Source organism: Kitasatospora sp. NPDC058032 (genome assembly GCF_042885845.1).
GTDB lineage: Bacteria > Actinomycetota > Actinomycetes > Streptomycetales > Streptomycetaceae > Kitasatospora.
Genome location: NZ_JBHVRK010000012.1, coordinates 113,587 through 171,257, shown reverse-complemented (window position 1 = coordinate 171,257; position 57,671 = coordinate 113,587). Strand labels below are relative to the sequence as shown.

General features: G+C 75.7%; 45 protein-coding genes (1 of these 45 running past the window's edge). 27 read left to right on the top strand and 18 right to left on the bottom strand.

Going from position 1 to position 57,671, the window contains the following annotated elements:
• On the bottom strand, nucleotides 1-1,261 hold the 5' portion of the coding sequence (locus ACFVUH_RS20950) for a right-handed parallel beta-helix repeat-containing protein (RefSeq protein WP_387914842.1). Its footprint begins 32 nt before the window's first position; the window shows 1,261 of its 1,293 coding nt (coding positions 1-1,261); the start codon lies at nucleotides 1,259-1,261; the stop codon falls past the left edge of the window.
• Between the two features lie 85 nt (nucleotides 1,262-1,346).
• Here ACFVUH_RS20950 and ACFVUH_RS20945 point away from each other — a divergent pair, with 85 nt between their 5' ends.
• Entirely contained in the window at nucleotides 1,347-2,555 is a 1,209-nt protein-coding gene (locus tag ACFVUH_RS20945) for a Dyp-type peroxidase (RefSeq protein ID WP_387914841.1), read from the top strand.
• Between the two features lie 21 nt (nucleotides 2,556-2,576).
• Here ACFVUH_RS20945 and ACFVUH_RS20940 read toward each other — a convergent pair whose 3' ends face one another.
• A complete protein-coding gene (locus tag ACFVUH_RS20940; RefSeq protein WP_387914840.1) occupies nucleotides 2,577-4,160 on the bottom strand; it encodes an AMP-binding protein in 1,584 nt (527 codons plus the stop codon).
• Between the two features lie 304 nt (nucleotides 4,161-4,464).
• On the opposite strand from ACFVUH_RS20940, the gene ACFVUH_RS20935 reads away from it, so the two are divergent.
• The 3 genes from ACFVUH_RS20935 (at nucleotide 4,465) to ACFVUH_RS20925 (ending at nucleotide 8,183) form a co-directional block, all read left to right on the top strand.
• Nucleotides 4,465-5,331: a hypothetical protein gene (locus tag ACFVUH_RS20935; RefSeq protein WP_387914839.1), complete on the top strand. Its 867-nt coding sequence runs from the start codon at nucleotides 4,465-4,467 to the stop codon at nucleotides 5,329-5,331.
• A 135-nt stretch (nucleotides 5,332-5,466) separates the two neighbouring features.
• Nucleotides 5,467-7,812, top strand: a complete 2,346-nt coding sequence (locus ACFVUH_RS20930; protein WP_387914838.1) for a tetratricopeptide repeat protein — start codon at nucleotides 5,467-5,469, stop codon at nucleotides 7,810-7,812.
• A 44-nt stretch (nucleotides 7,813-7,856) separates the two neighbouring features.
• Nucleotides 7,857-8,183 (top strand): DUF6191 domain-containing protein, encoded by a 327-nt coding sequence (locus ACFVUH_RS20925; protein WP_355368273.1) that lies wholly within the window; start codon nucleotides 7,857-7,859, stop codon nucleotides 8,181-8,183.
• Between the two features lie 39 nt (nucleotides 8,184-8,222).
• Here ACFVUH_RS20925 and ACFVUH_RS20920 read toward each other — a convergent pair whose 3' ends face one another.
• The gene (locus ACFVUH_RS20920; protein ID WP_387914837.1) at nucleotides 8,223-9,170 is read right to left on the bottom strand and encodes a molybdopterin-dependent oxidoreductase; all 948 of its coding nucleotides are present in this window, start codon (nucleotides 9,168-9,170) and stop codon (nucleotides 8,223-8,225) included.
• A 167-nt stretch (nucleotides 9,171-9,337) separates the two neighbouring features.
• Nucleotides 9,338-10,828: an alpha/beta hydrolase family protein gene (locus tag ACFVUH_RS20915; RefSeq protein WP_387914879.1), complete on the bottom strand. Its 1,491-nt coding sequence runs from the start codon at nucleotides 10,826-10,828 to the stop codon at nucleotides 9,338-9,340.
• Between the two features lie 256 nt (nucleotides 10,829-11,084).
• Here ACFVUH_RS20915 and ACFVUH_RS20910 point away from each other — a divergent pair, with 256 nt between their 5' ends.
• Both ACFVUH_RS20910 and ACFVUH_RS20905 read left to right on the top strand, forming a co-directional pair.
• Complete coding sequence (locus ACFVUH_RS20910; protein WP_387914836.1) at nucleotides 11,085-12,371, top strand: sensor histidine kinase; 1,287 nt, start codon at nucleotides 11,085-11,087, stop codon at nucleotides 12,369-12,371.
• Nucleotides 12,368-13,030, top strand: coding sequence for a response regulator (locus ACFVUH_RS20905; RefSeq protein ID WP_387914835.1), 663 nt, complete (start codon nucleotides 12,368-12,370; stop codon nucleotides 13,028-13,030). Before ACFVUH_RS20910 ends, ACFVUH_RS20905 begins: the two co-directional genes overlap by 4 nt.
• A gap of 20 nt (nucleotides 13,031-13,050) precedes the next feature.
• On the opposite strand, the gene ACFVUH_RS20900 is transcribed toward ACFVUH_RS20905, so the two are convergent.
• A complete protein-coding gene (locus ACFVUH_RS20900; RefSeq protein ID WP_387914834.1) occupies nucleotides 13,051-13,491 on the bottom strand; it encodes an ester cyclase in 441 nt (146 codons plus the stop codon).
• A gap of 156 nt (nucleotides 13,492-13,647) precedes the next feature.
• On the opposite strand from ACFVUH_RS20900, the gene ACFVUH_RS20895 reads away from it, so the two are divergent.
• Both ACFVUH_RS20895 and ACFVUH_RS20890 read left to right on the top strand, forming a co-directional pair.
• Entirely contained in the window at nucleotides 13,648-14,427 is a 780-nt protein-coding gene (locus ACFVUH_RS20895) for a polysaccharide deacetylase family protein (protein WP_387914833.1), read from the top strand.
• A 38-nt stretch (nucleotides 14,428-14,465) separates the two neighbouring features.
• Nucleotides 14,466-15,131: a phosphoribosyltransferase family protein gene (locus ACFVUH_RS20890; RefSeq protein ID WP_355368288.1), complete on the top strand. Its 666-nt coding sequence runs from the start codon at nucleotides 14,466-14,468 to the stop codon at nucleotides 15,129-15,131.
• 41 nt (nucleotides 15,132-15,172) lie between these two features.
• Here ACFVUH_RS20890 and ACFVUH_RS20885 read toward each other — a convergent pair whose 3' ends face one another.
• Nucleotides 15,173-15,445, bottom strand: coding sequence for a hypothetical protein (locus ACFVUH_RS20885; protein ID WP_355368291.1), 273 nt, complete (start codon nucleotides 15,443-15,445; stop codon nucleotides 15,173-15,175).
• Between the two features lie 156 nt (nucleotides 15,446-15,601).
• On the opposite strand from ACFVUH_RS20885, the gene ACFVUH_RS20880 reads away from it, so the two are divergent.
• The 3 genes from ACFVUH_RS20880 (at nucleotide 15,602) to ACFVUH_RS20870 (ending at nucleotide 18,712) form a co-directional block, all read left to right on the top strand.
• Nucleotides 15,602-16,333, top strand: coding sequence for a sulfite exporter TauE/SafE family protein (locus ACFVUH_RS20880; protein WP_387914832.1), 732 nt, complete (start codon nucleotides 15,602-15,604; stop codon nucleotides 16,331-16,333).
• 239 nt (nucleotides 16,334-16,572) lie between these two features.
• The gene (locus ACFVUH_RS20875) at nucleotides 16,573-16,992 is read left to right on the top strand and encodes a DUF6153 family protein (RefSeq protein ID WP_387914831.1); all 420 of its coding nucleotides are present in this window, start codon (nucleotides 16,573-16,575) and stop codon (nucleotides 16,990-16,992) included.
• A 115-nt stretch (nucleotides 16,993-17,107) separates the two neighbouring features.
• Nucleotides 17,108-18,712 carry a multicopper oxidase family protein gene (locus ACFVUH_RS20870; protein WP_387914830.1) on the top strand — a complete coding sequence of 535 codons (1,605 nt, stop codon included), beginning with the start codon at nucleotides 17,108-17,110 and terminating at the stop codon, nucleotides 18,710-18,712.
• A 21-nt stretch (nucleotides 18,713-18,733) separates the two neighbouring features.
• Here ACFVUH_RS20870 and ACFVUH_RS20865 read toward each other — a convergent pair whose 3' ends face one another.
• Together ACFVUH_RS20865 and ACFVUH_RS20860 are read right to left on the bottom strand one after the other, a co-directional pair.
• Nucleotides 18,734-20,902 carry a HelD family protein gene (locus ACFVUH_RS20865; protein WP_387914829.1) on the bottom strand — a complete coding sequence of 723 codons (2,169 nt, stop codon included), beginning with the start codon at nucleotides 20,900-20,902 and terminating at the stop codon, nucleotides 18,734-18,736.
• Nucleotides 20,903-21,104: 202 nt separating this feature from the next.
• Nucleotides 21,105-21,788, bottom strand: a complete 684-nt coding sequence (locus ACFVUH_RS20860; RefSeq protein ID WP_387914828.1) for an RDD family protein — start codon at nucleotides 21,786-21,788, stop codon at nucleotides 21,105-21,107.
• A 200-nt stretch (nucleotides 21,789-21,988) separates the two neighbouring features.
• Between ACFVUH_RS20860 and ACFVUH_RS20855 the strand changes: the two genes are divergently transcribed.
• Nucleotides 21,989-22,462 carry a GreA/GreB family elongation factor gene (locus ACFVUH_RS20855; RefSeq protein WP_387914827.1) on the top strand — a complete coding sequence of 158 codons (474 nt, stop codon included), beginning with the start codon at nucleotides 21,989-21,991 and terminating at the stop codon, nucleotides 22,460-22,462.
• Nucleotides 22,463-22,503: 41 nt separating this feature from the next.
• On the opposite strand, the gene ACFVUH_RS20850 is transcribed toward ACFVUH_RS20855, so the two are convergent.
• The 3 genes from ACFVUH_RS20850 to ACFVUH_RS20840 all read right to left on the bottom strand — a co-directional run bounded on the left by ACFVUH_RS20850 (nucleotide 22,504) and on the right by ACFVUH_RS20840 (nucleotide 26,722).
• Nucleotides 22,504-23,844, bottom strand: coding sequence for a serine hydrolase domain-containing protein (locus ACFVUH_RS20850; protein ID WP_387914826.1), 1,341 nt, complete (start codon nucleotides 23,842-23,844; stop codon nucleotides 22,504-22,506).
• Between the two features lie 93 nt (nucleotides 23,845-23,937).
• Nucleotides 23,938-24,612: a hypothetical protein gene (locus ACFVUH_RS20845; protein ID WP_387914825.1), complete on the bottom strand. Its 675-nt coding sequence runs from the start codon at nucleotides 24,610-24,612 to the stop codon at nucleotides 23,938-23,940.
• A 109-nt stretch (nucleotides 24,613-24,721) separates the two neighbouring features.
• On the bottom strand, nucleotides 24,722-26,722 hold the full coding sequence (locus ACFVUH_RS20840) for a stealth family protein (RefSeq protein WP_387914824.1): 2,001 nt from the start codon (nucleotides 26,720-26,722) through the stop codon (nucleotides 24,722-24,724).
• 614 nt (nucleotides 26,723-27,336) lie between these two features.
• Between ACFVUH_RS20840 and ACFVUH_RS20835 the strand changes: the two genes are divergently transcribed.
• Nucleotides 27,337-30,081, top strand: coding sequence for a M4 family metallopeptidase (locus ACFVUH_RS20835; RefSeq protein WP_387914823.1), 2,745 nt, complete (start codon nucleotides 27,337-27,339; stop codon nucleotides 30,079-30,081).
• Nucleotides 30,082-30,225: 144 nt separating this feature from the next.
• Here the strand turns inward: ACFVUH_RS20835 and ACFVUH_RS20830 are convergent, their stop codons facing one another.
• Entirely contained in the window at nucleotides 30,226-31,371 is a 1,146-nt protein-coding gene (locus tag ACFVUH_RS20830; RefSeq protein ID WP_387914822.1) for a sensor histidine kinase, read from the bottom strand.
• Nucleotides 31,361-32,026 (bottom strand): response regulator transcription factor, encoded by a 666-nt coding sequence (locus ACFVUH_RS20825; protein WP_387914821.1) that lies wholly within the window; start codon nucleotides 32,024-32,026, stop codon nucleotides 31,361-31,363. The genes ACFVUH_RS20830 and ACFVUH_RS20825 overlap by 11 nt, the downstream gene beginning before the upstream one ends.
• A gap of 385 nt (nucleotides 32,027-32,411) precedes the next feature.
• Here ACFVUH_RS20825 and ACFVUH_RS20820 point away from each other — a divergent pair, with 385 nt between their 5' ends.
• A complete protein-coding gene (locus ACFVUH_RS20820; RefSeq protein ID WP_387914820.1) occupies nucleotides 32,412-37,139 on the top strand; it encodes a multicopper oxidase domain-containing protein in 4,728 nt (1,575 codons plus the stop codon).
• Nucleotides 37,140-37,247: 108 nt separating this feature from the next.
• Here ACFVUH_RS20820 and ACFVUH_RS20815 read toward each other — a convergent pair whose 3' ends face one another.
• The gene (locus ACFVUH_RS20815) at nucleotides 37,248-39,869 is read right to left on the bottom strand and encodes a cation-translocating P-type ATPase (RefSeq protein WP_387914819.1); all 2,622 of its coding nucleotides are present in this window, start codon (nucleotides 39,867-39,869) and stop codon (nucleotides 37,248-37,250) included.
• Between the two features lie 301 nt (nucleotides 39,870-40,170).
• On the opposite strand from ACFVUH_RS20815, the gene ACFVUH_RS20810 reads away from it, so the two are divergent.
• The 5 genes from ACFVUH_RS20810 to ACFVUH_RS20790 all read left to right on the top strand — a co-directional run bounded on the left by ACFVUH_RS20810 (nucleotide 40,171) and on the right by ACFVUH_RS20790 (nucleotide 44,622).
• Nucleotides 40,171-41,127 (top strand): SigB/SigF/SigG family RNA polymerase sigma factor, encoded by a 957-nt coding sequence (locus ACFVUH_RS20810; protein WP_387914818.1) that lies wholly within the window; start codon nucleotides 40,171-40,173, stop codon nucleotides 41,125-41,127.
• Nucleotides 41,128-41,161: 34 nt separating this feature from the next.
• The gene (locus ACFVUH_RS20805; protein WP_387914817.1) at nucleotides 41,162-41,539 is read left to right on the top strand and encodes an STAS domain-containing protein; all 378 of its coding nucleotides are present in this window, start codon (nucleotides 41,162-41,164) and stop codon (nucleotides 41,537-41,539) included.
• Between the two features lie 107 nt (nucleotides 41,540-41,646).
• Nucleotides 41,647-43,224 carry a N,N-dimethylformamidase beta subunit family domain-containing protein gene (locus ACFVUH_RS20800; RefSeq protein ID WP_387914816.1) on the top strand — a complete coding sequence of 526 codons (1,578 nt, stop codon included), beginning with the start codon at nucleotides 41,647-41,649 and terminating at the stop codon, nucleotides 43,222-43,224.
• A gap of 113 nt (nucleotides 43,225-43,337) precedes the next feature.
• Nucleotides 43,338-44,309 (top strand): ANTAR domain-containing protein, encoded by a 972-nt coding sequence (locus tag ACFVUH_RS20795; RefSeq protein ID WP_387914815.1) that lies wholly within the window; start codon nucleotides 43,338-43,340, stop codon nucleotides 44,307-44,309.
• 76 nt (nucleotides 44,310-44,385) lie between these two features.
• Nucleotides 44,386-44,622 (top strand): DUF6296 family protein, encoded by a 237-nt coding sequence (locus ACFVUH_RS20790; RefSeq protein ID WP_355368340.1) that lies wholly within the window; start codon nucleotides 44,386-44,388, stop codon nucleotides 44,620-44,622.
• A gap of 59 nt (nucleotides 44,623-44,681) precedes the next feature.
• On the opposite strand, the gene ACFVUH_RS20785 is transcribed toward ACFVUH_RS20790, so the two are convergent.
• Nucleotides 44,682-44,906: a hypothetical protein gene (locus ACFVUH_RS20785; RefSeq protein ID WP_387914814.1), complete on the bottom strand. Its 225-nt coding sequence runs from the start codon at nucleotides 44,904-44,906 to the stop codon at nucleotides 44,682-44,684.
• A 198-nt stretch (nucleotides 44,907-45,104) separates the two neighbouring features.
• Here ACFVUH_RS20785 and ACFVUH_RS20780 point away from each other — a divergent pair, with 198 nt between their 5' ends.
• The 4 genes from ACFVUH_RS20780 to ACFVUH_RS20765 all read left to right on the top strand — a co-directional run bounded on the left by ACFVUH_RS20780 (nucleotide 45,105) and on the right by ACFVUH_RS20765 (nucleotide 47,459).
• Complete coding sequence (locus ACFVUH_RS20780; protein ID WP_355369392.1) at nucleotides 45,105-45,539, top strand: hypothetical protein; 435 nt, start codon at nucleotides 45,105-45,107, stop codon at nucleotides 45,537-45,539.
• 119 nt (nucleotides 45,540-45,658) lie between these two features.
• Entirely contained in the window at nucleotides 45,659-45,895 is a 237-nt protein-coding gene (locus ACFVUH_RS20775; RefSeq protein WP_355369394.1) for a hypothetical protein, read from the top strand.
• Nucleotides 45,892-46,368 carry a Clp protease N-terminal domain-containing protein gene (locus ACFVUH_RS20770; RefSeq protein WP_387914813.1) on the top strand — a complete coding sequence of 159 codons (477 nt, stop codon included), beginning with the start codon at nucleotides 45,892-45,894 and terminating at the stop codon, nucleotides 46,366-46,368. The genes ACFVUH_RS20775 and ACFVUH_RS20770 overlap by 4 nt, the downstream gene beginning before the upstream one ends.
• The gene (locus tag ACFVUH_RS20765; protein ID WP_387914812.1) at nucleotides 46,365-47,459 is read left to right on the top strand and encodes a serine hydrolase domain-containing protein; all 1,095 of its coding nucleotides are present in this window, start codon (nucleotides 46,365-46,367) and stop codon (nucleotides 47,457-47,459) included. Before ACFVUH_RS20770 ends, ACFVUH_RS20765 begins: the two co-directional genes overlap by 4 nt.
• A 31-nt stretch (nucleotides 47,460-47,490) precedes the next feature.
• Here ACFVUH_RS20765 and ACFVUH_RS20760 read toward each other — a convergent pair whose 3' ends face one another.
• From ACFVUH_RS20760 to ACFVUH_RS20750, 3 genes are all read right to left on the bottom strand, one after another.
• Nucleotides 47,491-48,624 carry a YbdK family carboxylate-amine ligase gene (locus ACFVUH_RS20760; protein ID WP_387914811.1) on the bottom strand — a complete coding sequence of 378 codons (1,134 nt, stop codon included), beginning with the start codon at nucleotides 48,622-48,624 and terminating at the stop codon, nucleotides 47,491-47,493.
• Entirely contained in the window at nucleotides 48,621-49,133 is a 513-nt protein-coding gene (locus ACFVUH_RS20755; RefSeq protein ID WP_387914810.1) for an SDR family NAD(P)-dependent oxidoreductase, read from the bottom strand. The genes ACFVUH_RS20760 and ACFVUH_RS20755 overlap by 4 nt, the downstream gene beginning before the upstream one ends.
• A 67-nt stretch (nucleotides 49,134-49,200) precedes the next feature.
• The gene (locus ACFVUH_RS20750) at nucleotides 49,201-49,731 is read right to left on the bottom strand and encodes a DUF6328 family protein (protein ID WP_387914809.1); all 531 of its coding nucleotides are present in this window, start codon (nucleotides 49,729-49,731) and stop codon (nucleotides 49,201-49,203) included.
• A gap of 121 nt (nucleotides 49,732-49,852) precedes the next feature.
• Between ACFVUH_RS20750 and ACFVUH_RS20745 the strand changes: the two genes are divergently transcribed.
• The 4 genes from ACFVUH_RS20745 to ACFVUH_RS20730 all read left to right on the top strand — a co-directional run bounded on the left by ACFVUH_RS20745 (nucleotide 49,853) and on the right by ACFVUH_RS20730 (nucleotide 57,642).
• Complete coding sequence (locus tag ACFVUH_RS20745) at nucleotides 49,853-50,311, top strand: STAS domain-containing protein (RefSeq protein ID WP_387914808.1); 459 nt, start codon at nucleotides 49,853-49,855, stop codon at nucleotides 50,309-50,311.
• On the top strand, nucleotides 50,308-50,796 hold the full coding sequence (locus ACFVUH_RS20740; protein ID WP_387914807.1) for an ATP-binding protein: 489 nt from the start codon (nucleotides 50,308-50,310) through the stop codon (nucleotides 50,794-50,796). Before ACFVUH_RS20745 ends, ACFVUH_RS20740 begins: the two co-directional genes overlap by 4 nt.
• Nucleotides 50,797-51,340: 544 nt before the next feature.
• Nucleotides 51,341-55,201: a HAMP domain-containing protein gene (locus ACFVUH_RS20735; protein WP_387914806.1), complete on the top strand. Its 3,861-nt coding sequence runs from the start codon at nucleotides 51,341-51,343 to the stop codon at nucleotides 55,199-55,201.
• Complete coding sequence (locus tag ACFVUH_RS20730; protein WP_387914805.1) at nucleotides 55,198-57,642, top strand: PP2C family protein-serine/threonine phosphatase; 2,445 nt, start codon at nucleotides 55,198-55,200, stop codon at nucleotides 57,640-57,642. Before ACFVUH_RS20735 ends, ACFVUH_RS20730 begins: the two co-directional genes overlap by 4 nt.
• Nucleotides 57,643-57,671 lie beyond the last annotated feature (29 nt).

Below are 57,671 nucleotides of genomic sequence, written 5' to 3'. Positions count from 1 at the left end.
GGTCCGTCGGCAACGCGTACGCCGCCGGGTCCACCGCCCCCGGCAGACCGGTCGCCGGCCGGCCGGGCGCCGCCGGATCGGCCAGCGACGGCTGCGCGGGCGGGGCCGGCACCTGGCTGAACGGCACGCCGGGCGGCGCCTGGACCGGTGCCGCCCGCCCGGCGGCGAGCGGCCCGTGGGCCGGCCCGCCGCAGGCCGCCGCGGCCTCCAGCCCGTCCGGGTTCTGCGTACCGGGCCGGTTGCCGCTGAAGCAGTTGCCCGGGTCGACGGAGGCGAGCACCAGGTCGGCGCCGTTGCCGTCCACCTGGTTGCCCTCGACCCGGTTGCCGCTCGCCGGGTGGCCCGCCGGGTCGGTGACGATCACCCCGGCCGCGCGGTTGCCCCGGACCAGGTTGCGCTCCACCCGGTTCGCCGTGCCGCCGCCGATCCCGATGCCGATGCCGAAGGCGCCGTCCGCCTGCTGGGGCGAGTCGGCGGCGTTGTTGTCGACCACCACGTTGCCCGCGATCACCGCGGCGTGCTGCGGGGCCAGCGCCTCCAGGTCGTTGGAGTTCACCGTCACGCCCACCCGGTTGCCCGCCGCGCGGTTGCCCAGGATCGACAGCTCGTCGGAGGCGTTGGTCAGCTCGATGCCGACCGCGTTGCGCTCCACCGTGTTGCCGCGCACCAAGGTCTGGCACGGCTTGCACTGGCCGACGTAGATGCCGGAGTCGGCGTGCCCGGAGGCGTAGGACTCCTCGATCACCCCGGCGCGGGCGTCGAAGGCGTAGATGCCGTACAGGCCGTTGTTGTAGGCCGTCACCCGGGTCGCCCGGAAGCCCACCACGGGAGGGAAGCGCTGGGTGTCCAGCGGGTCGTACGCCGAGCCGCCCGCGCCGCGCTGCTGGAGCTTCTCGTCGGTGACGCCGGTGAACAGCACGCCGTTGGCCAGGTAGCCGTGCACGGTGAGGTTCTCCACCACCGTGCCGGCGCCGGTGGCGGTGATGCCGTTGACCAGCTTCATCCCGCCGTCGAACACCACGGTGGAGCGGTCCGTGCCGCGCACCACGATGTTCGGCTTGGCGACCCGCACGCTCTCGCGGTAGGTGCCCGGGCCGATCAGCACCGTGTCGCCCTCGCGCGCGACGTCCACCGCCTTCTGGACGGTCGGGAAGTCCTCCGGCACGCGGACCACGCTCCCGGCCGGGTGCTTGGCGTCCTGCGCGGCCGGACCGGAGGAGGAGCACCCGGCGGCGGCCAGGACGACCGCGGCGGCGGACACGGCGGCGACAGCGGTCCGGCGGGATGATTGACGATCAGGAAACGTGATTTGCATGGCACGTGTTCTATCGTCTCCAATAGGGCGCATGCCCACCGGATCGGAAAATGCCACGTCGTCGAACCCCTCCGCCGCCTCCGGCGTCGGGCGGCGACGGGCGCTGCTGGCGGCCGGGGCGGCGCTCGCCGCCGGTGTCGGCGCGACGGTCGCCGATCTCGCGGGCAAGGACCGGACGGATCGCGGCACCACCGGTGCGCCGCCGCCCGAGGCGCCGATCCCCTTCCACGGCGTCCGGCAGGCCGGGCTGACGGCCCCGCAGCTGCCCGCGACCAAGCTGCTGGCCTTCGACCTCCCCGCCGCCGCCACCCCCGCGGACCGCGAGGCCCTGCGTTCCCTGCTCGCCGCCTGGACCCGCACCCTGGCCGCGGCGGCCGGACCGTCCGCCGACCCGCGGCTGCGCGCCGACGGGCGCGCCCCCCGGCTCACCTCGCTGGTCGGCCTCGGCCCGGGCCTCGCCGCCCGGCTCGCCCTCGCCGTCCCCGCCGGATTCGCCGAGCTGCCGCCGTTCCCCGGCGACCGGCTCGACGAGGCCCGCAGCGGCGGCGACCTGCTGCTCCAGCTGTGCGCCGCCGACCCCTGGACGCTCGCGGTCGTCGCCGAACTCGCCACCACCGCCGCCCGGGGCGCCGGCGCCGTGCCCCGCTGGGCGCAGTCCGGCTTCCTGCCCCCGACCGCGCCGGGCACCACGCCCCGCAACCTGTTCGGTTTCAAGGACGGCACCGCCAACCCGGACGGGGACCAGGCCCGCCAGTGGGTCTGGGGCCCGCCCGGGCCGCACGAGAACGCCACCGTCCTGGTCTACCGGCGGATCCGGATGGACACCGCCGCGTTCGCCGCCCTCGCCGAGGAGCAGCAGAACCTCGCCATGGGCCGCCGGATCGGCGACGGCGCCCCGCTGACCGGCACCGCCGAGCGCGACGAGCCGGACCTCTACGCCAAGCACCCCGACGGCGCCTACGTCATCCCCAACACCGCCCACGTCCGCCTCACCGGCCCCCGTCTCGACGGCGGCGCCCGGATGCTGCGCCGCGGCTACAGCTACGACGACGCCCCCGGCGACCGCGGCCTGCTGTTCTGCGCCTTCGTGCGCGATGCCGCCCAGTTCACCCGCGTGCAGAACCGCCTCGCCGAGCGCGACGCGCTCAACCCCTTCCTCGAACACAACGCCTCCGCCGTCGCCTACGTCCTCCCCGGCGCCCCGGAGGGCGGCACCCTCGGCGACCGGCTCTGGGCCTGACCCGGTCGACGGGGTGTGCCCTCAGGTCGTGGCGGCCTCGCGCAGCCGCTTCTTGTCCGGCTTGCCGACCGGCGTCAGCGGGATCTCGTCGACGAGGTGGAGCACCTCGGGGGCGAAGATCCGGCCCTTGCGCGCGGTGACGAAGGCACGGAGCTCGTCCAGCCCCGGCCGCTGCCCCGGGGCGGGGACGACGGCGACGTGGACGTGCTCCGCCTCCTGGTCGTCGCGGACCCCGAAGACCGCGCAGCGGGCGACCGCCGGGTGGGTGAGCAGGAGGTCCTCCACCTCGGACGGGTAGACGTGCCCGCCGACCACGATGATCAGGTCCTTGGCCCGGTCGGAGAGGTAGAGGTAGCCGTCCTCGTCGAAGTGGCCGACGTCGCCGGTGTTCAGCCAGCCGTCGCGCAGCACGGCGGCGGTGAGGTCGGGCCGCTTCCAGTACCCGGCCATGACGGTGCCGGAACGCAGGTGGATCTCGCCCTGTTCGCCGGTGGGCAGGTCGGTGCCGTCGAGCGAGCGGATCGCCACCTCGACGCCCGGGACGGGCCGCCCGACGGAGACCTGCCCGCCCTGGCCGGTCCGGTCGTGCTCGCGCGGGGTGAGCACGGAGATCAGCTGCGTCTCCGACATCCCGTAGATGCCGACCAGCACCGGCCCGAACACCTTCCGCGCCTCGCGGATCCGGGTCGGCGAGGAGGCGCTGCCCCCGTAGAGGACCTGCCGCAGGCCGGACAGGTCGGTGCGGCCGATCGCCGGGTGGTCCAGCAGTTGGTGGAGCAGCGGCGGCAGCACCCAGAGGTCGGTGATGCGTTCGCGCTCGACGGCCGCCAGGACCGCGCCCGGGTCGAAGGAGCGCTGGAGGACGACCGTGCCGCCGCGCCGGAGGGTCAGGTCGGCGAGGATCCCGGCGAGGTGGGCGAGCGGGGTGGCGACGAGCAGGCGCGGCGGTCCGTCGGCGGGGTCGCTGCCGATCGGGGCGTCGAAGACGTGGCGGTAGGGTCCGTGCAGGCTGAGGATGCCCTTCGGGATGCCGGTGGTGCCGCCGGTGTGGCGGATGTTGAGGTCGTCCTCGGGTCCGATCCGGACGTCCGGCGGCTCGGCGGGCCGCCGGGCGGAGGCGGCGACGACGTCCTCGCTGACGGCCGTGCCGGAGCCGGCGTCCGGCCCCGGGCCCAGGGTCAGCACGGTGGGCACGTCGATCAGCGGGAGCAACTCGGCGGCGGAGGCGTACCGTTCGGCGTCCACGAGCAGGATCGTCGTGTCGACGCTCGCGGTGATCTCGGCCAGGACCGGGGCGCTCATGCCGTCGTACAGGTTCACCACCCGGGCGCCCGCGAGGCCGGCCGCGTACCGGGCGGCCAGGGCCTCGGGGGTGTTGCCCGTCAGCAGGGTCACGGTGGTGCCGCGGGCGGCGCCCCGGGCGATCAGCTCGTGGGCGAGTCGGTAGGTGGCGGCGGCGAAGTCGCCGGAGGTGATCACGGTGCCGTCGGCGCCGATGACGGCCCGCCGGTCGGGGGCGGACGCGAGGGAGCGGAGGATCAGGGCGGGGCCGCTGACGAACTCCGCGTCGCCCATGGCTACTTCTTCCTTGTAGTTTGCAACCATGGGCTCAGGCTAACCCCGCTCCGCCGCCGCGCCGGCAACCTCGTGTGGGTATTCGGCGGGAAAAGGCTGCTGCCGGACGCATGGGTGAGGGGTCGTCAGCGCACCCCCGGGGCCGGCGCCGCGGGCGGGCCGATCCGGTGAAAGCCGCCGCTGAACAGGTGGATCCGGTGGCCGTGGCCGCTGGCCGGGCGGGCGGCCGTCAACACATGCGGGTGCGCGCTCGGGGCCACCACCCTTCCTCCGGGGCGCTGCGCTCCGAACGAGAGGAACCACCCGTATGAGATCCGGCAAGACGTGCACAACAGTGACGGTCCGACCGGAGCCCCGGCTCCGCCGCCCCCTGCGACGGCCGGCCACCGGGGCGGTGGCGGTGGTCGCGGCGGTGCTCGCCGTCGGCGTCCCGTCCGGCACGGCGGCGGGCACGTCCGCGGCCCCGTCGGACAGCCCGTCGGCCGCCCCGTCGGCCGCGTCGGCCCCGGCGACCGGTCGGGCGACCACCGCACCGTCCGCCGCCGCGTCCGCCGCCGCGTCCGCGTCCGCGACCACGTCCGCCACCGGGTCCGCGTCCGCGCGGAGGCCGGACCTGACGCTCACCAAGACGGCGACACCGGCCACCGTGACCGGCGCCGGGCAGACCGTGACCTTCACCCTGCGGGTCACCAACACCGGGAACGCCCCCCTCACCGGCGTCTCCGTCAAGGACACCGCCTTCACCGGCGAGGGCGCCGCGCCGGTGATCTCCTGCCCGTCGACCGCCCTGGTCCGGGAAGCGTCGATGACCTGCACCGCGACGTACGTGATCACCGGCCCGGACCTGAAGCAGGGCCGGGTCGACAACACCTCGGTGGCCACCGCCACGGCGCCCGACGGCAGCAGGGTGACCTCCGCCCCCGCGTCGGCGGCGGTCACCGCCGCGCTCGTCGGCCGGCCGCCCGGCTCGCCCTCCCCGTCGCCCTCCCGGACGGCGACACCCTCGCACCACCTGACCCACACGCCCTCCCGCACCCCCGCCGCCGTGCCGCCGGCGACCGGCGAGCCGTCGGCGGAGCACGCCCTTCCCGACACCGGAGCCGGCACCCGCACCCTCCTCGCGGCCGTCGGCGCCGCCCTCCTGATCGCGGCGGGCACCCCGCTCCTGCTCGCCGCCCGCCGCGCCCGCCGCCGGGACTGACGCCCGCGCCCGGAGCCCTCGACCCCACCGGCCGGCACACCCCGGGTGTGCCGGCCGGTGCCGCACCCGCCCGGAGCGGACGCGCCGCCGTACGCGAGGATGGGGCCCACGGAAGCACAGGGTGAGGGGCAGCGGGTGGGCGGGGAGTACGGGGACGCGGACGGGGCCGGTACCCGCGTGTACAACCGGCTGACGGACAGTACGGTGCACGGCACCGTCGTCCAGGCCGGACGGGCCGACATCGTCATGAGGGCGACGGACTCCGTCGAACCGGCCGTGCCGGTGACCGTGACACCACCACTGGGCCTGCGGGACGCGCGCCGCCCGCTCCGCGGACGCGCCGACGTGCTGGCCCGGCTGGAAGCCGCACCGGCCGGGGAGCGGCTGCAGGTGCTCTCCGGGTTGGGCGGCTGCGGCAAGACCTCCCTCGCGCTGGAACTCGCCGCCCGGCGGACCGCCACCGGGTGCCGGGTGTGGTGGGTCGAGGCCCGCAACGGCCCCGCCCTGGAGGCCGCGCTGCGCGCCGTCGCCCGCCAGGCGGGCGCCGCCCCGGAGGAGCTCGAACGCGGGGACACCGCCGACGTCCTGTGGTCCCGCCTGGCGCGGCTGGACGGCCCGTGGCTGCTGGTCGTCGACAACGCCGACGACCCGGCCCTGCTCGACGGACCGGGCGCGCTGAGCGCCGGCACCGGCTGGATCCGCCCCGCCGTCGGAACCGGCACCGTCCTGGTCACCACCCGCGAGGGCACCGCCGCCACCTGGGGGCCCGCCGCCCGTCTGCACCCCCTGCGCCCCCTGACCGGCGAGCGGGCCGAGGACGCCGCCCGGATCCTGCGCGACCACGCCCCGGACGGCGCCGGCACCGAGGCCGAGGCCCTCGCCCTCGCCGCCCGCCTCGGCGGCCTCCCGCTCGCCCTGCGCCTGGCCGGCACCTACCTCACCGAGGCCGCCCGGACACCGGCCCCGTTCCGGGCACCCGGCACCCCGACCGGCTACGCCGACTACCAGCGGGCCTGGGAGGCCGGCCCGCAGGGCCTGGACCCCGAGCACGCCCTCTCCCGGACCTGGGCGATGTCCCTCGACCTGCTCGAACAGCGCGGCCACAGCCACGCCCGGCGCCTGCTGGAGCTGATCGCCTCCTTCGCCGACGCGGACCTGCCGTACGCCCTCCTCCTCACCCCCGACCGCCTCGCCGCCACCGGCCCGCTCGCCGCCCTCGACGGCCCCGCCCTCTGGCAGCACCTCACCGCGCTCGCCGCCTTCGGCCTGATCGACCTCCCCGACCCCGCCCCCGACTCACCCCCGGTGCTGCGCATGCACCCCCTGGTACGGGACGCCTCACGCACGGCCGAGGCCGGGGCGACCGCCCTGAGCCTCCTGGTGGCGGCGGCGCTCGCGGAGGAGACAGGGATTCCGGAGCGGGCCGAGTTCTGGAGGCTCTGGCGACTTCTCGCCCCGCACATCCTGGACGGCTTCCACCGGGTCGACACCGAAACCCTCACCGACGAGTACCTCCTGGACCTCACCGAGGCCGTGAACCTGGCCGCCCGCTACCTCCGGGTCGGCGGCCTCCTCACCCAGGCCCGGGCCGAGTTCGAGGCGATCCTTGCTCTCGAATGCGAACGGGTGGGCGATACTCACTCCGGGGCGCTTGTCACCCGTAGCCGTCTTGCCCGAGTCCTGAGTGACCTGGGTGAGTTCGACGCGGCCCGGGCGGAGCTCGAGTGGGTGCTTGCCGTTCAGCGTGGGCTGGGCGATGGGGCCCAGCTACTCACCCTGAACACGCGTCGTTCTCTGGCTCGGGTGCTGCTGGTCATGGGGGAGGCGGACGCCTCCCGGGCGGAGTTCGAGGCCCTCCTTGCCCTGCTGCGGGACGAACTTGGCGACGACGCCACCGCTACGCTCGACACCCGGCGCGAAGTCGCTTTGATCCTCCATGACCAGGGCGAGTTGGAGGGGGCCCGGGCCGAGTTCGAGGCCGTTCTCGACATCCGGCGGAGCCACCTCGACGACGATTCTCCCACGGCGTTCAGCACCCGCGTAGCCATCGCTCAACTCCTCTACGACCTGGGGGAAATGGAAGAAGCCAGGGAAGAGTTTGCGACGGTTCTCGCTCTCCAACGGGCGCAGATGGGCGAGACCCACGCAGAGACCCTTGTCACCCGCCACAACCTCGCCGTGGTGTTCCTCACGATGGGAGAGCTTGAGGTGGCCCGGGCCCAGCTGGAGACGGTGGTCGCTCTCGAACGTGAGCAGTGGGGGGAAGCCCATCCGGTGTGCCTCACTGCTCGCCACACCCTCGCCCTGACGCTCCTCGGCCTGGGGGAGCGGGAAGCGGCAATCGCCGAGTATGAGGCGATCCTCGCAATTCAGCGCGAGCGCTTGGGCGAGAACCACCCCGACACCCTCGCCGCCCGCCAGGACCTCGTCGAGGCCCGGGATCAGGCGACGGCCGAGCCCGAGTCGGCCGAACCTTCCTGATCCTCGCCGGGAACGACGGCGCCGGCACCACGCGTTGGGCCGGCATGGTGATGATGTCGGGTCTGCTCCTCATGGCCGTTCTGGTGATCGTGCCCTTCACCCTCGCGGCGGCCCGGCAGGTCGTCGTGCGGTCGGGCCGCCCCGGGTGGCTGTCCCGGCGGCTGGCGGCCCGGGCGCGTGGGGGCGGAGGACTCGGCCTCGGCGCCACCGCGACCGAGGAGTTGCACGCGTTCTTCAACGCGAACAAGCGCGTGCAGATCGAGCAGCGGCGGACCCAGCTGGTCCTGCGGGACGACGACCACGCCGGTGCTCCGCCCCGCACCCGTCTCGACCTGGACCTCGGCACCGCCTTCATCGAGCAGCAGCGGTAGGGGAGGGCGGCTGCGTGGCGAGCCCCCTCGGGGCCGTGGTCAGACGGCCGCCACCTCCACCGTGTGGACGGCGTTGCGCGCGCCCGACGGCGGCTGGACGCGGCCCCGGGCGTCGGTGGCGCGGCAGCGGATGCGGTGCGGGCCGGGGGACAGCCGGCAGGGGAGGGCGAACCGCTGCCAGACGGGCTCCGGGCCGCGCGGTTGCAGGAGGGCCGGGCGCCAGCCGTCGTCGTCGACGGCGACCTCCACCGAGACCACCGGCTCGTAGCTCCACGCCCGGCCGGTCAACTCGTGCGTCCCGGCCGCCACCCGCTGTCCGTCGCGCGGGTCGAGGAGCTTGCTGTTGACGTCCACCTCCCGCACCGGGCGCGGTGCGCCGCCGCCGGGCGGAACGCGGGTGTAGAGGCGGGTGGTGAACAGGTGCTCGGGCCGCTGCTCGGAAAGCACCACGCGGGTCAGCCACTTGACCGAGTTGGTGGCGAACAGCCGGGGCGCCACCGCGCGCAGCGGGAAACCGTGCCGTCGCGGCAGCGGTTCGCCGTTGACGGTGTCGGCCAGCAGCACCTCGTCCCGGGCCTGCTCCAGCGGCAGGTCCTTCAGGTACCTGAGCCCGCCCTCGCCGGCGAACGAGCCGCGGTCGGCGCCCTCGAACCAGACGTGCCGGGCCTGCGGACGCGGGGCCGCGAGGGCCAGGACGTCGGCGAGCGCCACCCCGGACCACTCCAGGTTGGCGACGGCGCGGGTCGGGACGTCGGGACGCGACGGATTGCCGAAGCACTCGTGGAAGGCGGTGAGGCGGGTGCGGGCCAGCCCGCGCAGCGCCGCGAGGTCCAGCCAGAGCGGCCGCTCCACCAGACCCTCGACGGTCAGCGTCCAGGCGGAGGCTTCGAGTTCGGGCGGCGGCCCGAGGTGGTTCCGGACGAAGAGGTGCTCGACGGGGGTGAGGAAGGCGTCGGGAGTGCTCGGATCGGCGGGCGTGGCCTGCACACGGGCTCCGTACGTCGTCGGTCTGCCCCGCCGGGACCGGGAGGCCGTGGCGGGGCGGACCGGGGTGGACTCCGGCTGGACCCTAGGAAGGATTGCGGTCCGAACGATCCGTGTCCACCCGCCCGTTGCGGCCCGGAGTCGGGTCCGCCGACCCCGGCCGCGGCGCCTCAGGGGCTGCTGCCCGGGCGGTAGGTGGTGAGCTCGCCGTGTTCCGACAGCGCGCCGACCAGGTCACCGGGCCGCTGCCGCAGGGTGGCGTCCAGGAAGGCGAGCGTGGTCTCCGCGACGACGCGCGGGCTCTCGGTGCGGCCCAGCGAGCCGACCAGTGCGGGCACGGGCGGCAGGTACAGCGGGGCGTCCATGAAGGTGAGGTGCGCGGCGCCGGGAATGCTGAGCCGGTAGCTCGTCGCAGTGCTGAGCTCGAGGACCTCGGTGAGGCGGGGCAGGTAGCGCGGGTCGGTCGCCGGGCCGATCTCCTGGGTGAGTGCGAGCACCGGCTGGCGGAACGGGCGCGGGTCGGGGTCGCGGGGGTAGCCGTCCAGGTCGATGACGGCGGCGAACCGGGCGTCCTGACGGGCTGCCTGCAGGGCGGCGGCGCCGCCGAGGGAGTGGCCGGTCACCGCGGCCCGGGCGGTGTCCAGACGGCCGGTCAGCGGGTCGCCGGTCTCGCCCCGGTCCAGCCGGCCCAGCTGGGTGAGGGCGAAGCCGAGGTCGGCGGCCCGGATTCCGGCGGTCACGGCGGCCCGCCTGTTGTCCTCGGCGTCGTCGCCGGTGGCGGAGACTTCGGTGCGGATCGTCCGGCCGTCGGCGAGGACGACGGCGGCGGAGTCGTACGGGTGGTCGAGGGCGGCGACCAGGTAGCCGTTGCTGGCCAGCTCCTCCGCCCAGGCGGTGTTCTGGGTGCGCACGCCGCCCAGCCCGGGCGAGAACAGCACGACCGGGAACCGGGCGCCGTCACGCGCCACCGGGGCGTCGGGAACCGCACGGGTACGGGCCCGCGGGACACCGTCCATCAGGAAGCCGGGGAGGCCGACGTAGCTGGCGAGGGCGTCGGCGACGGTGCGCGCCTCCTGCTCCGTGCGGCCGAGGTACTGGGCCCGCTGGGTACCCGAGGGGCTCTCCTGCGCGGGGTACCAGAGCTGGACCACGACCGTGCGCCGGTCGTCGGGTTCGGGAGTGGCGGTCTCGGGGCGGTCCGGGTCGGTCCACTGCAGCACCCGGGTCCCGACCGCGAACCGGCCCGTCGGCTCGGGGAACACGGGCACCGGGAAGGCCAGGGCGGCCGCCGGGCCGGTCGCGGTCAGGGCGAAGCAGACCAGCGATCCCGGCAGCGCCAGCCACCACCGGGCCCGCCTCGGCGGCCGGCCGGTACGCCGTCGGACCAGCGGGGAGACGGCGAACGGCAACGCCAGGACGGCGCCCGCCACCACCGGGAGCAGCTGCCAGCGGAGCCCCAGCACGCTCAGCACCAGCGCGGACAGCAGGAAGGCCGCACCGGCCGCGATCGTGACGGGCGGGCGGGCGGCGGGGGGAAGCCAACGCGCCACCACCAGCGCGACGGCGCCGAGCAGGGCGAGGATCTCCAGGAGGGACATCTGCGGTCCCGTGAGTATGTCGGTCACCCGGTCATCGTCGGCGCGGGCCACGCCTCGCCACATCGATCCCCGGTCGCCGACCGGTGCCACCGCGGTCGGCATCCCGGACCGTCCTCCTGCGCCCGGGGTCGCAGGAGGACCCGCCCGGTCGGCGGCCGCGTTGCGACCGGGGGAGGTGGCGGGGCTCCTCCTGCGGTCGTAGCCCGGCACGGCGCGATCAGACGGTGGACGCATGCGTCCCGCCAGGCCGCGCCCTACCGTGACACCCGGTGCGGCTCCGACCGGGGCCGCCGTGACGCCGAACCGACAGGGACGTGGGATGACCGAGCCGGCCGTGGAAACCGGCGGTTCCCGCCCGGTGCGCCACCGGGGCAGGGCGCCGCGGGCGTGGGCCGCGTGGCTCGCGGGGTACGCCGACCTGACCTCCGCGCGAGCGGCGCGGCCGGTGAGCGCGGCGCGGCGCTGGGGCTCCCGGCTGCCGCCCGTGGTGGGGGACTCACTGATGTCGGCCCTGCTCCTCGTCAACGTCCTGACCACGCACACCCCGCGGGGGCTGCCGGTGGCGCTCGCCCTCACCGCCGCCCTCACCCTGCCGCTGCTGTGGCGGCGCCGGGCGCCGCGCAGCGTGTTCGGCGTGGTGGCGGCCGTGGCCCTGGTCCAGTGGCTGGTGGACGTGCAACTGCCGGCCGACATCGCCCTGCTGGTGGCGCTCTACACGGTGGCCGCGCGCTCGGGGCGGCGCGGCACGCTCCTCGCCTGGGCCGTCGTGGAGGCGGGGGTCCTCCTGGCCTGCCTGCGCTGGGCGGGGGAGGACGCCTTCCTGACCCCCTTCGTGGCGGTGACCGCGACGGCCGTGGCCGCCGCCGTGCTCGGGGTGAACGTGAGGACCACGCGGGCCTACCTCGCGGCCGTGGAGGAACGGGCCGCACGGCGGGAGCAGCAGCAGGAACAGCAGGCGCGGCTGGCCGTCGCCGAGGAACGCGCACGCATCACCCGCGAGATGCACGACATCGTCACCCACAACCTGTCCGTCATGGTCGCGCTCACCGACGCCGCCGTCTACGCTCAGCACCGGTCGCCCGACAAGGCGACCGCCGCCATGCTCCAGATCTCCGAGACGGGCCGGCAGGCCCTGACCGACATGCGGCGCTCGCTGGGCGTGCTGCGGACCGACGAGGCGGACGCGCAGCGCCACCCGCTGCCCGGCATCGCGCAACTGCGGGCCCTCGCCGACCAGATGAGCGCCGCCGGGCTGCCGACCGGCCTGGAGGTGCACGGCACCTACACCGGCGTTCCCGCCACCGCCCAACTGACCGTCTACCGCCTGGTGCAGGAAGCCTTGACCAACGCCCTCAAGCACACACCCCCCGGCACCCGCGCGGAGGTCCGCGTCCGGTGCTCGGCCGAGGCCGTCACCGTGGACGTCACCGACAGCGGCCCCGACCCGACGCTGCCCGGCGCCACGCCGTCCGGCCACGGCATCCCCGGCATGCGCGAGCGCGCGGCCTCCTACGGGGGGACCCTGCGGGCCGGACCGCTGCCGGGCGGCGGCTGGGGCGTCCGCACCCGCCTCGACCTCGGCAGCGGCGGGGAGGCGTCCCGATGACGATCCGCATCCTGATCGCCGACGACGAGGCGCTGCTCCGGATGGCCTTCGGCACGGTCCTGGAGGCCCAGCCCGACATGGCGCCGGTCGGGGAGGCCGCGAACGGCGCCGAGGCGGTCCGGCTCGCCCGGGAACTGCGGCCCGACGTCGTCCTCATGGACGTCCGGATGCCCGGGACGGACGGGATCGAGGCGACCCACCGGGTGATCCGGGCCTCCCCGCAGAGCAAGGTGCTGATCCTCACCACCTTCGACCTCGACGAGTACGCCTTCGCCGGACTCAACGCCGGGGCCTCGGGCTTCCTGCTGAAGAACACCAGGCCCGAGGAACTGCTCACCGCGATCCGCAGCGTGGCCGCGGGCGACGCGGTGGTCTCCCCGCGGATCACCCGCCTGCTGCTGGAGAACGTCCGTCCGCACCTGCCCGGCCGCGGCAACGCCGCGCACGACGAGCGGCTGCGACGGCTCAGCCCCCGCGAGCGGGAGGTGCTGGTCCAGGTGGGCCGCGGTCTGTCCAACGCCGAGATCGCGGCCACCCTGCACCTCGCCGAGGCGACCGTGAAGTCCCACCTGGGGCGGGTGCTGCAGAAGCTCGAACTCCGCGACCGGATCCAGGTGGTGATCTTCGCCTACGAGAGCCGCCTCGTCCGCCCGTCCTGACGCCTACCGGCGTCCTTCGGTCAGGACGGAAGGAAGCCGAGCTGGCGGAGCTGGGCGAGAAGGTCGACGACGCCCCAGGCCTCGGCGATCCGGCCGTCGGCGAAGCGGAAGACGAAGATCTCGTGGTACGTGACCGAGTGGCCCGTCGGCGGACGGCCCAGGTACTCGCCGAGGTTGGTCCCGGTGACGGTGTTGCGGCTGACCACCTTGTCCTCCTCCGCGATCACGTCCTCGACCGTGACGCGCAGGTCGGGGAAGGCACGGCGGAGCGTGTCGAAGACCTGCTCCAGGGCCCGCGGTCCGCTTGCCGTGGGCGGCACCGGCGTGTGGAGCAGCAGGTCGGGTGCGGCGACCTGCTCGACGGTCGCCGCGATCAGCTCGGGGTCGCCGGAGTTGACGGCGTCGTGCAGCCGCCGCAGCGTCGCCACATGGGCCAGGGTGGTGGCGGGGGACTCGGGCACGGGCTCCTCCTGGTGTTCGGATGCTCGGGGTGTTCGAGAGCCGTACAGAGGACGGTCGCGGGCCGCGATCTGTGACACCGGACCGTCGGCGAGTGCCGCGATCCGTTCCGGCGCGCCGCCGCCGACGAGCGGCCCGGGAGCGTCGATACTGCGGCCGTGACCGATCACCGGGCGAGGCCCGACCGCCGACGGTTCCTCACGGCCGCCACCGCCGCCGGCACGCTCGCCGTCCTCGGCGGTGGCCTCGGCCCGGGCGCACCGGCCGCCGTCGCGGCCCGGCGCTCGCTGCTGGGCCACGAGGTCCGACGCCTGCCCACCGAGGAGCACGTGCTGGCGGTGACCTTCAACGCGGCCTGGAACGACGACGGCCTGCCCGAGGTGCTGACCGCACTCGAACGGCGCGGCGTCGGCGCCGCCTTCTTCCTCACCGGCCGCTTCGCCGAGCAGTACCCGGCCGCCGCCCGCACGCTCGCCGACGCCGGCCACGGCCTGGCCAACCACTCCTACGACCACTCGCCGCTCGCCGGGCTCACGGCGGACGGCCTGCGCGAGCAGGTCCGGCGGACCGACCGGGCGATCCGGGCGGCGGTCGGCACCGGGCCGCTGCCGTTCTACCGCTTCCCCTACGGCGAGACCACGCCCGAGGCGATCGAGGTCGTCAACGCCCTCGGCCGCGCCGACATCGAGTTCACCCAGGACACCAACGGCTACCTCGGCACCGTCGGCGGCATGACCGTGCCGAAGGCGGTCGAGCGCGCCGTCGCCGCCCTCGTCCCCGGCGCGATCCTGCAGCTCCACCTCGGCAGCAGTCCCTCCAACGGCCCCGGCCTCGACCCCGCCGCCCTCCCGCTGATCCTGGACGCCGCCGAGGCCCGCGGCTACCGCGTCACCACCCTGGACGCCTTCCTGGACCCCGCCACCGGCCTGCCCGGCTGAGGGGTGTAGCGGCGACGGGCCGGGGTAGGCGGCTGGGTGTGACCTCGCTGTTCACCAACCGTCGCGACGCCGGTCGCAGGCTGGCCCTGCGGATCGGTGAGCACCTGCGCGCCCGTGGCGGGGCGGAGCCGGTGGTCGTCGGGCTGGCCCCGGGCGGGGTCGCGGTCGCGGCGGAGGTGGCGCGCGAGCTGGCGGCGCCGCTGGACGTGATGGTGGCCCGTCCCCTCAACGCGCCCGGCAACGGCACACCGCTCGGCGCGCTCGCCGACGAGGAGCCGCCGGTGCTGAACCGGCGGGTGATGCGCGGCCTGGGGCTCGGGGTGGCGGACCTGGAGTCCGAGGTGAGCCACCAGCGGGTGGAGCTGCACCGGCTGGAGAAGCTGTACCGGGACCGCCGGCCGGCGCTTCCGGTGGACGGCCGGACGGTGGTGCTGGTGTGCGACGGCGTGGTGTGCGGGCCGCTGATCCCGGCCGCGGTGTCCGCGCTGCGCGCCCGCGGGCCGGGTTGGCTGGTACTGGCCGCCCCGGTGTGCGACGCGCGGTCGGCGGCCGGGCTGCAGCGGATCGTCGACGTCCTGCTCTGCCTGCGCGAGGCCACCTATCTGCACGCGGTGGGCCCCTGGTACGACGACTTCCGGGACGTCACCGACCGTGAGGTGGCGGTTCTGCTGCGGCAGCAGCCGACCGCGCGCCGCCCGGGCTGAGCCGCCCCGGTCGGGTGTCCGCGCGGTCGGGTGCGCGGGCCTCAGGTGCCGGTGGCCGGGAGCAGCAGCAGCCGCTCGGGGTCGAACGGCATCCAGGCCGGGGCCTCGCCGCGTCCCATCGTGCGCACGCGGCACCAGGCCGGGGCGCCGGCCGGACGCCACCAGGCGTTGATCCGGCCCACCGACCAGCTGCCGTCCGCCCGGTTGACCTGGACCGGCTGGTAGGCCGGCTCGACCTCGTGCTCCGGCGGCTGCCAGCCGGGTGCGCCGCCCGGGTGGGGCGCCGCGGTCTGCTGCCGGGGACCGTCTGCCATGTCTTCCCCTCCTGTGCGGGCCGTCGCGCCAACTCTACAGGCGTGTAGTAGTTCGTGGGGGTCCGGAGGGTGAAATTCGGTCGAGCGGGCGGGGTCGGGCGCGTACGGTCGGGGGCCGGGCGGGAGTCAGGGGCCGGGCGGGAGTCAGGGGGCGCGGTGGCGGCGGGCTGGGGTACGGCGTTGCTGTTGGGCCTGGTGGTGCTGGTGGGCTCGTCGGTGCAGCGGCTGGCGGGTGTCGGGTTCGCGCTCGTCGCGGGACCGGCGCTGGTCCTGCTGCTGGGGCCGGGGGAGGGCGTGACGCTCTCCAACTGCGCGGCCGGCGTGATCAGCGCCGTCGGACTGGCGGAGACCTGGCGGCAGGTGCGGCTCGCGCGGATGCTGCCGCTGGTCGGCGCCGCCGCGTGCACCGTCCCGCTGGGCGCGTGGGTGGCCGCGCGGGTGCCGACCCCGCAGCTGCTGATCGGCATCGGACTGCTGGTCAGCGCGGCGGCGCTGCTGGTGATCCGGGGTGTCCGGGCCTCCGCGCTGCGCGGTCTGCGGGGCGCGCTGGCGGCGGGCGCGGCCAGCGGGCTCATGAACTCCGCCGCCGGGGTCGGCGGTCCGGCGGTCTCCCTGTACGCCGTGAACACCGGCTGGAGCGCCCGGGAGTTCCTGCCCAACGCGCAGTTCTACGGAGTGGCCGTCAATGTGTTCTCGCTGGCGGCCAAGGGGGCTCCGCACCTGGCGGCGCCCGCCTGGTCGACCACCGCGGGCGGGATCGTGCTCGGCGCGGGCGTCGGCCGGGTGCTGGCGGACCGGGTGCCGGAGCGCGGCGCCCGGCTGGTGGTGCTGGGCCTGGCGCTGGCCGGCGGCCTCACCACCCTCGGCAAGGGCCTCTGGGGGATCTGACGCACCGCCCGGCGCGGGGACGACGGCGCCGGGCCACCCCGGCGGTCGTGCCGTCCCCGTGCGGCTCCGCATCGAAGCCGTCGGCCCGCCGGGCCGCTCCTGCCCGGCCGCTGTGCGCGGCGGTCCGGCCCCCGGCCGTGGTCCGGTCGGCGCAGGACGTGAACGGGCCCGGGGCGTCCGGGGGCTGAAGGTCGCCCGCTTACCCCGTCCACATACCGGGGCGGGGTACAGTGGCCGCCATGTGTCCGGACGCCGCCCCGCCCTCCCGCGACCCGCGTCGCCGCGGGGCGGGGGCGGCTCTGGTGCTCCTCCTGCTGACCGCCCTCGGACTGATCGGCCACCACACCCTCCCGGCCGGTATCGGCCCGGCCCCGCACGCCGCGATGGTGATGGCGTCCGACGCCCACCAGCACATCGGCGCGGCCGAGCACCGGTCGGCGACCGTCGCCGACCGGTCGACGACGGCCTGCGCCGAACACCGGGTCTGCTCCTCGACGGTGCCCGCCCGCGGCATCCCGCTCGACGCCCCGCCGCCGGCCCGGCTCGCCGACGCGGCCGTCGCCGATCCCGCGCCGCGCCGACCGGCGGTCGCGCCCGGCGTCCCGTGGCCCGGCGCACCCCCGCCCGACCTCGACGTCCTCTCGATCTCGCGCAGATAGGCACCCCACGGCGGCCGGGAGCGGAACCTCCCGCACCCCGCCGCCGGGCAGCCCCGTCCACCGGCACGGCCGTGGAGGCCGGTGCCGTACGCGCGCACTCACCCGAGAGACCCCGATGCCCGAATTCACCGTCAACCGCCGTTCCCTGCTGCTCGCGGGCCTGGGCGCCACCGGCGCCGGCCTGCTCGCCGCCTGTTCGGACGCGGCCGGCACGCCGCCGCTCACCGATCCGTCCGGCAGCCCCGTTGCCGAGGCCGAGGCCAAGCGGCTCTCCACCGGCCGGGAACGCCCGGTGACCGTCACCGCCACGGCCGACACCGTCGACCTGGGCGGCGGGACCACCGCCCGGACCTGGACCTTCGGCGGCGCCCTGCCGGGCACCGCGGTCCGCACCACGGCCGGCGACACCCTGGTCGCCACGCTGAACAACCACCTGCCCGCGCCGACCTCCCTGCACTGGCACGGCCTGGCGCTGCGCAACGACATGGACGGCGTGCCGCCGGTCACCATGCGGCCGGTCGCACCCGGTGGCAGCTTCACCTACCGCTTCGTCACCGACCGGCCGGGCACCTACTGGTTCCACCCGCACGTCGGCGTCCAGCTCGACCGGGGCCTGTACGCGCCGCTGATCGTCGAGGACCCGCGGGAACCGCTGGGGTACGACGAGGAGTGGGTGGTCGTCCTGGACGACTGGCTGGACGGCGTCACCGGCACCCCCGACCAGGCGCTCGCCGAGCTCCGCAAGGGCATGGGCGGCGGTTCCGGCATGTCCGGCCATGACATGAGCGGCATGTCCGGCCACGACATGGGCGGCATGGGCGGGATGCCGGGCCAGGACACGGGCGGCACGGGCAGCACGGGCGCGCCCGCCGGGCAGCAGCCGTCGTTCATGCTCATGGGTGCCACCAGCGACCTGCTCGGCGGCGACGCCGGTGACGTCCGGTACCCCCACCACCTGGTCAACGGCCGGACCGCCGCCGACCCCGAGGTGTACCGCTCCCAGCCGGGCCGGCGGGTCCGGCTGCGGATCGTCAACGCGGGCGGCGACACCGCCTACCGCCTCGCCCTGGGCGGCCACCGGCTGACCGTCACCCACACCGACGGCTACCCGGTGGGCCACGAGGAGGTGGACGCCCTGCTCATCGGCATGGGCGAGCGCTACGACGTCCTGGTCACCCTGCGCGACGGCGTCTTCCCGCTGACCGCGCTCGCCGAGGGCAAGGACGCGGCGGGCCGTGCCCTGGTCCGCACCGGTGCGGGCGAGGCCCCGGCGGCCGGGCTCCGCCCCGCCGAGCTCGACGGCCGGATCCTGGCCGCCGACGCGCTGCGGGCCGCCGACGAGGTCCGGCTGCCGGTGCGCACGCCCGACCGCACCCACCGGATCGAGCTGACCGGCGGCATGGCCAGGTACGACTGGGCGCTCAACGGGCGCCCCTTCGACATGGCGGACCCGAACGCCCGCGCGTTCCTGGTCGGCGCGGGGGAGCGGGTCCGCCTGGAGTTCGTCAACCGGACGGAGATGTGGCACCCCATGCACCTGCACGGGCACACCTTCCAGGTCGGTGAGCAGGGGCCGCGCAAGGACACCGTGATCGTGTTGCCGGGCCGCACGGTGACCTGCGACTTCGACGCCGACAACCCCGGCCGGTGGATGACGCACTGCCACAACGCCTACCACGGCGAGGCGGGAATGATGGGCCTGGTCGGCTACCGGGCCTGAGCCCGCCCCCGGGCGGCGGGCTCAGGCCCGCCGCCCGGGCCGCTCCGCCCGCACCGCGACCGTGCACAGCCGCTTGGTGGCCCGGGTGAGCGCGACGTAGAGGTCGCGCTCACCACCCGGTCGGGCGGCGCGGATGCCGTCGGGGTCGATCACCACGGCGGAGTCGAACTCCAGGCCCCGGGCCTCGGAGGCCGGCACCGCCCGGACCTGCTCCGCGACGGCCCCGGCCGTCGTCAGGAGCGCGGTCAGCGCGCCGGCCGAGGCGTCCGGGCAGACCACGCCGATCAGCTCGCCGGGATGGGCGGCCGCCTGCGCGCGCAGCTCGGCGAGCAGGACGTCGCCGAGCGCGGTGGGCGCCGCGCCGAGGGTACGCGGCCGCTCGCCGTGCCGGATCGAGCCGACCGGCGGCTGCTCCGGGGCGATCTCGGCCAGCAGCTCGCGGGTGGCGGCCAGGATCTCCTCGGTGGTGCGGTAGCTGACGGTCAGCGTGCGCAGGTCGAAGCGGGCGCCGAGGTGCGGGGCCAGAGCCTCGTGCCAGCCGCGCGCGCCGGTCGCCGGACCGGCCTGGGCGAAGTCGCCGACCAGCGTCATCGACCGGCCCGGGCAGCGCCGCAGCACCATCCGCCACTGGAGCGCCGTGAACTCCTGCGCCTCGTCCACCACGACATGGCCGAACACCCGCCGCGGCGGGCCGTCCAGCAGGCCCGCCGCCTCGTCGAGCAGCGGCAGGTCGGCGTCGGTCCACGGCGCGTCCGGCTCGCGCAGCAGCAGCGCGCGCTCCTCGGCGGTGAACTCCGGCAGGTGCGCGGCCAGTGCCCCGGGGTCGCCCAGCAGCGCATCCACCACCGCGCCGGGGGTCAGCCGCGGCCACAGCCGCTCGACGGCGCGCTCGACGTGGGCGTCGTCCAGCAGTTCGGCCCGCATCGCGTCGACGTCGAAGCCGGGGCCGTCGTCGGCCGGCCCGTCGTCGATGCCCAGCCGGCGCAGGTCCCTCGCCGCGGCCCGGTCGAGGTCGAGGCCGGTCAGCTCGGCGACCTCGGCGTCGATCCGCGCCAGCGTCTCGGCGGCACCCCGGGCCAGCGCGGCCGTCACGGCGTCCACCAGCAGTTCCTTGAACAGCCGGCGGGCCCGGTGGTGGGCGAGGCCGCCGGCGCGGGCGGCGTCCCGGACCCGGGCGACCTCCGCCGCGTCCAGCCGGACGTCGTCGCGCCCGACGCGCACCGCCAGGCCCCCGTCCGGCGCCTGCCGGTCCCGCACCACGGCGGCCAGCGCCCCGGCGAGCGAGGCGTCGCCCTTGAGCCGGGCCGTCCGCGGCGGCTCGACGGCCTCCGCCGCAGGGCCGCCGGGGCCGTCGGCCGGACCGCCGCTGCGGCCGCCGGCAGGTTCGGCGCCGGCCAGCTCGGCGCAGGTCGCCAGCACCACGTCGTTCTCGCCGAGCGAGGGCAGCACCTGCGCGATGTACTCCAGGAACCGGGCGTTCGGCCCCAGCACCAGGACGCCCTGCTCGGCGGCCTTCGGGAAGGCGTAGAGCACGTACGCGGCGCGGTGCAGCGCGACCACCGTCTTGCCGGTGCCGGGGCCGCCCTGGACGACGGTGACCCCCCGGTGCGGCGAGCGGACGATCGCGTCCTGCTCCGCCTGCAGCGTGGCCACCGCGCTGCCCATCCGCCCGGTGCGCCGCTCCTGGAGCGCCGCGGCGAGCGGGCCGTCGCCGACCACGTCCTCGGCGGTGGGCTCGGAGCCGTCGAGCAGCTCGTCACTGACCCCGACGACGGCGCGCCGCGCCAGGCGCAGGTGCCGGCGCCGCCGCAGGCCCATCGCGTGCACCGGCGTCGCCTCGTAGAACGCCCGCGCAGCGTCCGCCCGCCAGTCGACCAGGGCCGGCAGCTCGTCCTCGCCGCGCTGCAGGCCGAGCCGGCCGATCCGCAGCGCCGTCCCGTCCGCCAGGTCGATCCGCCCGAAGACCAGGCCGCCCTCGGCACCTTCCAGCCGCCGTACCTCGCGGGCGAGCCGCTCGGCCGCCGACTGCCGCTCGTAGGCCTCGCCGGCACCGTCCGCCCGGGTCGCGAGCGTCACGGCGAGCCGCGCCCGGGTGTCGGCGAGCCGGTCGTCGAACAGGGCCGTGACGGCGTCCACCTCCGCCCGCTCCAGTCGCACCTGGCGTACCACGTTCTCCTCGGCCTGCGGCACAGGAAGCGCTCCCCTCTCGGTGTCGGCCTGTCACTATGCGTGGTCGCGAGGCGAATGTAAACGTTGACCTCGGGCCCCGATTCGTGTCTTCGCCCGGGCCCCTGGCCCTCGTTCACCCGGCCCGGAACGCCGCCGACCGGGCACCCGGCCGCGCGGTGGCGGCCCGGTGCCCGGTCGGTACGGGGGTGCGGGAGCCCGGTGCTCAGGCCTCCTTGATCACCACGGTCTTGGCGGACTTGTCGTGCAGCGCCTGCTGGTACGGCTTGTCCCACAGCGGCCACAGCACGTTCAGCAGCGCGAAGAGCGAGCCTATGCAGTAGACGGCGTTGGGCAGCGTGTAGAGGGCCGCGCGGATCAGCAGCGAGTTCTCGGCGGGCTTGGCCCCGGTCGCGAGGTCGACGACCCGCAGCTTCATGACCTTCTTGCCGACCGTCTGGCCACCCTGGGTGAGCAGCATCGCGGCCTCGTAGCCGAAGGAGAGCAGCGACGCCACGACGTAGTACAGGATCGAGGCGCCGGTGATCGCGAAGACCAGCACGGTGGGCACGAGCAGGATGGCGACGTCGATCAGCCGGGCGACCAGGCGCTCGGCGACCGGGGCGGGCGGCTTGCCGCCGGGCACCGGGGAGCCGCCGTACGCGCCGGGCTGGGGCTGTCCGTGCGGCCAGGAGCCCTGCGGCTGGCCGTAGGGCTGCTGCGGGGGAGTGCCGTAGCCGGGCTGCCCGTACGGCTGCTGCTGCTCTCCGTGGGGCTGGCCGTACGGGGCCTCCTGCTTGTACGGCTGCTGCTGCTCCCCGCCGTAGGGGTTCTGGTTCTTCTGGCCGTAGGGGTTGTTGTTCCCCTCGTACGGGTTCTGGCCGTTCCCCGTGGGACCGTTGGTGCTCATCGTGGCTGGTTCCCTGCCTCGGCGATGGTGGTACGGCTGTTCTATCGATCATCGGTCGGCCGCGTGAAGACGGACCGGCAAGTCGTTACCGATCAGGCACCCCGTTGTCGCCGAGCCGGGCGGCCGGGAGTCCGTTATGTTCGAAAATGCCGGAATAAGCCCGCGCCGCCCGCCGCGGCGGCCCGACCAGGGAGACGGCCATGACCGGTGCACCCGAACCCATCAGCGACGCCGGCCGGACCGCGCTGGAGCGGGAGCTCGCCGAGCTGCGCACCGAGCGCGCCGCCGTCGCCGCCACCCTGAGCGGCGACGACCAGCCCGGCGATCCGGCCGACCAGGCCGACGAGTTGCAGCGGGCCGACCAGCTCGACCGGCTGGACGACCGGATCACCGGGATCGAGGGCCGGCTGCGCGAGGCCGCCGCCGCCGGGGCGCCGAGCACCGAGTGCGTCGGCGTCGGCAGCACCGTGACCCTGCGCTTCGCGGACGCCGACGAGATGACCGTCCGGATCGGCGAACTCGCCGAGGAGCTGGACCCGGAGCTGGTCACCGCCGACAGCCCGCTCGGTCGCGTGCTGCTCGGTCGCCACGCCGGTGAGACCGTCGAGTACGAGGCCCCCGGCGGCCGGACGACGGCGCTGGTCCTGTCGATCGGCGACGGCTCGGCGGCGTAACCGCTCTTCCGGGCGGGCCCGGTCCCGGCGTCGGCGCGTTCTCAGCACGGCCTCAGTGCGCAGGGGTGGACCAGGTAGGAGCCCAGCCGGCCGTCCCGGTCGCCGTCCTTGAACGCGACGGCCCGGCCGGCCAGCCGGTCCCGCCCGGCCCGGAGTTCGAGCGCGGTGCTCGGGCTGTTGATCCGGGCGTCGGCGGTGGGCAGTTGCAGCGGGGCGCTCACGAGGAGGTCCCAGCGCTCCGACGCGGTGCCCGGCGCGGTGACGGCCGGGCCGTCGGCCAGCCGGAGTTCCACCCGGCCGTCGGCCAGGATCCCGATCCGCAGCGGGACGTCACCCTCCGCGGTGCCGATCTCCCCGGTCCAGACGCCCGGCGCCAGGGCCGTCGGGCGGGTCCGCTCGACGGCCGGGTTGACCTGGTCGTTGGAGAAACCGGGCGCCAGGATGCCCACGAGGTGCCCGACGACGGCGTCGCGGGCCGCCTTGGCGGTGGAGTTGGTCAGGACGGCCACCGAGGTCTCCCGCTCGGGGATGTCGATCATCATCGTCGCGATGCCGCCCATGCCGCCGCCGTGGCTGTGGACCACCGGTCCGGGGCCGCGCGAGACGATCCGGCCGAGCCCGTAGCCGAGCCGCTCGTCGATCGGCAGGGCGTCGTCCATGGCCGCGACCGTGGCGGGTTCGAGCAGCCGGGAGGCGGTGCGGGCGAACAGCGCGACGTCGCCGGCGGTCGCCCAGCCGGCCCCGGCGGCGGGGTGGCCGGTGAAGCAGGTGGGGTAGGCGCGGCCGTCGGCGGAGTAGCGCTCGGCGACGGGCGCCGGCCCGGGGTGGGCCGGCCCGAACCCGAAACTGGCGAGGCCCAGCGGTTCGGCGATCCGCTCCCGCAGGTGGTCGCCCAGGTCCTGGCCGGTCACGGCCTCCAGCAGCCGGCCCAGCTCCTGGTAGCCCAGGTTGGAGTACTCGAAGCCGGTCCCCGGCTCGCGGACGAGCGTGCGGTAGCGGTCGAGGTCGACGGGCAGCGGGCCGGTGCCGTAGTGGAAGCTGTAGAACGCCGGGAACCCGCCGCGGTGCCGCAGCAGTTGGCGCGGCGTCGGCGCGGTCCACCGGAAGCCGCCGGGGATCGGGGCGTCGAGGTCCAGCAGGCCGTCCTCGGCGGCCAGGCAGACGGCGGTGGCGGTGAAGGCCTTGGTGACGGAGGCCAGCCCGTAGACCGTCTCCGCGGTGGCCGGCCGCCGGTCGGCGACGCTCGCGTGGCCGTAGGCCCGGGCGAGGACGACTTCGTCGCGTTGGGCCACCGCGACGGAGACGGACGCGCAGCCGTGTTCGGCCAGCGCCTCCGCGCAGAACTCGTCCAGCCCGTCCAGCCCGTCCACCCTGCCCGGCATGCGGCGACCTCCCGATCGGATTGCCCGTCGGTCGAACGATAGTGCTCCGTCTCCGAACGACCGCCGCCGGGGTCGCCCGGAGGTGACGTGCCGTCAGGATGCGGGTCCGGCGGGCCGGCCCGGGACCCAGAGCGGCACCGGGGCGGTGGGGGCCATGTAGTGGGCCGCCTGGGCGTCCAGCTCGGCCAGGGCCCGGTCCCGGTCGTCGTCGGTGAGGTCCGCCAGCGCGGCGGCGGCGGAGCGCGCGCAGGCCAGGACGAGGGCGAGCAGGTCCTGACGGCGGCAGTGGTCCCGGACGTAGGCCCCGCACCGGGCGGCGACGGCCGCCGTGTGGGACGCGCGCTCGGCCGCCGCGGTGGGGCCGGTCCCGGCGGTGGCCGAGCGGACCCCGTGCCAGAGCAGGACCAGCGCGGCCGGCTCGGCCGGGTGGCACACCTCGGCGAGCCGGGCCCACTCGCGCGCCTCGGCCGACTCCCGGCCCAGTTGCTCCAGGGCGGCCGGGCCGTCCCCGCCGTGGCGCCGCAGCACCAGCTCCGCGGCCCGGCGCACCACCGCCTGCAGGACGGCCTCGGCCGGCACCCGCAGTCCGGGCGCCGCCGGGTCGCCGAAGGTGAGCCAGGCGTCGGCGAACGAGGCGGCCCGCAGCGGCGCCAGCCAGGGGGCGGCCGCGGGCGTCAGCCGTTCCTCCACGGCGAGGCGGACCAGCCCCACGCCGATGAGGTCCGGCGCGCCCGCGTCCGGTCCCAGCCCGATCAGTTTGGTCCTCACTGCGTACCCCCCGGCCGGCGGCCATCACTCGTTCGGGGTATCTCATCACGGTACGGAGCCGGACGGACCCGGTCGCGGCGCCGATGAGACGCACGCCACGCGCCGGGCGTCAGTCCTGGTCGACGGGCCCGTCGGCCGCGGCGGCCGGCCGCCCGGGCGCCGCTTCGCGGCGCTCGAAGGGCGAGGGCACCGGGAAGTAGGCCCGCAGGAAGTCCGTGACGGCCCGCTCCTGCTCCTCGGGCGCCAGCAGGTCGCGGGTGCCGTCGGCGAGGCAGAAGTAGTCCGCCCAGCGCTCCTCGTGGAGCTGCGCGAGCCGGCCGAGGTCCTCGGTGCTGTCGGTGACGAAGTAGCCGTCGTAGAGGTGGCCCTCGACGGTGCGGGCGGTCGCGTGGCCGTAGTGGATGGCCAGGGTGACCGGCGCGAGGTCCTCGGCCGAGCGGAACGGCGAGCGGACGGTGTCGTGCAGCTGCGCCGCGAACCGCTCCGCGCTCTCGGCCAGCACGCTGCGGCGCAGCGGGTGCGGCGAGTGCTTGAGGGTGCGCGGGTAGGTCTTCCCGACGGCCGCGGCCAGGGCGGCACGGGTGTTCTTCTGCGCGGCGACGTAGATCGAGTCACCGGGCTCGTTGGCGCCGGGCGGGATGATCCGGTCGTCGGGGAAGTAGCGCGGCATGCCGTTGCCGAGGAAGAAGTCCTCCGGGACGAGCGGGCGGCCGAGGAAGACGTCGTCGTTGAGGTACAGGAAGTGCTCGGTGAGCCCCGGGACGAGGTGCAGCCGGGTCTCGATGGCGTGGGAGTTGAACACCGGGCCCGCGTCGGTGCCGGCGAACAGCGCGCGGTGCGGGACGACGGTCAGGTCCGGGTGCTCGGTGTCCAGCCAGCTCGGTATCTGGTCGTCGGTGACCAGGTGGATCCGGCGGATCCACGGCGCGTGCGCGGCGAGGGCGCGCAGGCAGTAGCGCAGTTCGTCGCGGTTGCGGAAGCGCTGGTCGGCGTCGCCCGCGATGCCGCTCTCGGCGACGCCGTCCTCCTCGGCGATCGGGCCCGCGGTGTGCGCCAGCCCGGCGCGGGCGGCGGCCCGGCGCTGCTGCCAGGCGGGGTCGGCGTCGTCGACCCAGGTGATCACGGCGTCGATCGGGAAGTCGACCTGGTCGGGCAGCGAGGTGGCGAACACGTCGAGCAGCGGGAACGGCCGGCCGCCGACGGTCGTGCTCGCGGTGGCCTCCAGCGAGGGCACCCACCAGCCGAACGGGGTCTCGTCGATCGAGGCGATGGCGCCGGGACCGGGTGCGGCGGAGTCCCAGAACTCGACGTCGCAGCCGGTCTCGGGGCCGTACAGCAGGGTGCCGATCACCGCCGGGCGGTAGATCCGCACGCCCTTGACCCGGTCGGCCGGCCAGGACGGCCCGGCCTCTTCCATGGCCGGCTCGCCGTCCCGGTCCTCCGGCGCGTCCCCGGGGGTGTGCCCGGGGGCCTCCCGGGTGTCCGGCGAGCTGTCCTCCGGCCCGGCCTCCAGGAGGGCGACCGCGCGGGGCAGCTGCTCGGCGAGCACCGTGGTGAGGGTGCGCCCGTGTTCCAGGAGGTCGGCGTAGACGGCCTCGCCGGCGAACGCGTCAGCGAGCGCCCGGAGCACCGCGGGCCGGTCGCCCGGGCTGATCGCCAACCGGTGCCGCGGGTGGCGGTCGGGCACGATGCCGTGCGGGAGGCCGGCCGTCCGCACCGCCCTGCCCACCTCGGCCAGGTTGCTGTCCCGGCGGTCGCCGGGCAGCAGCGTCCGGCGCTCCTCGGCCAGGTGCTCGCGGTGGCGGACGACACCCGGGAGCGTGCCGAGCAGCTCCGCCTCCCGGGCCGAGCGCTCCTCGCCGAGCAGCTCGTACGGTGACTGGGGCTCCTGCCGCCCGGTGTCCTGCGTGTCCTGCCGTCCGGCGTCCTCCTGCCGGGACTCCGCGTGCCCGGCCCCGTCCGGTCCGGCCTCGTCCGCTCCGGCGCCGGGCAGGACCTCCTCCGGGGCGGCGGCGGGTCCGGCGGGCGTGCCGTCGGCCGGCCGACGGCGGCGGGCCAGAGCGGCCAGCGGGCGCATCCTGGCCGCGAGGTCGGCAGGGCGAATGGGCAAAGGAAACTCCAGGGGGCTGATGGTCCGGGTGCCGGGCCTTTTACGTGTCCCCGACGAAGAATTCGGCGGGGCTGTCGGCCCGGGCGGCCCGGAACGGTTCTCCTTGCTGTCCGGAGCGGTCGGGCGGCCGGTGGTCCGGCCTGGCCCCACTGCTGCGGAGGTTCCTCACAGGTGGTTCATGGCGCCCGGCGGGGGCGCGGGTCGAGCGAATTGCGGTTCGCAGGGGATCGTATGCGACCGGGAGAATTTTGTGTTGATCGATGGTAACAATCGCGTGTCCATTCGGCTCCGTGGAGGAAATGGGGGACGGCCTCCTCGGCATTTGAAATGGCGCGCGACAAGTCTGACGGATCGTCACCTACTTCCCGATTTGGCGGCCTTGACCCCCTTATGACCTGAACATTGCCGAGCCTCCCCGCCGCCGGGTCCCGGCCGACCCGCATCCCGTCGGTCTACATATGCAGATGGTCGACATATGACGAGAGCTGTCCTATGGTTCTCGCCAGGCGGGCGATCGGTTCCGGAGAACGGACGAGCCGTGGGGCGTGGGCGCCCGCCGTACACGTGTGGTCCGGCGTACGGCCGGGCCCTCCGCTTCCCGTGGGAGGACCGCAGTGCACCAGCGTTCCCGTTCGCCCAAACTGCTAGGCGCGGCGATCGCCGCCGTTCTGGGCCTCGGCCTGGGCGTGCCGCCCGCGGCGGCGGCCGGGGCCGCCCCGGCCGCCGACCCCGACCCCGTCCCGGGCCTGGTGGCCGGAACGGACACCGCCGCCCCGCAGCTGGTCACCGGCCTGGCCGAGCCGGCCGCCGGCGGCACCCCGGCCGATGCGGCGCGCGCCCACCTGGCAGCGCACCGGGACCGCTACCGGGTCGACCCGGCGCAGCTCGTGGAGACCGGGACCGAACGGGCCGCCGACGGCCGTCGCACCGTCAGGTTCACGCAGCAGTACGGGGGCGTCCCGGTCTTCGGGGCCGCCTACCTCGTCCACCTGGCCGGCGAGGGCGGCGGGCAGCGGGTCGAGTCGATCGGCGGCAAGTACTTCACCGGGCTCACCGCCCCGACCGTGTCCAGCGTCCCGGACGAGGTACTGCGCCGGCTCGCGCTCGGCGCGATCGAGGACCCTGCCGGCCGGGAGGGCGCCACGGCGGAGGACCACGGCCCGGTGGTGCTGCCCGGCGGCACCGGTCGGCTCGCCCGCCACTTCACCGTGCGCGGCACCGACCCGGCGGTGTGGGCGGCGACGGCGCGCGAGGTGTTCGTGGACGCGACCACCGGCCGGCTCGCCCTCGCCTACGACGTGCGCGCCCCGTACCGGGCCGCCGCAGCCGCCGCCCCCGGCGGAGCTGTCGCGGCCGCAGCCGCCACCGCGGCCGTGGAACCCGCCACCGGCACCGCCCCGGACACCCTCGGCCGTTCCGTGCCGGTGAACGTCGGCCGCCTCTTCGACGGCAGCTACCAGCTCACCGACCTCACCCGCCCCGCCGTCATCACCACCTACGACGCGGCGGGCCGGGAGGTCCTGGACTTCAACGGCGGCCTGCCCGCCGACGCCCGTCCGGCCGCCTCGGCCGGCCCCGACTTCCCGGCCTCGACCGGCACCAGCGGTGCCACCGACGCGCACCTCAACGCCGCCGCCGTCGACGACTTCTACCGCACCCGCCTGGGCCGGGCCGGGATCGACGGCGACAACGGCCCGATCACCTCCGTCGTCAACGTCACCAGCTTCGGCGAGCCCCTGCAGAACGCCTACTGGGACGGCCAGAAGATGATCTACGGCGGCGGCACCGGGACGTACCACCCGTTCTCCGCCGCCCGTGACGTGGCCGGCCACGAGATGACCCACGGCGTGGTCAAGCACACGGCGCAGCTCGTCTACCTCGGCCAGTCCGGGGCCCTCGACGAGGCCGTCGCCGACTACTTCGGCAACGCCGTCGAGGTGACCAGCCGCGGCATCCCGATGACCGATCCGCGGGCCGCGCTGCTCGGCGAGGACCTCTGCCGCGCCGGCACCCCGGAGGCCTGCGCCGTCCGCCGGCTGGACGACGGCCGCACCACCGTCGCCGACTACACCGGGGCACCCGCGGGCGTCGACAACGGCGGCGTGCACCTCAACTCCACCATCTTCTCGGGCGCGTTGTGGGACATCCGGCGCGCCCTCGACCCGCTCACCGCCGACCGCCTGGTGTACCGCGCGCTCGCCGAGTACCTCACCCCGCTCGACGACTTCGTGGACGCCCGCGGCGCGGTGCTCGCCGCGGGCCGCGCGCTCGGCCTCGACCGCGCCCAGCTGCGGACCGTGGCCGGGGCGTTCGACGCCCACGGGATCAAGGCCGGCTGGCAGCGGCGGATCGGCGTGGACAGCCGGTCGCTGCTGCGCGAGCTGTCCACCGAGAGCATCGCGCCGGACGCCGCCGCCGGCCGCTGGGTGGCGGCCACCACGGAGAAGGGCGGCCGGGGCAGCCTCGGCGTCTACGCGGGCTCCGTCACCGGCTCCGCCGAGCCGGTCCGGCTCAGCCCGGACGACGGCCGCTCGCACGGCTGGCCCGCCACCGACGGTACCACCGCCGCCTGGGCGGCGATGGGCCAGGGCGCGAACGGCCAGTGGGGCATGGAGGTGTTCGCCCGGCCGCTCGACGGCGGGCCGACGCGCAGCGTCCACAGCGCCGCCAACCAGTACCTCGGCGACGTGCGGATCTCCGGCGCGGACGTGGCCTTCCTGGCGAACGACTTCGGCACCGGCCGGACCTGGCCGCAGCTGTCCCGGGGCGGCGCCCCGGTGACCGCCGTCCCGCTGCCCGACGGCCACGCCGCCGCCGATCTCACCCTCAAGGACGGCCTGCTCGCCTGGACCGAGAGCTGGCAGGTCGGCGAGCGGACGGTGAGCGCGCCGACCGTCTACTCGATCGCCGAAGGCCGGACCCTCGCCCAGTACCCGGCCCCCGACACCACCCGGGTCTCCGGGACCCGGCTCGCCGGCGGCCGTCTGCTCTGGGTGGAGACGCCCACGGACCAGTCCCGGGGCAGCTCGATCCGTTCCGGCGCCCCGGACGGCTCCGCCGCGGTCGACGTGCTGCCCGGCAGCACCACCGCGCCGCGCCGGATCACCGCCCTCACCGCCACCGACCGGGCCGTCACCTTCGGCTACGCCGGCGGCCGGGTGAGCGACACCATGAAGAACACCGACCTGCCGAAGCTCTGGCAGCTCCCGCTCACCGGCGGCACCCCCGAGCGGGTCTCCTGCAACCGCGGCGGCCAGTACGCGCCGGTGGCCGACCGGGGCACCCGGGTGCTCTGGCTGGACGCCACGGCGGGCCGTACCGACCTGGTCGTGCGCGAGCGCGCGGCCGGCACCTGCTGACCGGAGGCGGCTGCCCCGGAGGCCGAACCAGGGCGCCCGACCCCGGCGCCCGGCCCCCGTCCGCCCCTCGGTCGCCCGTCCGGCCGCCGCACCCGCGGCGGCCGGGCGGGCCTTCCGGCGTGATCCGAAGGACGGGGCCCCCGCTCACCGCACGCGGCGCGGCGATCCGGCGGCGTCGTGACCCCGCCGCCGGGGGAAGCCCCGTCCCAGCCCGCGGACCCCCGGCACACCGGCGGGGAACGGTGCCGGAGCGGAGGCCGGAGGGTGCGGCGGCAGCGTGATCCGCAGCAGCGAACCGTTCGGCGGCTCGGAGACGACGGTGAGGGCTCCGCCGTGCCCCGCGACGACGGCGCGCGCGATCGCCAGGCCGAGCCCGGTGCCGGGACGCCCCGACGCCGGGGGCGGGGCGCCGCCGCCGTCGTCGGCCCGTGACCGGGCGAAGCCGATCCCGCCGTCCTCCACCTCGACCACGGCGCCGGCACGGGCCTGGCGACAGCGCAGTGCGATGGTGTCCCCGTCCACGGTGAACTTCACGGCGTTCTCCACCAGGGCGTCGAGCGCCGCTTCGAGGCGGGACTCGTCACCCTCGACCAGGACGCGGGGCGCGTCCAGGAGCCAGTTGCGCTCCGAGGCCGGCCGCCACCGCTGGACGGTCCGCCGCAGCAGGGAGCCGAGGTCGACGGGGGCCCACTCGAAGCCGGTGGGCTCGTAGGCGTCGGCCAGGACGAGCAGCCGCCCGGCGAGCCGGCCGAGCTTGTCCAGCTCGTCCACCACCACATCGAGGTCCTCCCGGCTGTCCGGGGTCGCCGGCCCGTCGCGGACCATCTCCGCGTAGCAGCGGGCCACCGTGATCGGCGTACGCATCTCGTGCGAGCAGTTGCGCACGAAGAGCTCCTTGACCTCCTGCGCCCGGCGTTCGCGCTCGACGAGCTCCCGGGTCTGCGCGAGGGCGGCGGCCCGCCGTCGCACGTGCCACACCATGCTGAGGAAGACCAGTGCCATCAGCGGGACCTCGGCGAGTTCGTCCCACTCGGCGTGGCCCTGCGCGACGAACCGGCCCAGCGCGGCGCCCGTCACCAGGGTGACCACGGCCAGCACGGCGGACGTGCGGCGCACCGACCAGTTCTGGAGGCCGTAGACGATCGACATGCTGATCCACACCAGGTGGAACACCAGAGTCTCCAGGGCGGGTTCGACGAACAGCAGCAGCTGGCTGCCCCCGGCGAACAGCACCCACCCGGCGAAGAGCCGCCTCCCGGCGACGACCGGCCGCCCGCGCTCAGCCGGCACTGAAGGCGTACCCGACGTTGCGCACCGTCTCGATGACCGGCCGGGGCACCTTGCCGCGGATCCGGCGGACCGTCGCGTCGACCACATTGCTCCCGAGCTCGTCGGTGTGGCCCCAGACGCCCGCGAGGAGTTCACGCCGGCTGCACACCTCACCGGCCCGCCGCATCAGATGACCGAGCAGCATGAACTCGCGGTGCGACAGGGGCACCTCCCGCCCGGCGAGGCTGATCGCCTGCCGTTCGAGATCGAGGGTGACCTCCCCGACCCGGAGCCACCGCTGGGGCGCGCCGGCGCCGGGCGTCCGGAGCCTGGTGCGCACGCGCTCCACCAGCTCCGCCGTCGCGAAGGGCTTGCCGAGGAAGTCGACCGCCCCGAGCCGCAGGCAGCGGACCCGGGTGGCGACGTCCATCACGGCGGACAGCACGAGGACCCGCTGGTCGGCCCGCCGGTCGAAAGCCTGCCGCATCACCTCGAAGCCGTCGAACCCGGGCAGCATGAGATCGAGCACGATCAGGTCGAACCCGCCGCCGCGCAGCCGCTGCACGGCCTGCGGGCCGGACTCCGCGGCGTCGACGGCGTGCCCGTCCGCCTCCAGCACGCGACGCAGGTAGGCGCGTAACCGCGCCTCGTCCTCGACGATCAACAGCCGTGCCATGACGGGCTCCCGTCTCCTCCCCGGCCGCACTCGTCCCCTGGGCTGTCATCCGCGGCTGCGCCGGATCCTACAAGCGCCGCGGCGGAGCATCGTCGACGATCGGTCGCAGGCGCCCGGATCGCCCCGGTTCGCCCCCACTCGCGGCCGATGCGGTGACGCGGCGTCAGTGCCCGTGCGCGCCCGGCCCCGCGGCGCCGTCATGACGGCCGGATGAGAGACCTGTCATCTTCGCCCCCGTCCCCGCCGGCCGGCCCCAGGCTTGTCGCGCGCGCGTCACCGGCCGGTGACGCGGGCCCGTGCCCCTCCTCGCCGCCGGCCTCCGGCGGGACGGGGAGCCGGGTCCGGGCGCGAGAGCGGCGGCAGCTCGCCGAGGGAGAGGGAAGGCGTGTTCACGAAACGGGAAACGAGAGCGACGAGGACGCCGAGAGCGACGAGGGCGGCGAGGACGTCGAGGCGGCGCACCTTCGCGCTGTTCGGCGCCGGGACGATGGTGGCGGCGCTGGCGATGCCGATGTCCCTGCTCGACCGGGCACAGGAGGCCGTCCACCACGGGTCGGGCGGCGCCGTGGACGGGACGAAGGCCCCGCACTACTTCGGCCCGTGGCCGAACTGGGCCAACAGCCCGCTGACCTCCTCCAGGGCGAAGGTGGTCATCGGGACCACCGCCATGGAGGCCGGAAACCCGCTGGTCGACCGGGCGTACGCGACCGACTTCGCGACACCGCCGGGCGAACTCGGACCGGTCCTCGTCGTCCTGGACGGGTCTCCGCTGCCCGCCGGCACCCTCAAGAGCTTCCGGACCTGGAACCAGGCCACGCCGGGCGGCAGCCCGACGGCCTCCGAAGGCGGCCTCTTCCACGGCTACCTGCTGCGTCCGGGCGGCACGCCGGGCGGCTACACCGTGGTGGCCGACAGCGGGCCGAGGACGGTGCCGAGGCCGGCCGTGGGGACCGGGGAGATCGCGACCTACGAGGTCCCCGACGTCGCCGTGCAGGCCGGCGACGTCATCGGCTTCTACGGCCAGGGCGTCCCGGTCGACACCGGGGTCGGCTCGGCGCCCGACACCTTCCTGTACCCGGCCGGGGTCGACGGTGCCACGAACCCGCCGACCAGCGTGCCGCCGGCCGTCGGCGGCACGGTCACGCCGGGCTCCACCGCCCACCCGCGCTACCCGGTGCAGGACCGGCGGTACTCCTTCGGGGCGCAGGTCGTTCCGGCGAGCACCGGGACCGGTGCCACGGCGACGGCCACCGTCGACCCGCGGACCGGCGGCATCACCGGCATCGAGGTGACCTCGCCCGGGCGGCACTACGCCGCGGGCGCGACCTCGGTCACCGTCGAGGGCGGCACCACGGCGGCCACCGCGAAGGCCACCGTCAAGGCGACCGGGGCGGTGGTCGGCCTCACGGTCGACGCGGGCGGCAGCGGCTACGGCGGCTTCGCGGTCGCGATCACCGGCGGTGGCGGCAGCGGTGCCACCGCGACCGCCTCCGGCGGGGTGGGCGCCGTGGCGGTCACCGACGGCGGGGCGGGCTACACCATGCCGACGGTCGACTTCGACCTCCCCGACGACCCGAACGGCACGGTGGCCAAGGGCCACGTCGATCCGGCCGATCTCACCGCGGACGGCGGTGTCACCAAGGTGACCGTCGACGAGCCCGGCAGCGGCTACAGCGCCGCACCCGGCGTGGTGATCCGCAACGGGACGCCGGCCGACCCGATCCCCGGCGCGACGAAGGCGACGGCCGCCGCCGGACTGAAGCTCGTCGAGGTGAGGGTGGACGCGATCGGGTCCGACTACACCGCGGAGCCCGCCGTCACCGTCACCGACCCGACGGGCCGGGGCGGCACCGGGGCGGCGGCGCGGGCGGTGACGGACACCGGGGCGATCAGCGGGATCGAGGTCACCGCCCCGGGCGCCGGCTACCTCACGGTCGGGATGAAGAAGTTCCAGGACACCCTGCCGCTGACCTGCGACCCCGGGACGGACGGCACCGGCTGCCCCGACGTCGCACAGCTGCGGGCGCCGTCGACGGACCCGTCGGAGAAGTTCGTCCCGGTCGCCGTGCCGCAGCCCGTCACCACCGGCGGCCGGCCGGCCGACGAGTACGTCATCGGCCTCGTCCAGTACCTCACCCGGTTCTCCTCCGACCTGCCGCCGACCCTGGTGCGGGGCTACGTGCAGCTGTCGACCGACGCGGTGCCCGGCCGCCGGGTCCCGCTCTACAACGAGCTGATGGACGGCACCCGGCAACCGCTGCCGTACACGGGCGTGACCTCGCCGCAGTGGATGGGCCCGCTGATCGCCGCGACCAAGGACCGGCCGGTCCGCGTGGTGTTCCGCAACCTGCTGCCCACCGGCGCCGCCGGTGACCTGTTCCTGCCGGTCGACAGCACCGGCATGGGCGCCGGAGCGGGTCCGATGACGATGCCTCCGCCGACGAACGACGGCACCGTCACGGACGGGGTGCGCAACCCGACCTGCACCGGGGACAAGGCCGACTGCTTCAAGGACAACCGAGCCACCCTGCACCTGCACGGCGGCGTCACCCCGTGGATCAGCGACGGCACCCCGCACCAGTGGATCACCCCGGCCGGCGAGGCCACCCCGTGGCCGCAGGGCGTCAGCGTGCGGAACGTGCCGGACATGCTGGACGCCACCGGCGCCGAGCTCTGCGCCGCCCAGGACGACGGCTGCTCGACCTTCTACTACACCAACCAGCAGAGCGCGCGGCTGATGTTCTACCACGACCACTCCTACGGCATCACCCGGCTGAACGTGTACGCCGGCGAGGCGGCCGGCTACACCATCACCGACGACACCGAGAAGGCGCTGGTCGCCGGCGGCACGATCCCCGGCGCGGCCGACACCATCCCGCTGCTCGTCCAGGACCGCACCTTCGTACCGGACGACACACAGCTCAAGGACCGCGAGGACGCCACCGGAAAGACCGTGGCCTACGGCCAGGACCCCACCTGGGACACCGCGCGCTGGGGCGGCAAGGGCAGCTTCTGGTACCACCACGTCTACATGCCGGCGCAGAACCCCGGCGACCCGTCGGGCATGAGCTCCTACGGCCGCTGGATGTACGGGCCGTGGTTCTGGCCGCCGGCCGGCGACACCAAGTACGGGCCGATCGCCAACCCCTACCACGACCCGCGCTGCAAGCTGGACGACCCGGCGACCTGGCAGTACCAGGTCGCGCCGTACTGCGAGCCGGAGCAGATCCCCGGCACGCCGAACGTCTCGATGGGCATGGAGCAGTTCAACGACACGCCCGTCGTCAACGGGGTCGCCTACCCGAAGGTGACGCTGCAGCCGAAGACCTACCGGCTGCGGCTGCTCAACGCCGCCAACGACCGGTTCTTCAACTTCCAGTGGTACAAGGCCGATCCGAAGCAGGGCGACGGCACGACCGAGGTGGCGCTCAACCCGGACGAGCTGGCGGCCGCCCAGACCGACCCCAATGTCTCGCCCACCCCGGCGGACGCCAACAACGACTCCGCCGGTCCGGACTGGATCCAGATCGCCAGTGAGGGCGGCTTCCTGCCGGCACCGGCCGTCATCGACGGCCAGCAGCCGACGACCTGGATCACCGACCCGACGCGCTTCGACGTCGGCAACGTGGACAAGCACTCGCTGACCGTCGCACCGGCCGAGCGCGCCGACGTGCTGGTCGACTTCTCCAAGTTCGCCGGCAAGACGCTCATCCTCTACAACGACGCGCCCGCCGCCTACCCGGCCCGCATCTCGTCGTACGACTACTACACGGGCGCCCCCGACCTCACCCCGTCCGGCGGAGCACCCAGGATCCTGCCGGGCTACGGTCCCAACACCCGCACCGTCATGCAGGTGACCATCGCGGACACGGCGCCGGCTCCGGCGTTCAACCTGACGAAGCTGCAGGCCGCCTTCAAGCACCACGCGGACGGCTCGGGCGTCTTCGAGTCCGGCCAGAACCCGGTGATCGTCGGACAGGCGGCCTACAACTCGGCGTACGGCACGAGCTTCCCCGCCGCGAGCAACTGCAACATCAGGAACAGCTCCGTCAAGTCCTGCGACGGCCTGGTCCGGGTCAACGACACGGCGTCCTTCGGCTTCAACACGCTGAAGGCGCCCACGACCAAGATGTCGATGCCGCTGCAGCCCAAGGCCATCCACGACGAGATGAACGCGACGACCTTCGACGAGTACGGCCGGATGTCGGCCAACCTCGGCGTCGAGGCGTCGCCACCCACGCCGGGGGCGCAGAACGTCACGCTCTACCCGTACGTCAACCCGCCGACCGAGCTGATCGACGGCACGAACCTGCCCAGGGCGGACATCAAGGTGGCACCGATCGGCACCAACGCGGACGGCACGCAGATCTGGCGGTTCACCCACAACGGGGTGGACACCCACCCGATCCACTTCCACCTCTACGACGTCCAGGTCCTCAACCGGGTGACCTGGGACAACATCGTCATCAAACCGGACGCCAACGAGCTGGGCTGGAAGGACACGGTGCGGATGAGCCCACTGGAGGACACGATCGTCGCGCTGCGCCCGGTCGTACCGACGGTGCCGTTCGAAGTGCCCAACTCCGTACGGGCGCTCGACCCGGTGATGCCGCTCGGTGACACCTCCGGGTTCAACAGCACCGACCCGCAGGGAAATCCGACCGACCCCATCGGCAACCGGCTGGTGAACTTCGGCTGGGAGTACGTCATCCACTGCCACATCCTCAGTCACGAGGAGATGGACATGATGCGTCCCCAGGTGCTGGCGCTGCCGCCGAGGCGGGCGACCGGGCTCAGCTCGACGGTCGTGGGCAGCGGCGCGAGCGCCCGGATCCGGCTGGAGTGGCAGGACGACTCGATCAACGAGACCGCCTTCGTCGTCCAGCGCACCGGTGACGGCGGCACCACCTGGAGCGACGTCGGCACGGTCGAGTCGCCCCTGGACCAGCCGAACACCCACGGGACCAGGGCCTTCGTCGACCCGACGGCCTCGGTGACCACGCCGTACCTCTACCGGGTCGTCGCACTCAACACGGTCGGGTACGGCGGCGCGTTCCCGGGCATGACGGTGAAGTCGGTGTCGGACCCGCTGCAGGTCACCCCGGCGCCGTGACCCCCGGCGGCCGGGGCCCGGGCTGATCGGTCCCGACCCCCGACCCCCGATGCCCGACCCTCGATCCCCGGTCGACCGTCCGACGTCCGTCGACGGTCGACCGGGCCCTCAGCCCTCGTGCCGGCGCAGCCGGGCGGCCGCGAAGCCGACGACCCCGACCAGGGCCGGCGCGGCCAGGTCGGACCAGGTGAGCGGCACCGTGTCGAGCACATCGCGCAGGAAGGGCAGGTAGAGGGCCGCCGCCGCGAGCCCGGCGGAGGCGAGGACGGCGAGCGGGAGGAAGAGGTTCGCGCGGGTCAGCAGCCGCTCGCGCAGGCCCAGCACGACCCCGAGCTGGGCGGTCAGCAGAGCGAGGAACAGCACGCTCTGCCAGGGACGGTCGCCGTCCCGGGCCCAGAGCGCCGCGCCGAGCGAGGCCGCCGCGACGACGAGGCCCAGCCACAGCACCCGCTGCCACACGCCGGAGCCGAGGATGTGCTGGTCCGGCGGGCGCGGCGGCCGGGCCATCGCACCGGGGGAGACCGGCTCCGCGCCCATGGCCACGCCGGTGAGGCCGTGGGTGAGCAGGTTGATCCAGAGGATCTGGCCCGCGCGCAGCGGCAGCGCGAGGCCGAACAGCGGGCCGGCCAGCATCACCAGGATCTCGGCCCCGCCGCCGGACAGGCCGAAGACCAGGAAACGGCGGATGTTGTCGTAGACCCGGCGGCCCTCCTCCACCGCGCCGACCACGGTGGCGAGTTCGTCGTCGGCGAGGACCAGGTCGGCGGCCTGGCGGGCGACCTCGGTGCCGCGCCGGCCCATCGCCACGCCGATGTCCGCCCGCCGCAGGGCCGGGCCGTCGTTGACGCCGTCGCCGGTCATCGCGGTGACGGCGCCCCTGTTGCGCCAGGCCTGGACGATGTCGAGCTTCTGCCGGGGGTCGGTCCGGGCGAACACCCGGGCGCGGGTCGGGTCGGTGACCGCGCCGGTGGCGAGGTCCCGCCCGGTCACCACCGCCTCGGGTCCGGCGGAGGCCTCCAGCAGGCCGACCCGGACGGCCAGGGCGCGGGCGGTGGCCGGGTGGTCCCCGGTGATCAGCACGGGCAGGACGCCGGCGCGGCGGCAGGCGGCCAGGGTGGCGGCCGCGGCGGGTTTGGGCGGGTCGGCCATCGCGGTGAGGCCGAGCAGACGCAGGCCGTGCTCGGCGTCCTCCGGCGGGTCGGGCAGCCGGTCGGCGTCCCGCTGCGCCACGGCGAGCACCCGGAAGCCCTCGGCGGCGAGTGCCGAGGCCGCCCGCCGGGTCCGTTCCAGCAGCCGGGTCGGCTCGGCCAGGACGAGCGGGTCCAGGACGGCCTCCGGGGCGCCCTTGAGGCAGACCAGCAGGGTGCCGTCGGGCCTGCGATGGACGGTGCTCATCCGCTTGCGGGCGCTGTCGAACGGTACCTCGGCGACCCGGGGGAGGGCCGTCCGCAGCTGCTCGTGGTCCAGTCCCGCCTTGCCGGCGGCGGTCAGCAGGGCGGCCTCGGTGGGATCGCCGAGCGCCCGCCACTCGGTGTCCCCGTCCGCCGGCGGGCGCAGCGCGGCGTCGTTGCACAGGACGGCGGCGGTGAGCAGGGCCTCGGTCTCCGCCGCCGGGGCCGCCCCGAGCCGGTCCCCGTCGAGCCGGTCCCCGTCGAGCCGGTCCCCGTCGAGCCGGTCCCCGTCGAGCCGGACCTCGCCGGCGGGCCCGTAGCCGAGGCCGGTCACCAGGGCCGTCGAGTGCGGGGTCCACAGCCGCTCGACCACCATCCGGCCCTCGGTGAGGGTGCCGGTCTTGTCCGTGGCCAGCACGGTGACCGAGCCGAGCGTCTCCACCGCCGGCAGCCGCCGGACCACGGCGCGGCGGGCGGCCATCCGGCGCGCGCCGAGGGCGAGCGCGAGCGTGACGACCGCGGGCAGCGACTCCGGCACGGCGGCGACCGCGAGGCTGATCGCCGTCACCGCCATCTCGCCCGGCGGCTGGTCGCGGAGCAGACCGAGGACGAAGACCAGCACGCACAGACCGACGGCCACGGCCGCCAGCACCCGGCCGAGTCCGGCCAGCCGCCGCTGGAGCGGGGTGGGCTCGGGCCGGGGCCGCAGCAGCGCGGCGATCCGTCCGAGCGCGCTGTCCGCGCCGGTGGCGGTGACCGCGGCCAGGGCCCGGCCGCGCAGGACGACCGTCCCCGCCCACAGCTCCCCGCCGGCGGGCGCGCCGCCATCGTGCCCCGCGCCGGCGGGCTGCTTGGCCACCGGCAGGGACTCGCCGGTCAGCATCGACTCGTCGAGCAGCAGCGCCGCGGCCTCCAGGATCCGGGCATCGGCCGGCACGATGTCCCCCTCGGCGAGCGCCAGTACGTCGCCCGGGACGACCTCGGCCGAGGGCACCTTGCGCGGCTCCCCGTCGCGCACCACCCGGGCGGCGGGGGCGGAGAGCCGGGACAGCGCCGCCACGGCGCTCTCCGCCCGGACCTCCTGGACCACGCCCACGGTGGTGTTCACCACGATCACCAGCGCGATGACCACCGCGTCCGGGTGATCGCCGATGGCCAGCGTCAGCGCGACGGCCGCGATCAGCACCGTGATCAGGGGGTCGCGCAACTGGGCGGCCACCCGGGACCGCAGCGGCACCCGGCGGTCGGCGGCGACCTCGTTGCGGCCGTGCTCGGCGAGCAGCGCCGCGGCCTCGGCGCCGGTCAGCCCACGGGCGCGGGTGCCGGGCGCGGCGGTCACGGTCGAGGCCCGTCGGCCGGCGAGGAGCGCACGGCGACGCGGTCCCCCAGGACGGTTTCCACGGCGGCCTCCCTGGCTCGGTGCGGGGCCGGGGCGGGCCCGGTCGTCCGTACCTCCATGGCACCACCGAACGCGCGCCCCGGCAGCGGCGGACCGGCCGGGGACGACGACAGCGGTGGGGCGGTCGCGGACAGTAAACCGGCCCACATCGGCATCAATCACCCCGCGCTGGGTACCAACACCAACGGAGCGGCCGTGGGCGGACCACCGCCGGCCGTTCCCGCTGTCCTGGAGCACCACCGTGTCCGTTCCGACACTCCGCGTCGGCCCCCGCGCCGGCCCTCCGCACTCCCCGTCGACCGCTCCCCGCACCCGGCCGGACGGGTCGGTGCCGCGCGGCCTGCCGCCGGATCTGCCCCCGCGCCCCACCGAGGCGCAGCTGCGGGCCATGGGCAAGACCGAGGCCCGGGAACTCAGCGACGCGCTCTTCGGGCGGCTCGGCGGTCTGCCCCGTGAGACGCACACCCACAGCTACGTCCGCGGCACCATCATCGAACTCAACATGCCGCTGGTGCGCTTCATCGCCGGCCGCTTCCGCCACCGCCCGGAGGACATGGACGACATCCTCCAGGTCGGCACCGTCGGCCTGATCAAGGCGGTGGACGGCTACGATCCGGGGCGCGGGGTCGAGTTCGTCACCTACGCCATTCCCACCATCGCCGGCGAGATCAAGCGGTTCTTCCGGGACACCTCCTGGCCGGTCCGCGTCCCGCGCCGGATGCAGGAGTCCTACCTGACCGTCGCCCGCGGCTCGGACCGGCTGGAGCAGCGGCTCGGCCGGCTCCCGCACCCCGAGGAGATCGCCGAGGAACTGCACCTCACCGTCGACGAGGTCGTCGAGGGACTGGTCGCCGGCCGGGTCTACCGGTCCGACTCGCTGGACGCGCTGCGCGAGCAGGACGCCGACGAGACCGGCAGCGCGCTGGTGGACCGGCTCGGCTCCTGCGACCCCGGCATCGAGCTGGCCGAGTTCCGCACCGCCGTCCGGCCCCTGCTCGGGCGGCTGCCGCGCCGCGAGCAGGTGGTGCTCGAGCTGCGCTTCTGGGAGGACCGGACGCAGTCCGAGATCGCCGAGCGGATCGGCGTCTCGCAGATGCACGTCTCGCGGCTGCTCTCCGCCACCCTCGCCCACCTGCGCGAGCAGTTGGAGGACCGGGCGGCGGACGGCGGCGCGGACGGCCCGCCCGGGCCGAGCTGACCACCGGTTCCGCGAACGCACCGAAGGAGGCGCCATGACCCGCAGCCGGCCCCGACCCCCGGACGCCTGGCCCGCCCCGGAGGAAGGCGCCGCGTTCACCGTCCACGCCCGGCCGTGGGCCCACGGCACCGTCCTCGCCCTGCGCGGCGAACTCGACCTGGACTCCGCCGCCGTGCTGCGCCGGGCCCTGGACCGCGCGCTCGCCGTCCCCGGCACGGTCGTCGTGATCGACTGCCGCGACCTGGCGTTCTGCGACTCCACCGGCGTCAGCACCCTGCTGGAGGCCGCGGGCCGCGCGGGCGCCCGGGGCAGCCGGATCGAACTCGCCCGCCCCCGGCCGCTGGTCCGCCGCGTCCTCGAACTCACCGGTGCCGGTGACGCCTTCCCCGTCCACGACACCGTGCCGCCGTGACCCTCCGGTGCGACGGCCTCGCGGTGTCGCTCCCGCCCGGTCGGCACGCCCTCGCGCATCCTTTCTCCTGACGGTCGGTCGGCGGGTATCGAGGGTGCGGAGGGCGCATGGACGGGCAACGCGGAACGGCGGGGCGGCGACGGTTCCTCGGGCTGACGCTCGCCGCCGCGGCGGCGGCCGGGGCCTGCACACGCTCGCCCACCGCCGCACCCCCCTCCGCCCCCTCCGCCCCCTCCGCCCCCTCCGCCCCCTCCGCGCCATCCGCGCCGTCCTCCTCGCCCGCCGCCGCCGAGAACGCCCTGCCCGGCAACGCCGACTGGCGGATCACCGCCGCCGGCCCGCCGGACGCCGTCGAGGGCTACACCGCGCAGGCCAGCGCGCTGCCCGGCGAACGCGTGCGCCTGCACGTGTCCACCACCGCCCCCGGCTTCCGCGTCAGCGCCTACCGCATGGGCTGGTACGGCGGTGCGCGCGCCCGCCTGGTCTGGCGCTCCGGGCCGGTGCCGGGAACCGGTCAACCGCGCGCCGCCGTCGACCCCGTCACCCGCACGGTGACCACCGCCTGGCAGCCGTCCACCGAGCTGGACACCACCGGCTGGCCGCCCGGCAGCTACCTGCTGCGCCTGGACGCCGACGGCGGCGCGGGCCAGCGCTACGTGCCGCTGACGATCCGCTCGGCGAGCACCGCCGGCACCGTCGTGATCGTCAACGCGGTCGGCACCTGGCAGGCGTACAACCAGTGGGGCGGCCACGACCTGTACGACGGCCCGTCCGGTGGGCTGGCCACCCGGTCGCTGGAGGTGAGCTTCGACCGGCCCTACCTGGACTACGACGGCGCGGGCCTGTTCCTCGTCTACGAGGCGCCGCTGGTCGCGCTCGCCGAACGGCTCGGCCTGCCGCTCTCCTTCCTCACCGGGGTGGACGTGCACCGCCGCCCCGGGGTCCTCGACGGCGCGCACGCCGTCCTGTCGCCGGGCCATGACGAATACTGGTCGCCCGAGCAGCGCGCGGCGGTCACCGCGGCCCGCGACGCCGGCACCAACCTGGCCGTCCTCGGTGCCAACTGCTGCTACCGGCGGGTGCGCTACCAGCCGTCCCCGCTCGGCGAGGACCGCGTCATGGCCTGCTGGAAGGGCGACTGGGCCAGGGACCCCGGCTACCTGGCCGGCGGCCCGGCCACCACCGACTACCGCCTCGCCCCCGGCGCCGACCCCGAGAGCTCCCTGCTCGGCCTGCTGTACGACGGCTACCCCGTCGACGCGCCGTACGTCGTCACCTCGCCCGGCCACTGGGTGTTCGCCGGCACCGGCGTGGCGGCGGGCGACTCCTTCGAGCACCTGGTGGGCGTCGAGTACGACACCGTCGACGCCGCCCGTTCCTTCCCCCGCCCGCTGGAGATCGTCTCCCACTCGCCCGTGGTCTGCGACGGCCGCCGCGCCCACGCCGACACCGCGTACTACACCCACCCCTCCGGCGCCGCCGTGTTCGCCAGCGGCACCATGCGCTGGGTCGAGTCACTGGACGCCGAGGGCCCGGCCACCCCCGGCGTCAACCACGGCCTGGACGGACGCACCGGCGCGATGACCCGCCAGGTCACCGAGAACGTGCTGCGGGCCTTCGCCGCCGGCCCGGCCGCCGCCGCCCGCCCGGCCCGGGACAACGTGCGCGGCATCTACCCGGGCTGAGCCACCGCCCCCCGAACCGGGCCCAGCGCGTCCACTCGGCTGCTCCACGTCGCGTCGTCGTGACGGTCCGTCGCCGCCTGGGCATACTGTGCGCACGTGACCGGGAGGTGGCCATGTCCATGGTGGACGTCGCGGAGCTGCGGCGGCTGGTCGCCGAACATGACGCCCTGGCCGGGGACCGGTCGTCCGACGCGCGGCAGCGGCTGCGGGACATCGGCTACACCATCGGCGTCTACACCGGGGAGGCGGACGCGGCCCGCGCGATGGCCCGGGCCAGGGAACTGCTCGACTCCGGCCCCGACGGCCCCGACGGCCCCGACGGCCCCGACGGGCACGACGGGCGGCCCTCCGGCGAGCCGGGCGGAGGGGCGGCGACGGCCGAGGCGTTCCCGGAGAGCCTCCTGGCGACGCTCGGCGACCTGGCCGCCCGCGAACACGGCCGGTCGCGGTCGTTCTCGACCCTGGGCGACGTGCTCCACCTCGCCCGGGTGGCCGTACCCGACTGCGTCGGAGCGGCGGTGAGCACCTGGCACGACGAGGGGTCCGTGCACACCCTGGCGGCGGGATCGCCGCAGCTGCTGGCACTCGAACGGGCGCAGGCCGAGGCCGGGGCGGGGCCGCTGTCACGGATCCGCGCCCAGGGGGAGGGGCAGGTCGTGCTGCGGATCGAACCGGGACGGCCCGGGCGGTTCACCGACCGGGCACGGCGTTGCGGCGTCCGTACGGTGGTCGCGGCCCACCTGCGCACCCACCCGCACGGGTGCACCGCCTTCAGCGCCTACCTGCGCTCCCCGGAGGAGCCCGGGCCGCCGGTCCTGCGGCTGGTCGCGGCGTTGGCGCTGCAGTCCTCGATCGCCCTGGACCGCTCGACGCTGGCCCGTACGGTGGCCGACCTGCTGGACCGGCGCCACAGCACGGGGCTGGCGATGGGCGTGGTGATGGAGCGCTACGGGGTGGCGCCGCACACCGCGCTGATGCTGCTCGCCCAACTGGCCCAACGGCTGGACACCGACCTCGGCACGGTGGCCCGCCGCCTGGCCCACCGGGACCGCCCGGGCGCCCGCCCGGCCCCGGAGCCGGGCTGATCCGCGGCTCCGAGGTGCGGTCCGGCCCGCCGCGCGGACAATCGACAGGCGGGGGCCGAACCCGAGGAGGCGGGCCATGACCGACCCGAACCGCCGCTACGCGGTGACCCTGCCGGTCACGACCGGGGGACACGCGCCACAAGCCGTGGTCGTCGTCCACCGCACCGACACCCGGGGGCCGGGCGGAAGACCCGTGTGGGCGAGCGCCGACGGCGGCCTCCGGGTGGAGATCGCCGGCCAGGTGGCCACCGTCCTGACCGCGCCCGCCGGGAGCGCCCGGCATCCCTGCCTGGACGCCGTGCCGCTGCCCTGAGCGCGCGTGCGCACCGTCGCGGGGGCGTGCACCGCGCGGTGCACGCCCCCACCGCACCGTCAGCGGACGGCGGCCGCCATGGTCTCGCGCACCGTGACCAGGCACGGATCGCAGTAGCGGTCCGGCACCCCGGCGGGCGCGTCCAGACCGTTCGGGACCACGCGGCGGGACAGCTCCAGCAGCTGCCCGCAGAGCGCCGTCGACGCGTCGTCCTTCGACACCACGTGCCACACCAGGCCCGACGGCTCCACCGCCGGATCGGACTCGGCCCACATCTCGTACACGACTGCCTCCCGGAGCAGGGGATCGGGCTTCCCATGCAATCCCGGGCGGCGCCGGTCGGCCACCGGGTGGCACCCACTGGGACGGTTCTCCGGCGGTCGACCCGCCCGATCCGCTTCGGCCCCCGCCCGGGCCGGCGGCCCTGGCCCGCAGCCGGGGCCGGGACGGTTGCCCCGCCGCCGCCCGGGTAGGCGCCGGTCGTGGACCACTACGAACCCCCGGTGGGCGGCGGACCCGGCGCGGACGACGCGGCCGGGTACGACCTGTGCGACCACTGCGGCCAGGTCGTCCCGCGCGAGGAACTGCTCGGCGCGCTCGTTCCCGACTCCTCCGCCGTCCACGTCTCGGAGCCCGGACTCGACGGCCGGCGGCTCGTCACCGCCTGCTCGGCCGAACACCTCGCCGCGCTGATCGCGGTCTACCGCAACCGCCCGTTCGTCCCGGAGGAGCAGTGGGCGGCCAAGGTCTGCCGAGCCCTGGCCAGGTGCGAGGAGCCGGTGCCGCTCGGCGTGGTCGCCGAGCTCAGCGGCCTCTCCGAGCAGCAGGCGCAGCGCGGGGTGGACTGGCACAACGCCCGGGCCCGCGAGTGGCGCGCCCGTTACGGGGGCGGCGGCGACCCCGGTGCGAACGGCTGACGGCTGACGGCTGACGGCTGACGACGGGCGACGGGCGACGGGCGGCGGTCGCCGCCGCGTCCTCGTCCACTTGGGCAACTCCGGTTGACTATCTCCGTTAGTCAACTAGAGTTGCCTATATGCCCGCCGCAGAGAACACCCTTCCTCCGGAGCCCGCCGACAGCCTGGCGGCCGTCGTGGCGCTGCGGCGTCTCGCCGATCAACTGGAGAACGCCGCCGTCGAGCAGGCGATGCGGGCGGGCTGGAGCTGGCCGCAGGTGTCCGAGGCGCTCGGGGTCACCCGCCAGGCCGTCCACAAGAAGCACGCCAAGCGGCTCATCGCCGCCGGGGTCGAACTGAGGAGGCGCGCGGATTGAGCGCGTTCGACAAGTACCTGCACGCCGTCATCCTGCGGGCGACGGACGAGGCCCGCGCGGACGGGTCGTCGACGGTGGACGCCCAGCACCTCCTGCTGTCGCTGGCGGCCGATCAGGGCTCCACCGCGCAGCGGCTGCTGGCCTCGGCCGGGCTCGACCGTGGCGCCGTCCGCACGGCGCTGGACCGGGAGTTCGAGCACAGCCTGAGCCTGGTCGGCGTGGCTCCGGCCGCGCGCGACCTCCCGGCCGCGAGCCCCGCCATCCAGGACCCCGCACTGGGCGCGTCCGCCAAGCTGGCGCTGGAGCGGAGCTTCGCCACCGCCCGCAAGAAGGACCTGCGGTCGGCGCACCTGCTGCTCGGGATCCTGGAGGCCCGCATCGGCACCGTGCCGCGCACGCTCGCCCTGGCCGGCGTGGACCGGGCCGAACTGGCGCAGCGCGCCGGGCGGGCGCTCGAAGGCGGGGAGCGGTGAGCGCGGTGTCCGCGCCGGCCTGGGTCGCCGAGCGCCACGAGGCCGCCCGGCGCCTCCTCGACCGGGCCGTGACGGAGGGCGGTCTGCCGGGCATCCTCGCCGAGGTCCGCGACGGCGACCGGTCGTGGTTCGCCGCGGCCGGAGCGGCCGACACCGGGACGGGTCGCCGCCGCTCGGCGCAGGACCGGTTCCGTGTGGGCAGCATCAGCAAGACGTTCGTGGCGACAGTGGTGCTGCGGCTGGCCGCCGAGGGTCGGCTGCGCCTGGACGACCCGGTGCAGCGGTGGCTCCCCGGGGTGGTCGACGGCCACGGGCACGACGGTTCCGCGGTGAGCATCAGGATGCTGCTCAACCACACCAGCGGGATCTTCAACTACACCGACGACCGGGAAGAGCTGAACCGCCACCCCACCCACTCCCCGCGGTCACTGGTGCGGACCGCGATGGCCCGTCCGCCCGTCTTCGCACCGGGCTCGGGGTGGGCGTACTCCAACACCAACTACGTGCTCGCCGGCATGATCGTCGAACGGGTCACCGGCCGCGGACTCGCCGAGGAGATCGACGAGCGGATCGCGCGCCCGCTCGGCCTGACCGGCACCTACCTGCCGCAGGGCGACGACCCGACGATCCGCGGGCCGCACTCCCGGCACTACACCAAGCTGTTCCTGACCGACCCCGGCGCCCCGGTCCACGACGCCACCGAGCTCGACCCCTCCGTCTTCTGGGCGGCCGGCGGCATGGTCTCCACCGCCGGGGACCTCAACCGCTTCCTCGGCGCCCTGCTGGGCGGACGGCTCCTGCCACCCGACCGGCTGCGCGAGATGCTGACCACCGTGCCCACCCGCGACTGGATCCCCGGCGCCGCCTACGGCCTCGGCGTGTCCTCGGTGGCACTGCCCTGCGGGGAGACGGTCTGGGGCATGGGCGGCGCGCTGTTCGGATCGTGGTCCTACGCGTACGGGGCCCGCGACGGCGGACGGCTGGTCGCCGTCAATACCAACGGCGACTGGACCGACGGCGGCTGGGACGACCCGATCGGTGTCTTCACCGATCTGCTCCGGGCGGAGTTCTGCCGCCCGAGCGGCGTCTGAGGTCCCTCGCCCGGGGCGCCCGCCCCTGGCGTCAGCCGGACGGGTGGGCGGAGGCGGTCAGCCGGGCCAGGTCGTCGACCACCGCCTGCGGGCGCCCGCGCAGCCGCAGGGACCGGCGCTGGCGGTCGGCGCCGCTGCCCAGCCGGCGCAGCCGGTCCAGCCCGGCCTCGACGGCGGCCAGGTCGCCGGCGGCGGACAGCCCCGGCGCGGCCCGCTCCAGCAGTCGGTCCACCAGGGCGGGCATGGCCACCGGCCACCCGGTGAACGGGTCGATGCCCTCACCGACCGGGCCGGTCTGCGCGGCCCTGCGGTGGGCGGCGGCCAGCCGGCCGTGCGGCACGGCGGGCGGGGGCAGTCCGGCCCGGGCCTCGTCGAGCAGGACGGCGCCCAGACCGCGCAGCAGCCCGGCCAGCAGCACCACCGTCCCCAGGTCGGCGTTCGCGTCGGCGACCCGCACCTCCAGCGTCGGCAGGTGCTCGGACGGCCGGGTGTACCAGTAGATCATCCGACGGTCGAGCAGCGTGCCGCGCGCGACCAGGGCGTCCGCGCGCCGCTCGTAGCCCCGCTCGTCCACCAGCGGCGCCGCACCCACGGTGGGCCAGCGCGACCAGCGCACGTCCCGCCAGCTGGCGAACCCGCTGTCCCGGCCCCCGTCGAACGGCGAGTTGACCGCGAGCGCCTGCAGCACCGGCAGCCAGGGCCGCAGCCGGTTTCCGAGGGCCAGCGCCAGGGCGCGTTCGAGCGTGCCCAGGTGGATGTGGCAGCCGCACAGCGCCCCGCGGTAGCCGTCGGTCGCCGCCGGGTAGCGGCTCGCCATCGAGCGGTAGCGCGGGTTGTCGGTGAGCAACGCCGGCCCCGGCCCGACCAGCACCGGCGTCCCGCCGGCGACCAGCAGGCAGTCCGCGTCGGCGGCTGCCGCCACCAGGACGGCGCGCAGCCGGGCGAGGTCGTCGGCCAGCTCCTTGAGCCGCAGGGCGGGGCGGGAGGAGGTCTCCACCTGCACCTGGAAGATCTCCGGCTGCACCTGGTCGTCCAGCACCGCGGCCGCCGCCGCGAGTACCTGGGGCCCACGCGCGAGCGGCAGCCGGGTGCGGCGGTCGACCAGCAGGAACTCCTCCTCCACGCCGACGGTGGGCACCCTCCGGGGGGTCGGGTGCGCGGTCACGGCCGGCACCCCGGCGCCCCGCGGGCGGGCGCGGGCGGGTCGTGGTGGCCGAGGTGTCGCGCGGCCCACGGGCGCGGGCCGCGCCCGCCGTCGGCCGGTCTCCACGGCCTCGGCCGGACGCGGTCCTCGGCGGACGGTGGCCCGTCCGCCGGCCGCGCCGGTGGGATCCTCCGGTGGGCGATGGCCGGGCCCACCTGGACGACAGTGCCCCGGTCACGGGGCAGCATCCGGTGCAGCGCGGCTCGGGTGCCGTTCACACACCCAAGGTAGGTGAGCTCCGCGACCCGGCGAAACTCGGCGGCGGCGGCGTCCGCGAACGGCGTGACGACCCCCGCGAAGGCGCCGTCAAGCCGTCCGTGAACCGGGCCGAACCCCTCTTCGGCACGGGCTGCGACGCCCTCGCACGCCTCGGGGGCGGCGCCGTCCACCGGTACGCCATCCGGTCCGGCCCCGGCGACGGCGACGGTGACGACTGCGGTGCGTGACGACAGATCGCTGCGGGTTGTCATGCTGGGCGTCTTGCCGAAGGCGCGGCCGTGAAACGTGCGGGCGCGGGTGTCACCGTGCCCCGGCCGCTCAGCCCCTCGGCGGGCGCTTGTCCCGGCCGTCCCGGTGGCGCAGGTGGAGCATCGGCAGGAGCAGCCAGCAGACCGCGAAGTAGGCCATCACCGCGCCCGTGATCCAGCCGGCCGCGGCGCCGCCGACCGCCTCCCGCAGCAGCAGGAGCAGCGCCGAGCCGATGGTGAGCGCCAGCAGCACCAGTCCGACCCCGACCAGCCGCGCGGCGGCGTCGACCAGCTGCGGCTTCAGCCGGCGCCCGGACAGGAGGCGGTGGTAGGCGGCCGGCGCGGTGAGCGAACCGGTGGCGAGCGCGCCCAGGACCACGGTGGCGACGTAGAGATTCCGGTCGAACTGGTCCAATTGGGCGAAGCGCGGCATGAAGACGACGCTCAGCAGGAAGCCGAACAGGACCTGGGAGCCGGTCTGCGCGACCCGCACCTCCTGGAGCAGATCGGTCCAGCGGCGGTCCGCGCGCTCCTCCGGCGTCTCCTGCCGCCCGGTCCGGTGCGGGCCGGTGTCGTCCGGCCCGGTCGCTCCCGCCGCCATCCGGCCCCTCTCCGTCCCGTCCGCCGCGCCCCTCCCGCGCGTTCCGTGCCCCCCTTCCGGATCATCCTCCGCCTGGGCACGCCGCGCGTGTAGCCGGGCCGTAGCAGGGCAGACGCGGGCCGTGGACGAGACGACCCGGAGACCCGGCGCCACGGGGGAGGGGCCGGGCACCGTGCGGCGGGAGCCCCCGCAGGCCCACCGGCCGGATGGGCCGCGGGCCAGGGCGTGCCGCGCCGGACCGGTACGGATCGTCGCCGTCGGCGGAAAACGCGACCACGACTCCGCGGACGGGCTGCGCACCGCGCTCGCCGGACCGGGGGAGCGGGGCCCGGACCGGATCCTGGTCGACCTCGCCGAACGGGGCTTCTGCGACTCCACCGGCCTGAACGTTCTGCTGCGGGCCCGGCAGGAGGCCGAACGGGCGGGCGTCCGGCCGGAGCTTGCCGGTCCGCGTCCCGCCGTCGTCCGCCACTTCGCCGTCACCGGGGCGGACAGCGTGCTGCGGGTCCATCCCGGCGTCGCCCTCGTGCCGCGGCCGGGCGGTGGGCCGGCCGGTCCGCCTGATCCGGCCGGGACGTGACAGCCGTGGCCGGCGGCCCCGAGCCCACCGCGGCGCCGGACGCGGACGAGACCCGGCGGCTGCCGCTGGGCGGTAGCGCGGGCGCCGTGCAACGGTCACGGGACTTCAGCCGCCAGGCCCTGCTCGACTGGCACTGGCTGGCGGTGGACGGCGAGCACTGGCCCGACGACGAGCAGCTGGCCGTCTTCGAGGACGTCCTGCTGATGGTCTCCGAACTCGTCACCAACGCCTGCCTGCACGCGCCCGGCGGCCCCCGCGAACTGCGGCTGCGCTGGGACACGGTCCGGCTGCGGGTCGAGGTCAGCGACGCCAGCCCGGTGCCGCCACGGCTGCGCCCGCCCGCCGACCCGGGACAGCCGGGCGGGCACGGGCTGCGGGTGGTCGACCGGCTCGCCCGCGCCTGGGGCTCGCGGCCCGAGGGAGCGGGCAAGTCGGTCTGGCTGGAGGTGGCGTCACCGCTGGACCGCTGCGGGCCGGCGGGCTGAGCCGCGCTCCGGGCCGCGCTCCGGGCCGTACTCCGGTCCGCCGGGGGCCGCTCAGCGTGCCGGTCGCGGCGCGGTCGGCGGGCCCGGGTCGGGGTCCGGTGGCGGGAACGGCGGCACCGGGGGCGGCGCCGGATCGGGCTCGGGCCCCGGCACGGGATTCGGGTGTGGGTGCGGGTGCGGGAACGGCTCGGTGTCCGGATGCCCGGGCGGCGGAACGGTAGGAACGGTCATGTCACACCTCACGGTCCTCGTGGGCTCCGGCCTCGGCCTCGGCCTCGGCCTCGGCCTCGGCCGAGCGCGGGCGCCGGCTCGCGCCGGTTCGTCGTCGACGCCCCTCGCCGCCGCGCTGCCCGGCCTCGCCGCCCGCGTCTACCCCGCCACCGCCCGGCAAACCCCGCCCGGCCCACCGCACCGCGCGGACTCCCCGCATGTCACCCGCCGCGTGACGGTGGCACAGTGGGAGGCGGGGCGGCGCCGCCGCTCCCCGCGGTCGGTGCCGCTCCGTCGGCGATCCGGCCGTGCGGTCGATCCGGACGGTGGACGGATGGACGAGCACCAGGTGCCGGGCGGCACGCCGGCGGCCGGCGCGGGCCGAGCGGACCGGCCCGACCAGGTCCTGCGGCAACTGCTCGCCGGGCTGACGGCGGTCCGCGACGGCGACTTCCGCACCCGGCTCGGGCCCGACCTGCCGGGCGTGCCGGGCGAGATCGCCGCCGTGTTCAACGGCATGGTGGAACAGCTCGCCCGGGTGACCTCCGAGGTGACCCGGGTGGCCCGGGAGGTCGGCTCCGAGGGCCGGCTCGGCGGCCAGGCCCACGTCCCCGGCGCGGCCGGGACGTGGCTGGACCTCACCGACGCCGTCAACGCGATGGCCGGCGACCTCACCCGCCAGCTGCGCAACATCGCCCAGGTGACCACGGCGGTCGCCCGCGGCGACCTCACCCAGAAGATCGAGGTCGACGCGCGCGGCGAGCTGCTGGAGCTCAAGAACACCGTCAACACGATGGTCGGCCAGCTCTCGGCGTTCGCCGACGAGGTGACCCGGGTCGCCCGCGAGGTCGGCAGCGAGGGCCGGCTCGGCGGCCAGGCCGACGTCCGCGACGTCTCCGGCACCTGGAGGGACCTCACCGAGTCGGTCAACGTGATGGCGGACAACCTCACCGCCCAGGTCCGCGCCATCGCCGAGGTCACCACGGCGGTCGCCGAGGGCGACCTCACCCAGAAGATCCGGGTCGACGCGCGCGGCGAGATCCTGCTGCTCAAGGAGACCATCAACACGATGGTCGACCAGCTCTCGGCCTTCGCCGACGAGGTGACCCGGGTCGCCCGCGAGGTCGGCACCGAGGGCAACCTCGGCGGCCAGGCCACCGTCCGCGGCGTCTCCGGCACCTGGAAAGGCCTCACCGACAAGGTCAACGTGATGGCCTCCAACCTCACCGGCCAGGTCCGCTCGATGTCCGAGGTGGCCAACGCCGTCGCCCGGGGCGACCTCTCCCGGAAGATCACCGTGGAGGCCAAGGGCGAGATGGCGGCGCTCGCCGGGGCGATCAACACCATGGTGGACACCCTCTCGGTGTTCGCCGACGAGGTGACCCGGGTCGCCCGCGAGGTCGGCACCGAGGGCACCCTCGGCGGCCAGGCCCGGGTGCCCAACGTCGCCGGGACGTGGAAGGACCTCACCGACAACGTCAACTTCATGGCGCACAACCTCACCAGCCAGGTGCGCAACATCGCCCAGGTGACCACGGCGGTCGCCGGGGGCGACCTCACCCGCAAGATCGACGTGGACGCGCGCGGCGAGATCCTGGAACTCAAGACCACCGTCAACACCATGGTCGACCAGCTCGGCTCCTTCGCCGACGAGGTCACCCGGGTGGCCCGGGAGGTCGGCACCGAGGGCCGGCTCGGCGGGCAGGCGGAGGTCGAGGGCGTGTCCGGCACCTGGAAACGGCTCACCGAGACCGTCAACGAACTCGCCGGCAACCTCACCCGGCAGGTCCGCGCCATCGCCGAGGTCACCAGCGCCGTCGCCGAGGGCGACCTCACCCGCTCGATCACCGTGGACGCCTCCGGCGAGGTCGCCGACCTCAAGGACAACGTCAACTTCATGGTGGAGTCCCTGCGCGAGACCACCCGCGCCAACCAGGAACAGGACTGGCTGAAGACCAACCTCGCCCGCTTCACCGCCGCCATGCAGGGCAAACGCGACATCCGCGCCGTCGCCGAGCTGATCACCGACGAACTGACCCCGCTGGTCGGCGCCCAGTACGGCGCCTTCTACCTCGCCGAGGAGGACGGCGACGCCACCGCGCTGACCCGGATCAGCGCCTACGGCCGACCGGCCGAGCAGGCCACCGCCCCCGAACGGGTACGGCTCGGCGAGTCGCTGATCGGCCAGGCCGCCCGCACCCGGCGCACCGTCACCCTGGACCGCCTGCCGCCCGACTACGCCACCATCGCCTCCGGCGCCGGCGCCACCCACGCCCGCTCGGTGGTGATCCTGCCGATCGCCCTGGAGGAATGGCTGCTCGGCGTCATGGAGTTCGCCTCCGTCCACCCGTTCAGCGCCGTCCACCGCGACTTCCTGGAGCAGTTCGCGGAGGCCTGCGGCGTCAACGTCGGCACCCTGCTCGCCAACGCCCGCACCGACGAACTGCTCGGCGAGTCCCAGCGCCTGACCGCCGAACTGCAGGCCCGCTCCGAGGAGATGCAGGACGGCCAGGAGGAACTGCGGCGCTCCAACGCCGAACTCGCCGAGAAGGCCGGACAACTCGCCGACCGCAACCGCGACATCGAGGCCAAGAACCTGGAGATCGAACAGGCCCGGCAGGAACTGGAGGAACGCGCCCGCCAGTTGAGCCTCACCTCGATGTACAAGTCGGAGTTCCTGGCCAACATGAGCCACGAACTGCGCACCCCGCTCAACAGCCTGCTGATCCTCGCCCAACTGCTCGCCCGCAACGCGGCCGGCAACCTCACGCCCAAACAGGTCGAGTACGCCGGCGTCATCCACTCGGCCGGCTCCGACCTGCTCCAGCTCATCAACGACATCCTGGACCTCTCCAAGGTCGAGGCGGGGAAGATGGAGATCACCCCCGAACCCTTCGCCGTCCAGGACCTGCTGGCCTACGTCGAGTCCGCCTTCAAACCACTCGCCGACCAGAAGGACCTCGCGTTCCGGATCACCGTCGCGGACACCGTCCCGTCCGAACTCGTCACCGACCAGGCCCGGCTGCGCCAGGTCCTGCGCAACCTGCTGTCCAACGCCATCAAGTTCACCGACAGCGGCCGGGTCGACCTGCGCATCGAACACGTCGACGCCGCCGCCCTGCCCGCCGAACTCGGTCGGACCGGGGCCGCGGTGGCCTTCCACGTCGACGACACCGGCATCGGCATCGACCCCGCCCACCTCGACAGCATCTTCGGCGCCTTCCAGCAGGCCGACGGCACCACCGGCCGCCGCTACGGCGGCACCGGACTCGGCCTGTCCATCAGCCGCGAACTCGCCCGCCTGCTCGGCGGCACCATCGCCGTCCGTTCGACCACCGGGCGGGGCAGCCGCTTCAGCCTCTACCTCCCGCTCGCCCGCCGCGACCGGCCCGCCGCCGCCCCCGCGGCCGGGGCCCGCGTCCTGGTCGCCGAGGCCGACCCGCCGGGCCTGCTCACCCTCCTCGCCCGCACCGCAGCCGAGTCCCACGGGGACGACCCGCCGGCGGGACTGCGCAGCGCCGGCGACGAACCCGCACTGCGCGCCGCCATCGCCGACGGCCCCTACCGGTGCGCCGTCGTCGACCTCGCCCACTCCGCCGACCTCGCCCCCGTGCTGCTCACCGCCCTCCCCGAGAACACGCCCGTCCTCGGCTACCAGGGCGACGGCGGCCCCGCCGCGCGCGCCGGAACCGCCGTCGACCGCCTCGAACTGTTCTCCGGGCTCGACGGACTGCGCGAACGCCTGATCACCCTGCTCGGCGGCCGTCACGCCGTCGCCACCGAGCCGACCGGGGCCGGCGACCCCGCCGACGAACCGCTCGCCGGGCGCACCGTGCTGATCGTCGACGACGACATCCGCAACGTCTTCGCCCTCGCCGCCGCCCTCGAACAGCACGGCCTGACCGTCCTGCACGCCGCCGACGGCCGCGCCGGCCTCGACCTGCTGCGCCGCCACGACGAGACCGACCTGGTGCTGATGGACGTGATGATGCCCGGCCTCGACGGCTACGCCACCATCGCCGCCATCCGGGCCGACGAGCGCTTCGCCCGCCTGCCGGTGGTCACCGTCACCGCCAAGGCCATGGCGGGCGACCGGGCGAAGAGCCTCGCGGCCGGTGCCGACGACCACGTCACCAAGCCCGTGGACACCACCCTCCTGCTGCAGCGGATGCGGCACTGGCTGGGCGCGTCATGACCGCCGATCCGTCCGGCGACACCCCGCGCGACCCCGGCGGCTCCGGTGTCCCCGGCTCCGGGGAGACCGGGGACACCGTCGCGCGGCAGCTCGCGGGCGCCGTCCGGCGGCTCCAGCAGGCCGCCGACCGGATGCGCGCCGAGGAGGGCACCCGCGCGCTCGTCGACCTCGCCACCGGGATGCTCGCCGAGCGGCTGACGGTACCGCCCGCCGAGGCCGCCGCCCGACTGGCCCGGCTCGCCGGCGAGGCCGGGGTGCCGGTCGTCACCCTGGCCGCCGACGTCGTCGGCCGCTCGGCCGAGCCGGGCCGGCCGAGCGCGGCCCTGCTGCCCGAGGGTGCCGAACCGCCCGAGCCGCCCGAGCCGTCGAAGCCGTCCGAAGCGCCCCGACCGTCCGAGCCGTCGAAGCCGACCGGATCGTCGCCGCGCACGTCGACCGGGCCGTCGGCCCCCGCCCGGGCCCTCGCCGCCGTGCCCGACCTGGCCGGCGCCGTCGAGGCCGTGCTGCGGCAGGGCGCCGCGCCGCTCGGCGCCCACGCCGTCCTGGTCTGGCAGCGGCTGCCCGCCGGCGCCCTCGCGCTCGCCGCCCAGGCCGGGCTGCCCGCCGGGGAGGCCGAGGCCTGGAGCCGGGTGCCGCCCGGCGTCCCGACCCCCGCCCAGCAGGCGCTCGCCACCGGCGACGAGCACTGGCCCGACGACCCGTCACCGCCCGGCCCCCGCGTCGGCGGCCCCGACACGCCCCGGGCCGTCCTCCCGCTGATCGACCACGGCCGCCGCCGCGGCGCGCTCGAAGTGCTCTGGCCCGCACCCGTCCCCGGCCCCGCCCTCGGCACCCCGCAGCGCCGCCAGCTCCGGTCCCTCGCCGACCTCTGCGCCACCGTCCTCGGCGACCCCGAACCCGCCGTCCCGCCGGACCGGCAGGCCGACCTCCTCGACAGCCTGCTCACCCCGGCCCTGCTGCTCGCCCCCGTCCTGCGCGACGGACGGGCCGTCGACTTCACCGTCCTGCGCACCAACCCGGCGTTCCGGGACCCGCTCGGCCGCCCGCGCAGCGGCCTGGACGGCACCTCCCTGCTGGAGACCTACCCGCTGGCCTGCGCCACCGGCTTGCTGGCACCGCTGCTGCGGGCCCACGAAACCGGTGAGCCCGGCACCGACGAGCGCCTGCACCTGGTCTTCCAGGGCGGCGGCATCGAGCAGCCCACCACCCTGCGGATCGCCGTAGCCCCGCTCGACGGACGGCTCCTGCTCACCTGGCAGCGCGACGCCGACCCGTCCGGGGGCGAGTCCGACCAGAGCGCACTGCTGCGCCAGGCCCAGCGCCTCGCCCGGGTGGCCGGGTTCGAGGAACAGCCCGGAACCGGCCGGATCCTCTGGAACACGGGCCTGTCCGAACTGTTCGGCCTGCCGCCCGACGCCCCGGCCGTCCCGCTGGCGCGCCTCGCCGGCCACGTCCACCCGGACGACGAGCCCGCCGTCCGACGCCTGCTGGACACCGTCCAGCACCGCCGGCGCACCGCCTCCGCGGTCTTCCGGCTGATCCGCCCGGACGGCACGCAGCGCTACACCCGGGTGGTGGCCGAACCTGTCCTGGACGCCGACGGCGCGCTGAGCGCCGTACGCGGGGCCTACCACGACGTGTCGGCGCAGCACTGGACGGAGGTCGCGCTCGGCGCCACCCGGGAGCGGCTGGCCGACAGCGAGCAGGAGTCGGCCGAGCGCGAACAGCTGGCGCTGCGGCTCCAGCAGGCGATCCTGCCCGCCGACCCGCCCCCGCTCGGCGCCACCGGCCTGCGCGCCGCCGTCCGCTACCGGCCCGCGGCCAAGCGCGAGCGGGTCGGCGGCGACTGGTACGACGTGCTGGTGCTTCCGGACCGACAGGTGCTGCTCGCCGTCGGGGACGTCGCCGGCCACGGGGTCGGCGCGGCCACCGGCATGGTCGCGCTCCGGCACGCGCTGCGCGGACTGGCCGTCACCGGTGCGGGCCCGGCCCGGCTGCTGGAGTGGGCCAACACCGTGGCCATGCGCGAGCCGGGCCAGGTGACCGCCACCGCCGTGTGCGTGCTGCTCGGCCCCGACGACGGCACGCTGCACTGGGCCCGGGCCGGCCACCTCCCGCCGATCAGGCTGCGCCCGGACGGCGCCGAGGTGCTGCCCCTGCCGCACGGCGTGCTGCTCGGCGCCCTGGCGGACGCCGAGTACGAGGAGTACACGGCCCGGCTGGACCCGGGGGACGTCCTGCTGCTCTACACCGACGGCCTGGTCGAACGCCGGGACCGCCCGGTCGAGGAGTCCGTCGACCACCTGATCCGGGCGGCCGGGCGCCCCGGCCCCGACCTGGAGCGCTATCTGGACCTGCTGCTGGAACTGAGCCCGGCCGACACCGACGACGACACCTGCCTGGTCGCCGTCCGTGTCGAACGGCCCGGCCCGCCCGGGTAGGCACCACGCAGCGGAGGGGACCTGACCCC

Coding starts and splice junctions, on each gene's coding strand:
- ACFVUH_RS20945 (WP_387914841.1), top strand. CDS start 1,347: ATGCCCACCGGATCGGAAAATGCCACGTCGTCGAACCCCTCCGCCGCC.
- ACFVUH_RS20940 (WP_387914840.1), bottom strand. CDS start 4,160: ATGGTTGCAAACTACAAGGAAGAAGTAGCCATGGGCGACGCGGAGTTC.
- ACFVUH_RS20925 (WP_355368273.1), top strand. CDS start 7,857: ATGGTGATGATGTCGGGTCTGCTCCTCATGGCCGTTCTGGTGATCGTG.
- ACFVUH_RS20915 (WP_387914879.1), bottom strand. CDS start 10,828: ATGTGGCGAGGCGTGGCCCGCGCCGACGATGACCGGGTGACCGACATA.
- ACFVUH_RS20910 (WP_387914836.1), top strand. CDS start 11,085: ATGACCGAGCCGGCCGTGGAAACCGGCGGTTCCCGCCCGGTGCGCCAC.
- ACFVUH_RS20905 (WP_387914835.1), top strand. CDS start 12,368: ATGACGATCCGCATCCTGATCGCCGACGACGAGGCGCTGCTCCGGATG.
- ACFVUH_RS20885 (WP_355368291.1), bottom strand. CDS start 15,445: ATGGCAGACGGTCCCCGGCAGCAGACCGCGGCGCCCCACCCGGGCGGC.
- ACFVUH_RS20875 (WP_387914831.1), top strand. CDS start 16,573: ATGTGTCCGGACGCCGCCCCGCCCTCCCGCGACCCGCGTCGCCGCGGG.
- ACFVUH_RS20870 (WP_387914830.1), top strand. CDS start 17,108: ATGCCCGAATTCACCGTCAACCGCCGTTCCCTGCTGCTCGCGGGCCTG.
- ACFVUH_RS20860 (WP_387914828.1), bottom strand. CDS start 21,788: ATGAGCACCAACGGTCCCACGGGGAACGGCCAGAACCCGTACGAGGGG.
- ACFVUH_RS20855 (WP_387914827.1), top strand. CDS start 21,989: ATGACCGGTGCACCCGAACCCATCAGCGACGCCGGCCGGACCGCGCTG.
- ACFVUH_RS20850 (WP_387914826.1), bottom strand. CDS start 23,844: ATGCCGGGCAGGGTGGACGGGCTGGACGGGCTGGACGAGTTCTGCGCG.
- ACFVUH_RS20825 (WP_387914821.1), bottom strand. CDS start 32,026: ATGGCACGGCTGTTGATCGTCGAGGACGAGGCGCGGTTACGCGCCTAC.
- ACFVUH_RS20805 (WP_387914817.1), top strand. CDS start 41,162: ATGACCCGCAGCCGGCCCCGACCCCCGGACGCCTGGCCCGCCCCGGAG.
- ACFVUH_RS20800 (WP_387914816.1), top strand. CDS start 41,647: ATGGACGGGCAACGCGGAACGGCGGGGCGGCGACGGTTCCTCGGGCTG.
- ACFVUH_RS20795 (WP_387914815.1), top strand. CDS start 43,338: ATGTCCATGGTGGACGTCGCGGAGCTGCGGCGGCTGGTCGCCGAACAT.
- ACFVUH_RS20790 (WP_355368340.1), top strand. CDS start 44,386: ATGACCGACCCGAACCGCCGCTACGCGGTGACCCTGCCGGTCACGACC.
- ACFVUH_RS20775 (WP_355369394.1), top strand. CDS start 45,659: ATGCCCGCCGCAGAGAACACCCTTCCTCCGGAGCCCGCCGACAGCCTG.
- ACFVUH_RS20755 (WP_387914810.1), bottom strand. CDS start 49,133: ATGACAACCCGCAGCGATCTGTCGTCACGCACCGCAGTCGTCACCGTC.
- ACFVUH_RS20750 (WP_387914809.1), bottom strand. CDS start 49,731: ATGGCGGCGGGAGCGACCGGGCCGGACGACACCGGCCCGCACCGGACC.
- ACFVUH_RS20735 (WP_387914806.1), top strand. CDS start 51,341: ATGGACGAGCACCAGGTGCCGGGCGGCACGCCGGCGGCCGGCGCGGGC.
- ACFVUH_RS20730 (WP_387914805.1), top strand. CDS start 55,198: ATGACCGCCGATCCGTCCGGCGACACCCCGCGCGACCCCGGCGGCTCC.